This is a genomic window from Lachnoanaerobaculum sp. OBRC5-5, from assembly GCF_000296385.1.
In the GTDB taxonomy this organism is placed as follows: Bacteria; Bacillota; Clostridia; order Lachnospirales; family Lachnospiraceae; genus Lachnoanaerobaculum.
The window spans coordinates 165,960-223,630 of sequence record NZ_JH815185.1 but is presented as its reverse complement, the minus strand read 5'-3'; the positions used below and the strand labels follow the sequence as shown (position 1 = coordinate 223,630).

Annotated in this window: 44 protein-coding genes, 6 tRNA genes and 1 rRNA gene (1 of these 51 only partly in view); 4 read left to right on the top strand and 47 right to left on the bottom strand. The window is 37.6% G+C overall.

Translation table 11 applies throughout. The features are described 5' to 3' along the window. From HMPREF1135_RS01055 to HMPREF1135_RS00940, 24 genes are all read right to left on the bottom strand, one after another. A protein-coding gene (locus tag HMPREF1135_RS01055; protein WP_007591032.1) for an adenylosuccinate synthase crosses the window boundary here: on the bottom strand, positions 1-825 show its 5' portion. Its footprint begins 453 nt before the window's first position; the window shows 825 of its 1,278 coding nt (coding positions 1-825); it begins with the start codon at positions 823-825; the stop codon falls past the left edge of the window. 10 nt (positions 826-835) lie between these two features. After that, complete coding sequence (gene purB, locus HMPREF1135_RS01050) at positions 836-2,266, bottom strand: adenylosuccinate lyase (RefSeq protein ID WP_007591030.1); 1,431 nt, start codon at positions 2,264-2,266, stop codon at positions 836-838. A gap of 9 nt (positions 2,267-2,275) precedes the next feature. Then, positions 2,276-2,983, bottom strand: coding sequence for a phosphoribosylaminoimidazolesuccinocarboxamide synthase (gene purC, locus HMPREF1135_RS01045; RefSeq protein WP_007591028.1), 708 nt, complete (start codon positions 2,981-2,983; stop codon positions 2,276-2,278). 179 nt (positions 2,984-3,162) lie between these two features. Then, on the bottom strand, positions 3,163-3,759 hold the full coding sequence (locus tag HMPREF1135_RS01040; protein WP_007591025.1) for an ECF transporter S component: 597 nt from the start codon (positions 3,757-3,759) through the stop codon (positions 3,163-3,165). A gap of 133 nt (positions 3,760-3,892) precedes the next feature. Further along, complete coding sequence (locus tag HMPREF1135_RS01035; protein WP_007591016.1) at positions 3,893-4,732, bottom strand: hypothetical protein; 840 nt, start codon at positions 4,730-4,732, stop codon at positions 3,893-3,895. Beyond that, complete coding sequence (locus HMPREF1135_RS01030) at positions 4,722-5,423, bottom strand: ATP-binding cassette domain-containing protein (protein WP_007591015.1); 702 nt, start codon at positions 5,421-5,423, stop codon at positions 4,722-4,724. The genes HMPREF1135_RS01035 and HMPREF1135_RS01030 overlap by 11 nt, the downstream gene beginning before the upstream one ends. Next, a complete protein-coding gene (locus HMPREF1135_RS01025; protein ID WP_007591013.1) occupies positions 5,416-5,787 on the bottom strand; it encodes a GntR family transcriptional regulator in 372 nt (123 codons plus the stop codon). The genes HMPREF1135_RS01030 and HMPREF1135_RS01025 overlap by 8 nt, the downstream gene beginning before the upstream one ends. 104 nt (positions 5,788-5,891) lie before the next feature. Continuing rightward, entirely contained in the window at positions 5,892-6,749 is an 858-nt protein-coding gene (locus HMPREF1135_RS01020; RefSeq protein WP_007591012.1) for a hypothetical protein, read from the bottom strand. 103 nt (positions 6,750-6,852) lie between these two features. Next, complete coding sequence (locus tag HMPREF1135_RS01015; protein WP_007591011.1) at positions 6,853-7,503, bottom strand: thiamine diphosphokinase; 651 nt, start codon at positions 7,501-7,503, stop codon at positions 6,853-6,855. Between the two features lie 9 nt (positions 7,504-7,512). Next, the gene (rpe, locus tag HMPREF1135_RS01010) at positions 7,513-8,172 is read right to left on the bottom strand and encodes a ribulose-phosphate 3-epimerase (RefSeq protein ID WP_007591010.1); all 660 of its coding nucleotides are present in this window, start codon (positions 8,170-8,172) and stop codon (positions 7,513-7,515) included. Beyond that, positions 8,169-9,071 carry a ribosome small subunit-dependent GTPase A gene (rsgA, locus tag HMPREF1135_RS01005; RefSeq protein WP_007591009.1) on the bottom strand — a complete coding sequence of 301 codons (903 nt, stop codon included), beginning with the start codon at positions 9,069-9,071 and terminating at the stop codon, positions 8,169-8,171. The genes rpe and rsgA overlap by 4 nt, the downstream gene beginning before the upstream one ends. Before the next feature lie 7 nt (positions 9,072-9,078). Further along, positions 9,079-11,184: a Stk1 family PASTA domain-containing Ser/Thr kinase gene (pknB, locus tag HMPREF1135_RS01000; protein ID WP_007591008.1), complete on the bottom strand. Its 2,106-nt coding sequence runs from the start codon at positions 11,182-11,184 to the stop codon at positions 9,079-9,081. 4 nt (positions 11,185-11,188) lie between these two features. After that, a complete protein-coding gene (locus HMPREF1135_RS00995; RefSeq protein WP_007591006.1) occupies positions 11,189-11,917 on the bottom strand; it encodes a Stp1/IreP family PP2C-type Ser/Thr phosphatase in 729 nt (242 codons plus the stop codon). A gap of 16 nt (positions 11,918-11,933) precedes the next feature. Further along, complete coding sequence (rlmN, locus tag HMPREF1135_RS00990) at positions 11,934-12,974, bottom strand: 23S rRNA (adenine(2503)-C(2))-methyltransferase RlmN (RefSeq protein ID WP_007591004.1); 1,041 nt, start codon at positions 12,972-12,974, stop codon at positions 11,934-11,936. Further along, complete coding sequence (rsmB, locus tag HMPREF1135_RS00985) at positions 12,967-14,301, bottom strand: 16S rRNA (cytosine(967)-C(5))-methyltransferase RsmB (RefSeq protein WP_007591002.1); 1,335 nt, start codon at positions 14,299-14,301, stop codon at positions 12,967-12,969. Before rsmB ends, rlmN begins: the two co-directional genes overlap by 8 nt. A 2-nt stretch (positions 14,302-14,303) precedes the next feature. After that, positions 14,304-15,011 carry a zinc metallopeptidase gene (locus tag HMPREF1135_RS00980; protein ID WP_007590995.1) on the bottom strand — a complete coding sequence of 236 codons (708 nt, stop codon included), beginning with the start codon at positions 15,009-15,011 and terminating at the stop codon, positions 14,304-14,306. A gap of 26 nt (positions 15,012-15,037) precedes the next feature. Further along, positions 15,038-15,976, bottom strand: coding sequence for a methionyl-tRNA formyltransferase (fmt, locus tag HMPREF1135_RS00975; RefSeq protein ID WP_007590988.1), 939 nt, complete (start codon positions 15,974-15,976; stop codon positions 15,038-15,040). Further along, entirely contained in the window at positions 15,973-16,473 is a 501-nt protein-coding gene (gene def / locus HMPREF1135_RS00970) for a peptide deformylase (RefSeq protein ID WP_007590987.1), read from the bottom strand. The genes fmt and def overlap by 4 nt, the downstream gene beginning before the upstream one ends. A gap of 11 nt (positions 16,474-16,484) precedes the next feature. Continuing rightward, complete coding sequence (gene priA, locus HMPREF1135_RS00965; RefSeq protein ID WP_007590986.1) at positions 16,485-18,716, bottom strand: replication restart helicase PriA; 2,232 nt, start codon at positions 18,714-18,716, stop codon at positions 16,485-16,487. Beyond that, on the bottom strand, positions 18,697-20,076 hold the full coding sequence (locus HMPREF1135_RS00960) for a UDP-N-acetylmuramoyl-tripeptide--D-alanyl-D-alanine ligase (RefSeq protein ID WP_007590985.1): 1,380 nt from the start codon (positions 20,074-20,076) through the stop codon (positions 18,697-18,699). The genes priA and HMPREF1135_RS00960 overlap by 20 nt, the downstream gene beginning before the upstream one ends. Continuing rightward, entirely contained in the window at positions 20,073-21,560 is a 1,488-nt protein-coding gene (locus tag HMPREF1135_RS00955; RefSeq protein WP_007590984.1) for a UDP-N-acetylmuramoyl-L-alanyl-D-glutamate--2,6-diaminopimelate ligase, read from the bottom strand. The genes HMPREF1135_RS00960 and HMPREF1135_RS00955 overlap by 4 nt, the downstream gene beginning before the upstream one ends. 37 nt (positions 21,561-21,597) lie before the next feature. Then, positions 21,598-23,268: a formate--tetrahydrofolate ligase gene (locus tag HMPREF1135_RS00950; protein ID WP_007590981.1), complete on the bottom strand. Its 1,671-nt coding sequence runs from the start codon at positions 23,266-23,268 to the stop codon at positions 21,598-21,600. 30 nt (positions 23,269-23,298) lie between these two features. Then, on the bottom strand, positions 23,299-26,340 hold the full coding sequence (locus HMPREF1135_RS00945) for a DNA translocase FtsK 4TM domain-containing protein (protein ID WP_007590980.1): 3,042 nt from the start codon (positions 26,338-26,340) through the stop codon (positions 23,299-23,301). Between the two features lie 71 nt (positions 26,341-26,411). Then, on the bottom strand, positions 26,412-27,563 hold the full coding sequence (locus tag HMPREF1135_RS00940) for an NAD(P)H-hydrate epimerase (protein ID WP_007590979.1): 1,152 nt from the start codon (positions 27,561-27,563) through the stop codon (positions 26,412-26,414). A gap of 242 nt (positions 27,564-27,805) precedes the next feature. Here HMPREF1135_RS00940 and HMPREF1135_RS00935 point away from each other — a divergent pair, with 242 nt between their 5' ends. Then, positions 27,806-28,192 carry a hypothetical protein gene (locus tag HMPREF1135_RS00935; protein WP_007590978.1) on the top strand — a complete coding sequence of 129 codons (387 nt, stop codon included), beginning with the start codon at positions 27,806-27,808 and terminating at the stop codon, positions 28,190-28,192. Positions 28,193-28,245: 53 nt separating this feature from the next. On the opposite strand, the gene proC is transcribed toward HMPREF1135_RS00935, so the two are convergent. From proC to HMPREF1135_RS00900, 7 genes are all read right to left on the bottom strand, one after another. Then, a complete protein-coding gene (gene proC, locus HMPREF1135_RS00930) occupies positions 28,246-29,031 on the bottom strand; it encodes a pyrroline-5-carboxylate reductase (RefSeq protein WP_007590977.1) in 786 nt (261 codons plus the stop codon). 8 nt (positions 29,032-29,039) lie between these two features. Next, positions 29,040-29,951 carry a LysR family transcriptional regulator gene (locus HMPREF1135_RS00925; protein WP_007590976.1) on the bottom strand — a complete coding sequence of 304 codons (912 nt, stop codon included), beginning with the start codon at positions 29,949-29,951 and terminating at the stop codon, positions 29,040-29,042. A gap of 1 nt (position 29,952) precedes the next feature. Next, positions 29,953-30,603, bottom strand: coding sequence for an SGNH/GDSL hydrolase family protein (locus HMPREF1135_RS00920; RefSeq protein WP_007590975.1), 651 nt, complete (start codon positions 30,601-30,603; stop codon positions 29,953-29,955). A gap of 126 nt (positions 30,604-30,729) precedes the next feature. Next, complete coding sequence (locus HMPREF1135_RS00915) at positions 30,730-33,717, bottom strand: hypothetical protein (protein ID WP_007590974.1); 2,988 nt, start codon at positions 33,715-33,717, stop codon at positions 30,730-30,732. Further along, entirely contained in the window at positions 33,683-36,019 is a 2,337-nt protein-coding gene (locus HMPREF1135_RS00910; RefSeq protein WP_007590973.1) for an efflux RND transporter permease subunit, read from the bottom strand. The genes HMPREF1135_RS00915 and HMPREF1135_RS00910 overlap by 35 nt, the downstream gene beginning before the upstream one ends. A 160-nt stretch (positions 36,020-36,179) precedes the next feature. Beyond that, positions 36,180-38,759, bottom strand: a complete 2,580-nt coding sequence (gene xdh, locus HMPREF1135_RS00905; protein ID WP_007590972.1) for a selenium-dependent xanthine dehydrogenase — start codon at positions 38,757-38,759, stop codon at positions 36,180-36,182. Positions 38,760-39,065: 306 nt separating this feature from the next. Further along, entirely contained in the window at positions 39,066-39,389 is a 324-nt protein-coding gene (locus tag HMPREF1135_RS00900; RefSeq protein WP_007590971.1) for a helix-turn-helix transcriptional regulator, read from the bottom strand. Positions 39,390-39,520: 131 nt separating this feature from the next. On the opposite strand from HMPREF1135_RS00900, the gene HMPREF1135_RS00895 reads away from it, so the two are divergent. Next, entirely contained in the window at positions 39,521-40,318 is a 798-nt protein-coding gene (locus HMPREF1135_RS00895; protein WP_007590970.1) for an alpha/beta hydrolase, read from the top strand. A gap of 44 nt (positions 40,319-40,362) precedes the next feature. On the opposite strand, the gene HMPREF1135_RS00890 is transcribed toward HMPREF1135_RS00895, so the two are convergent. Genes HMPREF1135_RS00890 through HMPREF1135_RS00875 form a run of 4 tightly spaced genes read right to left on the bottom strand, consistent with a single transcriptional unit; the run spans position 40,363 to position 45,641 of the window. After that, positions 40,363-42,543 carry an alpha-galactosidase gene (locus tag HMPREF1135_RS00890; protein WP_007590969.1) on the bottom strand — a complete coding sequence of 727 codons (2,181 nt, stop codon included), beginning with the start codon at positions 42,541-42,543 and terminating at the stop codon, positions 40,363-40,365. Between the two features lie 16 nt (positions 42,544-42,559). After that, positions 42,560-43,372 (bottom strand): carbohydrate ABC transporter permease, encoded by an 813-nt coding sequence (locus HMPREF1135_RS00885; RefSeq protein ID WP_007590968.1) that lies wholly within the window; start codon positions 43,370-43,372, stop codon positions 42,560-42,562. Positions 43,373-43,380: 8 nt separating this feature from the next. Beyond that, positions 43,381-44,271, bottom strand: a complete 891-nt coding sequence (locus HMPREF1135_RS00880; RefSeq protein WP_007590965.1) for a carbohydrate ABC transporter permease — start codon at positions 44,269-44,271, stop codon at positions 43,381-43,383. Between the two features lie 59 nt (positions 44,272-44,330). Beyond that, positions 44,331-45,641 (bottom strand): ABC transporter substrate-binding protein, encoded by a 1,311-nt coding sequence (locus tag HMPREF1135_RS00875; protein ID WP_007590962.1) that lies wholly within the window; start codon positions 45,639-45,641, stop codon positions 44,331-44,333. Between the two features lie 305 nt (positions 45,642-45,946). Between HMPREF1135_RS00875 and HMPREF1135_RS00870 the strand changes: the two genes are divergently transcribed. Next, entirely contained in the window at positions 45,947-46,861 is a 915-nt protein-coding gene (locus tag HMPREF1135_RS00870; protein ID WP_007590959.1) for an AraC family transcriptional regulator, read from the top strand. Positions 46,862-46,889: 28 nt separating this feature from the next. On the opposite strand, the gene hcp is transcribed toward HMPREF1135_RS00870, so the two are convergent. The 5 genes from hcp to HMPREF1135_RS00845 all read right to left on the bottom strand — a co-directional run bounded on the left by hcp (position 46,890) and on the right by HMPREF1135_RS00845 (position 52,488). Then, on the bottom strand, positions 46,890-48,740 hold the full coding sequence (gene hcp / locus HMPREF1135_RS00865) for a hydroxylamine reductase (RefSeq protein ID WP_007590958.1): 1,851 nt from the start codon (positions 48,738-48,740) through the stop codon (positions 46,890-46,892). Between the two features lie 154 nt (positions 48,741-48,894). Beyond that, positions 48,895-49,566, bottom strand: a complete 672-nt coding sequence (locus tag HMPREF1135_RS00860; protein WP_007590956.1) for a Crp/Fnr family transcriptional regulator — start codon at positions 49,564-49,566, stop codon at positions 48,895-48,897. Beyond that, entirely contained in the window at positions 49,524-50,558 is a 1,035-nt protein-coding gene (locus HMPREF1135_RS00855) for an ATP-binding cassette domain-containing protein (RefSeq protein WP_007590954.1), read from the bottom strand. The genes HMPREF1135_RS00860 and HMPREF1135_RS00855 overlap by 43 nt, the downstream gene beginning before the upstream one ends. Beyond that, entirely contained in the window at positions 50,555-51,253 is a 699-nt protein-coding gene (locus tag HMPREF1135_RS00850) for a GTP-binding protein (protein ID WP_007590952.1), read from the bottom strand. The genes HMPREF1135_RS00855 and HMPREF1135_RS00850 overlap by 4 nt, the downstream gene beginning before the upstream one ends. Positions 51,254-51,267: 14 nt before the next feature. Continuing rightward, positions 51,268-52,488, bottom strand: coding sequence for an ABC transporter substrate-binding protein (locus HMPREF1135_RS00845; protein ID WP_007590949.1), 1,221 nt, complete (start codon positions 52,486-52,488; stop codon positions 51,268-51,270). A 255-nt stretch (positions 52,489-52,743) separates the two neighbouring features. Between HMPREF1135_RS00845 and HMPREF1135_RS00840 the strand changes: the two genes are divergently transcribed. Further along, positions 52,744-53,610: a DMT family transporter gene (locus HMPREF1135_RS00840; RefSeq protein WP_007590947.1), complete on the top strand. Its 867-nt coding sequence runs from the start codon at positions 52,744-52,746 to the stop codon at positions 53,608-53,610. 158 nt (positions 53,611-53,768) lie between these two features. On the opposite strand, the gene HMPREF1135_RS00835 is transcribed toward HMPREF1135_RS00840, so the two are convergent. The 7 genes from HMPREF1135_RS00835 to HMPREF1135_RS00805 all read right to left on the bottom strand — a co-directional run bounded on the left by HMPREF1135_RS00835 (position 53,769) and on the right by HMPREF1135_RS00805 (position 57,670). Further along, positions 53,769-53,854: transfer RNA gene (locus HMPREF1135_RS00835), tRNA-Leu, on the bottom strand. Between the two features lie 7 nt (positions 53,855-53,861). Further along, positions 53,862-53,935: transfer RNA gene (locus HMPREF1135_RS00830), tRNA-Asp, on the bottom strand. A gap of 26 nt (positions 53,936-53,961) precedes the next feature. Next, positions 53,962-54,034, bottom strand: a tRNA-Asn gene (locus tag HMPREF1135_RS00825). Between the two features lie 27 nt (positions 54,035-54,061). Continuing rightward, a tRNA-Ile gene (locus HMPREF1135_RS00820) sits at positions 54,062-54,135 on the bottom strand. A gap of 19 nt (positions 54,136-54,154) precedes the next feature. After that, positions 54,155-54,226: transfer RNA gene (locus HMPREF1135_RS00815), tRNA-Glu, on the bottom strand. 118 nt (positions 54,227-54,344) lie between these two features. Beyond that, positions 54,345-57,232: ribosomal RNA gene (locus HMPREF1135_RS00810) — 23S ribosomal RNA — on the bottom strand. A 364-nt stretch (positions 57,233-57,596) separates the two neighbouring features. After that, a tRNA-Ile gene (locus HMPREF1135_RS00805) sits at positions 57,597-57,670 on the bottom strand. Between the last annotated feature and the right edge of the window lies 1 nt (position 57,671).

The following is a 57,671-nucleotide window of genomic DNA, read 5'->3' as shown; positions in this document are numbered from 1 at the left end:
CTCTCCGGCTCCAACCGCTGATGAGTATGCCTTAACCACTGTTGTGATTTCCTTTATCTCATATGGAGCAATACCTGCTCCTATAGCACCGTATGCAGCCAATGTGGAAGATGATGTAACCATTGGATATATTCCGTGATCCGGATCCTTTAATGAACCGAGCTGACCCTCAAGGAGAATATTCTTTCCTTCTTTTATAGCCTTGTAAAGATATGCACTCACATCACATACAAAAGGTTCAACCATATCTCTGTACTCATGAAGTGTATTCATAAGTTCTGTCTTATCAAGCTCAGGCATATTGTAAAGATGCTTGAACATAACATTTTTCAATGTGCAGATTTTTTCAACCTTTTCTTCCAATATTTCATCGTCAAAAAGCTCGCTTACCTGTATTCCGATTTTTGCAAACTTATCTGAATAAAAAGGAGCTATTCCCGACTTGGTAGAGCCATATGCCTTTCCGGCAAGTCTTGCCTCCTCATAGGTATCCTGCAAAATATGATATGGCATCAGAAGTTGTGCTCTGTCCGAAACCAAAATCTTAGGTCTCGGTACACCTTTTTCAACCAACTCATTTATCTCTTTAACAAGATATGGAATATTAAGTGCAACACCGTTTCCTATAATGCTTGTTGTATGATCATAAAATACTCCTGACGGCAACAGATGCAAAGCAAATTTACCGTAATTGTTTATAATTGTATGACCTGCATTGCTGCCGCCCTGAAAACGAATAATAATATCCGCCTTAGCCGCAAGCATATCCGTGATTTTGCCCTTACCTTCGTCGCCCCAGTTGGCGCCTACAATAGCTCTTACCATTTAATTCTCCTTACACATTTATATCAGCCTTCAATCCCAGAATATCTTTATTTTCATCTAAGATAGGCTTGATAATTCTTTTTATAAAATCTTCCACCTGAACACTGCTTCTTCCGATATATTTTTCAGGCTTCATAGACTCTTTCAATTCTTCTTTTGAAAGATTGAACATAGGATCATTTGCAATCAAATCAAGCAAATTGTTTTCTTCTCCAAGTTCCTTTACATTTCTTCCGGCAATCATTGAAAGCTCTCTGATTCTTTCATGCAGCTCCTGTCTGTCTCCACCGGCTTTTACTGCATCCATCATTATATTCTCTGTAGCCATAAAAGGCAATTCTGACATCAAATGTTTTTCTATAACTTTTGGATATACTACCAATCCGTCCACTACATTCAAATATAAATCAAGTATACCGTCTATGCTCAAAAAGCCTTCAGGTATTGAAAGTCTCTTATTTGCGGAATCGTCAAGTGTCCTTTCAAACCACTGAGTGGATGCCACCATCATAGGATTCATAACATCACTCATTACATAATTTGCCAAGGATGCAATCCTCTCGCTTCGCATCGGATTTCTCTTATACGCCATAGCTGATGAACCTATCTGTGACTTTTCAAAAGGCTCTTCAATCTCTTTTAAATGCTGCAAAAGTCTGATATCATTTGAGAACTTATGTGCCGAAGCTGCAATACCTGCAAGCACATTTAATACCTTGATATCCACTTTTCTTGAGTATGTCTGCCCTGAAACAGGATAACATTCTTTAAATCCCATCTTATTTGCTATCATAGGATCTATTTTATTTATCTTCTCATCATCTCCGTCAAAAAGCTCCACAAAAGAGGCTTGAGTACCTGTAGTACCCTTACAGCCCAAAAGTTTCAAATTCTCAAGAGTATAATTTACATCTTCATAATCAAGCAAAAGCTCATTTATCCAAAGTGTAGCCCTCTTTCCTACCGTGGTAGGCTGTGCCGGTTGGAAATGAGTAAATGCCAAAGTAGGCAGATCCTTATATTTTAAAGCAAACTTTGAAAGCTCATTGATTACATTTACAAGCTTTTCTTTTACAAGCTCCAATGCTTCTTTCATTATGATAATATCAGTATTATCACCCACATAACAGCTGGTTGCCCCAAGATGGATAATTCCCTTTGCCTTTGGACATTGTACTCCGTAAGCATATACATGACTCATAACATCATGTCTTACTTCTTTTTCCCTTTCCTTTGCCACATCAAAATTTATATCATCCTGAAATTTCTTTAGTTCTTCTATCTGTTCATCAGTAATATTCAGGCCGAGCTCTTTCTCCGTCTCTGCAAGAGCAATCCAAAGTTTTCTCCAGGTTTTAAACTTTTTGTCCTGTGAAAAAATATACTGCATCTTTGCACTTGCATATCTTTCTGAAAGCGGACTAATATATCTATCTTTCAAGCCTTCCTCCTATTGTATACCAAGTCTTTTAAATACTTCGGCGTAGGCATCTTCCACTCCGCCCAAATCTCTTCTGAATCTGTCCTTATCCAGTTTTTCATGGGTTTGTTTATCCCATAATCTGCAGGTATCCGGTGATATCTCATCAGCAAGAATTATATCTCCCTTATATCTGCCGAATTCTATTTTAAAATCTATCAGGTCTATTCCAAGTCCGTCAAAATAATCAATCAGTGTTTCATTTACTTTGAAAGCGTATGAGGCAATCTTGTCAATCTCATCCTGAGTTGCAAGATCAAGCGCCAATGCATAATAACCGTTTATAAAAGGATCTCCAAGATCGTCATCCTTATAGGAGAATTCCAAAGTAGGAGTTTTTAGCTTGATTCCCTCTTCCATACCGAGCTTTTTGGCAAAGCTTCCTGCAGAGTAATTTCTCACTATTACCTCAAGCGGTACTATCTTTACAGCTTTTACAGCAGTCTCTCTGTCGTTAAGCTCTTCGATATAATGAGTAGGAACTCCCTTCTTTTCCAATAGTTTAAACAAATGATTTGTCATACGATTATTAATCGCACCTTTTCCCACTATTGTTCCTTTTTTCTCTCCGTTAAATGCTGTGGCATCATCCTTATAAGAAACTATGAGCACATCAGGGTCCGCAGTCTTAAATACTTTCTTGGCTTTTCCTTCATACAGTTGCTCCAACTTCTCCATTGTACACCTCCATTTGCTTTCAAAATCTACAATATCCCTCTGTCCACCGATAAAACAAAGCGGGCAGATACCACGGTTGTATTATATACCACTATAAAGGATGTGGCAATATATTAGAAAAAAAAGGATATCTCTATTCACCCGAGAGCAAATAGAAATATCCTCTAAAACGGAGTATGCTATTTTATTTTAAGGAATAATCCCGACTTAATAAGCACCGGTCTAAGTGCCGCATAAAGTATTACTATCAATACGGTACTTACTATTGCATTTATAAGAGTTGTACCTGCCGCCCATGTAGCCATGATCTTTGCGGCATCCGCCTGAACTCCCAAAATATATACCTTATACAAATATCCCACTATAGGATCGAATATAACATTAAATCCAAGTCCGCAGATTGAAGATATTGCAGTCCACTTCATAATGTACTTTGTATCATGATTTTCTGTAATATGAGCAATTTTATGTGCCACAAAGCCTGCGATAAGTCCGATGCAAAGCTTTAATATAAATGTTTTAGGTGCTGAAGTTATATATACCGGATCTAAAATATCGGCTATGGTCATTCCAAGGCTTCCCGCTATACCGCCATATACTCCTCCAAGCAATATCGCCGCAATAACACAAAAAGCGTTTCCGATATGTAAGGCCGTCATATCGCCTGATATTGTAGGAATCGGTATCTTTAAATATGTGAAGCTCACATAACATAATGCCGCCATAAGTGCTGTTGCTACAAGTTTAAAAACCGTACTGTCTTTTGTTCTTTCCATGATCTTTCCTCCATCATTTTGGGCTGATATCAGTATATAAAAATAGTGGTATGATTAAAATATCCAGTTTGAATAGTTTTAATCATACCACTTATAATGTTTTAATATATTTTATCCTTTTTTATTTTAATTATTATTCCAAATTCAGTTTGTATCTGAGTATGCGATAGCTTATTAAATAGGCAATTACAGCTATTATTATATTCTTTGCACTGATTAAAATCATTGTAATAACACTATATATACTTGGACTATGTATAAAAGGCCCGTATACAAATGCTTTTGTTATCACTTCTATTATTGCGTCAACAGCATTAAATACTCTGTTCATAACTATACATATTATTACACTCATCAGGATTTTATTTGAATTAAACAGCTGCCCGATTGAAACTGCTAAAAATAAAAGCAATGTATTGGAAACTGTTTGTATAATTGCAAACAAACAGCCAAAGACTATTCCAAGTACAATTCCCATACCGTTTAACATTGTAAAATCACCCAGTACTGCGCCTTTAAACCTTGCTATATAAAGCATCAAATCTCCAAATCCGTCTGTTGCCAATATAAAACCGCAGAAAATAATACCTCCCGATACGATAACCATCAGCGTTACAATTGTTTGTGCTATTGCTGCAGGTATTATCTTGCTCAAAATAATCTCATGTTTCTTTAAAGGCAATGTATTTGTAAAATATCCTATACCTGAATACATGGTTTTATAAAACCTGACTCCTATATATATATTCATACCTATTCCTGTAACAATCAGTACAACTGCGTATAAAAGAACAGATATATTTGCCAAAAAAAACGATAATATACCTGCAGTCGAGTCATTAATTCCGAAAACCAACATCGGAAGTATTCCTATACAGAAAATTATTACAGTAATAACAGCAATCGCTATTGCAGTGAGTAAAAGTGCAGATTTCATTTGCTTAAATTCATATTTTATCAATTTACGAGACATTAAATACCTCCTTGAAATATTCGTCTATAGAACAACCTTTTTCATTTCTTATCTTTTCCGCCGCATCATATAGTACGATTTCTCCGTCTTTTATAAATACAACTTCATCAATTATCCTTTCCACCTCCGGAGTAAGAATTGTAGATATCAAAACAGTAGCATTCCTGTTATAGTTGCTTAAAATTATTTTCAGTATATAATCCCTTGCATTATTATCTGTATCAAGAAAAGGTTCGTCCAAAACATAGAGCTTCGCATTTCTACTCATAATAAGTATAGCTTGCAACTTTCTTCTGTTTTCTTTTGACAAAGCTTTTATCTTGAATTTATCCGGAATCTTTAAATCATTAAACATTTCGTAGGCTCTGTCTTTGGAGAAATCCTCATAAAAATCGGCATGCATAGATATTGTATCTTTTATAGTCATATTTTCCTCGAGAAAAATTTTATCCGGAAGATACGCAACATAGGATTTTGTTATTTCATTCGGTTCAACTCCGTCAATACTCACTACGCCCTCAGTCTGATTTAATACACCTGTAATTATCTTCATTAAGGTAGTTCTTCCTCCACCCTTCGGACCGAACAGTCCAACAATTTTTCCGGCCGGTATATTCAGGTTTATATTATTCAGTGCCTGTTTAATTCCATATTTTTTACTGACAGACTTTAAACTAAGTAAATCAAGCATTTTTATTTTCCTCCATCTTCTGTATATTATTAAGTATTTCCTCTTTTGAAAAGCCCATATTGACCATATTTAAAAAATATTCCGTGGTATATTCTTTTGCCAGTTCTTCTTTGCTTTGCTTAATTATTTCTAAATTAGTTGTAACTTCACGGCCTGTATTTCTTATAGTATCTACAAGCCCCTCTCTTTCAAGCTCCGCATACGCCCTTTGGACAGTATTGGGATTTACATTCAATACATTTGAAAGCTCTCTTACGCTTAAAAGCTTATCTCCACATCCTATCTCACCTGAAAATATCTGCATTCTTATATAATCAATAATCTGCAAATACACGGCTCTGTCGGATTTCACCTTCCATTCCATATACTCCCCTTCCGTTTATTGTACTGCCTCTTTAATACACTATAAGAATAACCAAATTTTTAATATTTGTAAATGAACTTTTTATTAATAATGATTTACATTAATTATTTGGCCGTATTACCTTGTTCCTTCTTTCTTTTCAGTCCTATTTTGACAATAATATAGCTTAGAATGTAATATATTATTATCAATACAGTATTTTTTAATATTGATGCCGTTGTTCGTACATAACAGGTGATTTCTCTTAATCTAACATACGTCAGTTCTTTCGGGTAACTGCGAATTACACTCATAATCAAAGATTCTGTAAACGGCTCGGCAAAAAGCAAAAAACATATAGCCGGAAAAAGAATTAACGCAATCACACCTCCTGTTTTTTTAAATAGTTTTTCTATAGAGACACATAACCACAAAAGCAATGTAGTCGCAAAAATTGCGACAAGTTTGGCCATAAAAATCTCAAATGCAATCCCCCATGTTCCGTAACTTACATCATAAATATCCATAAAAGCAATCTCAGAATAACCCACTATATCACCAAAAGAAATTCCATATCCATAGCCATATCTTATTGCATCGAGTCCACCCATTATTCTTTCTGTCGCTACAAGCAGTGCAACTCTTACCGATATCTGAAATATTGCCATAGGAATAAATTTACTTAAAATAAGTTTATTTGCAGATACAGTATTTGCAGAATACATATTTTTGTAAAAAATATCTCCTCCCAGTATATACAGACATAATGCTACGAAAGGGTATGGAAACTGCAAAAACATATTAATAACACCGGTGATAAAATACCATAGTACAATTGCTCCGGTGCTCTTTACTCCTGTAATTAAAAATATAAGATGCGTAATAAAGCAAATGATTACTGTAATTATAGCTATTGATAACAATGTATATTTTAACGGTCCCATTAATTGCTTAAATTCACTCTTTATCATCTCGGTAAACATAGTATTCTCCTGTAGGCATTTGCTCTCTGTATTTATTATACTATATCATATTAAAAAGTATAATAAAAAACAGACTTTCAAAATGAAAATCTGCTTTTATTATCTAATCTCTGCTCTCAACCACCAATAAGTCTCCGCTAAAAGCGGCTTCCAGCTTATCATCTTTAATCTCATTACTTATATAAAGACTTGGCGTAGCTATATTGTCAATTATTCTGTTTTTTATGGGATACTTAACTCCCTCAAGTTTCTCCATAAAGTTTTTTCCTTCAAGTGAAAAAAAGCTTATGTATTTTCCCCAAAGTTTCTCTCTTTCCAATGTGAAATGATTTGATTTGACATATATTTTATTATACCTGTCATATATGGTTATATTCGCTCCAAGTTTTTTATACTTTTGTAGTATCAAAATATTGGCAAAAGCATGATCAAACCTTTTTCCGAGAGCCCCGAAAACTGCTATGTTTTTTATACCGTCTTTTACAGCCCTGTCAACAGCAAGTTCGCTGTCTGAAAAATCCTTTATAGGGTCATGCTTTACTATCTCAACAGAAAGGTCTGAATATTTTTTCAGCCTCTCCCAATCAGAGAGTGTATCAAAATCTCCGACCATTATATGGGGGATTACATTTATTTTTTCAAGCTTTGTAATTGCCGCATCCACACTGATAATAACATCTTCTTTATTTTCGGCTATATAATTTTCCAATAATGATATATCTATATCTCCGCCTGTAACAATTATTGCATTCATTTACAATATCTATACCTCTCCAAGTGCATCATTTAAAGCTTTTATATTCTTTAAAATATCACCTTTAAACACTGAAGAACCTGCCACAAACTCATCGACTCCTGCATCTGAAAGAGCTTTTATATTATCTACACCTACTCCTCCGTCCACCTGTATCAAAAGTTTAGGATTTTTCTTTTCTCTCATTTTTGAGAGTTCTCTTATCTTATCCAAACTGTAGGGAATAAATTTTTGACCCCCGAATCCCGGATTTACACTCATTATAAGTACCATATCTACTTCGGAAACGATATTTTCCAGGAGTGAAACAGGGGTTGCCGGATTTATGGATATACCGCTTCTAAGCCCCAGTGACTTTATTTGTGATATAGTTCTGTCTATATGCTTGCAAGCCTCAAAATGTATAGTTATACCGTCGGCTCCGCTATTATAAAAATCTTCAATATATCTCTCGGGATTTTCTACCATCATATGTACATCAAAGAAAAAATCTACCGACTTTCTTAATGAACTTATAACAGGCATTCCGAATGAAATACTCGGTACAAACATTCCGTCCATTACATCCAGATGTAATACTTCTATATTCCCCTCTTTTAAAAGCTTCATCTGTGATGATAAATCAAAGAAGTCAGCTGCAAGTAGTGATGGTGCAATATTCTTTTTCAATACTTTCTCCTTTCAGAAAGCTCTTCATACATTTTTTTATAGCTTTGATACCTTGATTCACCTATCAGGTTTTCTTCTAAAGCCTGCTTTACGGCACAATCCGGCTCATTTATATGCATACAACCTGCGAATCTGCATTTACCCTCATATTCTTCAAACTCATGAAAGTGAAACCTCAGCTCCTCTTTATCAAATGCAGGTGACTCCACACTTGTAAATCCCGGAGTATCAAATACAAAGGTATCACTGTCAATCATGAAAAGCTCTGAGTGTCTTGTAGTATGCCTTCCTCTTTCTATTTTTCTGCTGACGGTATTTGTATCCATATTTGCTTTCGGTGCAAGTATATTTGTTATAGAGGACTTTCCCACTCCCGATGCTCCGGCAAGTACACTTACCTCTCCTTTAAGAGCTTCTTTTAAATCTTCAAGTCCGTTTTCTTCAAAGGTTGAAGCTATAATATTTTTAAATCCCGCATCAGTATATATTTTTGCATATTTTAAGGCTTTATCCATGTTAAGATCAGTCTTGTTCCAGCATATCTCCACCTTTATACCGGCATTTGACATATTTATCAGATATTTATCCAAATAGTAAAATGCAGGCGAAGGTGATTCCACCGCCAAAACAAGCACAACTTTATCTATATTGGCTACTGCAGGTCTTATCAGGGCATTTTTTCTTTTATGTATCTTCACAATATTCCCTTCAAAATCTTTTGTATCAGTGATTTCAAAGTCTACATTGTCACCTACCAAAGGCTTTACTCCTAATTTTCTGAAAATGCCCTTTGCCTTGCATTCAAAAATCTGACCTTTTCTCTCTCCTTCATCAAGGATTATACAATAATAAAAACCTGCAATACCCTTTATTATCTTTGCAAAATAAATTTTGCTCATATCTTCTTTACTCAACTCTAAAGAACTCCACTGTATATGATTTCATTACCTCACCACTGTCTACGTTTACGATTTCCACCTGTCCCTGGTCTACACCGTTGGCTCCTACAATTGTTCGAAATCTTACCGGAAGTATGGTATCACCTGTAACTGTTCTTGCTTCCATCAATGTGGAATATACATCACTTCCGTTTACAGTCTGCTTAAGTCTTATCATGACCTTTACACTTGTAAATCCCGAACTCGGTCCTATAACATCCTGCAATGAGTAATTCGTATCTATTGATGCCACATATCTGTAGCTTGCGGCTGTGGTTGCAGGCGTAACCGTGGCCTTTGTAGTCTGTGCCTGCTCTGAACTCTCACTCTGTGATTCGCTTGACTCGGCCACACCTGTACTTACAGCATAGTCGATACTTGTACCGCTGTCCACACTTGAGCCTGCCGCTATCGACTGTCCGGCTATAATTCCGGCCGCTATACTTTGGCTGTTTTGTTCAGCTCTTGTTCCAAGAACAAGTCCGTTGCTCTCAAGTAAAGCTTTTGCATCCGCTTCACTCATATTTATAATATTAGGCACAATAACCTTTGTAACCTTCTTACCGCTACTGACAATCAGAGTAATTCTGTCACCGTTTTTAGGCTTTGTCGGGCTGTAGGATATTACCTTTCCCTTTTCAATAGTATCTGAATTCTCCTCTTTTGATTCTACTGAAAAACCGTTTTCCTTTAAAAGAGCTTCAGCCGCCTCCTTAGTCTTTCCTGCAATACCGAGCTTTGTTATATCCACCGTATCGGAACCGAGACTTATTACGACACTTACCTTTGAATACTTTGAAACCACCTCATCGGCCTTAGGATCCTGTGAAATAACATTTCCCTTTTCTACAGTATCTGAATATTCACTTGATTTTACCTGCATCTGAAGATTGTTGTCTGAAAGCTTCTTGTCGGCCATCTTCTCTGAAAGTCCCACTACATCAGGCATTACAGTCTGTGTGGAGTCAAGCGTACTTTGAGAAGTATCACTCTTTTTACCTCCGAATACTCCGGTAAATCTTCCGACAAAGAATACTAAAAGTATAACTATGATTACAGCTACAATGACTCCGACAATGGACATGATTCTGTCCATCTTTTCATCTTCCTCATCATAATCATCGTCATCATTATCAACTTCATCATCGTCATATTCTTCATCTTCCATATCATCTATAGGCTCTACCTGATTTAAAACTGCAGTATCCTCAGACTTTATTACCTTTGTAGCTCCTGTAAGTGCATACGGCTCATCCGGATTTAGCAATACATTTTCCAAATCATCCAAAACTTCAGTGATATTTTGATATCTGTTTGCCGGATCCTTCTTTGTACATTTTAATATAACTCTTTCCAGATTTGCGGATATCTGATTATTATATATATGCGGAGGTGTTATAGCCTGCTCAAGATGTGCCAGAGCTATTGAAACAGTGGAATCTCCTGTAAACGGGACTCTTCCTGTAAACATCTCATACATTGTGATACCCAAAGAATAGATATCACTCCTTGCATCGCATCTTCCGCCTCTGGCCTGTTCCGGCGAAATATAATGCACGGAACCTATAGCGTTTGCATTCAATGTCTGTTCGGATACCGCTCTTGCTATACCGAAATCCGCAACTTTTATCTTACTCTCATCGGTTATAAGTATATTTTGCGGCTTTATATCTCTATGCACTATATGCTGTGTATGTGCCAGTTTTAAGGCCTTTGCCACCTGTATGGCAATACTTACACCCTCTGTGATATCCAGCTTACCCTTTATTTTTATATATTCTTTCAGAGTGATACCGTCTACAAGCTCCATAACTATAAAATGATACTTGCCCTCATCCACAACATCGTAGATATTAACAATATTCTCTCCTAAAAGTCCTGCAGCCGCCTGAGCTTCTCTTTTAAACTTTTCTACGAACTCGGCATCCGAGCAAAATTCTTCCTTTAAAACTTTTATTGCTACAGCTCTGCCAAGCTTTAAATCCTTGGCTCTGAATACATTTGACATGCCTCCCGAGCCTATTTTTTCTATAATTTCATATCTTCCTTGCAAAACAACTGATTCAAGATTCATAATACTACCCCTCATTTATATCTATAAGCAAAATTGATATATTGTCACTTCCGCCTGATAGATTTGCCTCCTCTACTAGTCTTTTTGCACTTGACTTTACACCGGCACTTGAAGATATTATATTGAAAATCTTCCTGTCATCCACCATATTTGTAAGTCCGTCCGAACACAATAATACATACTCATTGCCGGCAAGATCCACCTCAAAGCTGTCTATCAGTACCCTTTCTTCCGCACCTACAGCTCTGGTTATCTTACTCTTATTCTCTTTATATTCAGCACTCTCTCTTGTTATTTCACCTTTTGAAACAAGCATTTCCACAAGGGAATGATCCTTTGTTATCTGTGAAATACTGTTCTCATCAAGTACATAGCATCTGGAATCGCCTACATTGAATACATGCAAAGTATTATCTATAATGCTTGCCGCCACAACGGTTGTTCCCATTCCCGACAGATTGGGATTTTTACTCCCCTCCGCAAACAGATTTGCATTTGCATATTCTATGGCTCCTTGTATTGCCGTCACCGGCATTTTTATTGTATGTTCAATATATGTAAGCATATAGCCTATCAAAGACTTTGACGCATAGTCTCCGGCCTTTTCTCCTCCCATTCCGTCAGCCACAATATATAAATTCGGCAATACCCCTACCGGCGTATCACTTATATATACCGTATCCTGATTTACAAGTCTTTTTCTGCCTACATCGGTCAAAGCAACCGAATACATATTACACCTCCAATTTTTAAGAATTCGTTTCTGATTGAATAAATCTCCTTCTTAATTGTCCACAGGCACCGTCTATATCTCTACCCATCTCTCTTCTAACTGTTGCATTTACCCTATGTTTCTCCAAGAAATCCCTAAAAGCTTTTATCTTAAGCTTGTCGGACTGTTTAAAATCTCTCTCTTTTATAGGATTTACCGGAATCAGATTGATGTGAATATTTCTTCCGTTTACAAGTTTTACAAGATTCATCGCCTCTTTTATATTATCATTTACACCTGCCACAAGTGAATACTCATATGATACTCTTCTTCCGGTCTTTTTAAAATAATAATCACAGGCTGAAATAACATCCTTTAATGCATATTTATTTGCAACAGGCATTATAGTCTTCCTTATTTCATCATTCGGTGCATGTAGGGAAAGCGCCAAAGTAATACTCAGACCTTCATCTGCCAAAGCCCTTATTTTCGGTACAATACCGCAAGTTGATACGGTAATATTTCTCTGGCTTATATTAAGCCCCATTTCACTGCTTATAATTTTTACAAATTTCACTATATTATCATAATTGTCCATAGGCTCTCCCGAACCCATTACAACAATATTTGATATTCTCTCTCCGAGAAGTTTTTGTATACTGTATATCTGATCAAGCATTTCCGAAGCCGAAAGATTTCGTACAAGTCCGTCAAGAGTGGAAGCACAAAACTTACATCCCATTCTGCACCCCACCTGAGATGATATACATACCGAGTTTCCATGCTCATATTTCATTCTTACACTCTCTATGATATTTCCATCCTCAAGTGCAAAAAGATATTTTTGTGTACCGTCAAGCTTTGACTTAAATACCTCTACAGCCTTAAGATTTGTCAGGCTTGTACTTTCCTTCAGCTTTTCTCTGAATGCCTTTGACAGGTTTGTACATTCATCAAAGGAGGATATAAGTGATTTACGCATCCACTCAAACAATTGCTTTGCCCTAAACTCAGGCTCATTCATCTCCTTTACAAATGTCTTTAATTCATCTAAATCCATTGACTTAATATCAGTCATTATCTCTCCTAAATACTGCAATAAAAAATCCGTCGCAGTTGTCTCTTCCGGGTATCAGTTTCATATACCCGTTTTTCAGTTCGCTCTCTTCAAGCATTTTTATCGTTTCTTTGTCCATTCTCTCAGTAAGATCCACAGCTTTAAAATCTGTGTGATTTTTCAGAAACAAAAGCATATTGTCTTCATTTTCCGCTTTATTCAGTGTACAGGTGGAAAAAATCAACTCACCGTTTTTCTTAACATACCTGGACACATTATCAAGTATCTCTTTTTGTAAATTTGAAAGTGATTTTAAGTCTTCCTCTTCAAGTCGATACTTTATATCCGGCTTTTTTCCTATAATACCTATTCCGCTGCATGGTAAATCGGCCAAAATCAAATCGGCATCACAAAATCTCTCATCAAAAATTCTTGCATCCGCAACAACCGGAATAATATTTGAAAATCCCTGTACTTTTGCATTTTCTCTTATCAATTCAACTTTATTTTCACTTACATCACAGGAATATATCTTTGAGTTTTTATCAAGCTTATCTGCAAGTAAAAATGACTTTCCTCCCGGTGCGGCACATACATCCACGCATTTTTTAATATCTCGGGCTCCAAGTACCTTTGATATCATAGATGATGATGTATCTGTGATATAGCATTTTCCGGACCTTATAGCCTCAATATCATCCACTCTGTCAAATCCTGTAATATATAATATATCCGGATTAAGCCCGGATCTTTTGGTCTTAATATTCTTAGCTTCCAGCTCTTTTATTACATCTTCAACACTTGATTTTGAAGTATTTACTCTTACCGACAAATGCCCGTTCTTAAGAAAGTATTCCAAAGTTTCATTGAAATACTTACCGGTATTATCTCTTACTATATTTAAAATGAGTTCGGGCATTGAGTACCTGATACTTAAATCGTCAAATTTCAGTTCTTCTTTTTCACTGCTTATTTTTCTGAGTATTCCGTTTACAAAGCCTGTAAGTCCCTGCAGTCTTTTAATCTTGACAAGATTGACCGCCTCATTTATTACCGCTCTGTCAGGAACTCTGTCCATATAAAGCATTTGATATACAGACATTCTCAGTATCTCTCTGATTACAGGTTTTACACGCTTTCCGTTGTTGTATTTTTTTATAATATCATCCAGCTGCAGTCTGTACTCAACCACTCCATGGACCACTTTTGAAAAAAATCCTCTGTCAGCCTTTGATAAGTATGAATATTTTTCAAGAGCCATATCAATCACCTTATGACTGTACTCTTTTTCTACATCTATCAATAACAGAGCTTCCAAAGCTAAAGCCCTTATATTTGTTTTTTCCATTATCAGTTCCTTCTTCTGCTTCTACCGCTGAATAAAAGCATAAGTCTAAGCATTTGCAATACTCCTGCAGCCGCTGCCGCAACATATGTCATAGCCGCCGCAAAAAGCACCTTTCTTGCACTCTTATCTTCCTTATCAAGCAGAATTTCGTTGTTTTCAAGCTCTATTAAAGCCCTTCTTGAAGCATCAAACTCTACAGGCAAAGTAATAATCTGGAAGATTACTGCAAGCAAAAACATCGCTATACCTATCTGAATAAGTATATTTGATATATTTCCATATCCAAGTATAAAGCCTATACATATAAGAGGCCATGAAAGTCTGCTTCCAAAGTTTGCCACGGGTACAAATGCACTTCTTAAGTTTAAAGGTACATATCCGACATTATCCTGTATTGCATGTCCGCATTCATGTGCCGCAACTGCAATTGCCGCTACGGATGTCGATCCGTAAATCGCTTCGCTTAAACTTACAGTCTTATCTCTCGGATCATAGTGATCTGTAAGTCTGCCTGAAACCGGTCTTACGGAAACATCGTATATTCCGTTTGCTCTTAAGATTCTCTCGGCAACTTCTCTTCCTGTAAGTCTTGACTGTGATGCCACTCTTTCATATTTTGCAAATGTTGCCTTCATTCTCCATGAGGCAATAAGTGTTATCAGCATACCTATAATCACAAAAATATAGGTTATATCAAATCCGTAATACATAAGCTCCTCCTCTTATATCAGGTCTGTTATCCCAGCTTATATCCCTGTTCTATTTCTCTTCCCATCAGGAAGTCCTTTGCAGACATCCTTTTTTTACCTTCAAGCTGCAAAGATAAAACTTCCAGGATACTTTGATTACATATTATAAAAATCCTGCTGTTAAAGCTATATATTTTGCCGTAATTTTCACTTAAGTTTATATTTGGTAATTCAGATATATTCTCTGCCACCTCGGCTTCCCATATCTTAAGCACCTTGCCCTGATACCTTGTATATGCACTTGGCCACGGATTCATTCCTCTTATCAATCTCTCTATCTCAACTGCACTTTTATTAAAGTCTATCTCACCCATGTTCTTTGAGATCATCTTTGCATATTCGGTAGTCGCCTCTCCTTGAGGTGTAGGCACAATGCTGTCAAAATTTGCTATAGTATCCACTATAGCCTCGCCGCCAAGTACCGCCAGTTTGTCAAACAGTGAACCTCCGGTCTCCTTTTTGTCTATATTAATTTCATACTGTTTTAAAATATCACCTGTATCCAGACCTTCATCCATCAACATGGTTGTAATACCTGTTTTTTCTTTTCCGTCTACAATTGACCACTGTATAGGAGCGGCGCCTCTGTATTCAGGCAAGAGTGAGGCATGAATATTTATACATCCGAATTTCGGTATATCAAGAACAGCCTTCGGTAAAATCTTTCCATACGCCACCACCACAAAAAAATCGGCATTCTCAGACTTAAGTCTGTCAATAAGTGCTTCTTCCTTCATCTTTGAAGGTGTAAGCACCGGAATATTAAGACTTAATGCCAGTTCCTTTACAGGCGTAGGACTTAATTCTCCTCTGTTTCTTTTCTTATCTTCTCTTGTAAGCACAAGGCTTACCTCATGTCCTGCCTTTACAAGTGCTTTAAGCGGTTCAACCGAAAAGTCCGGCGTTCCCATAAAAACTATTTTCATTCTTCATCTTCCTCATCTTCGTACATTCTTTCAAGCTCTTCATTGTCTATAAGTTCGCCTTCTACAAGGTCCACATACAACTCACCCTCGAGATGTCCGCATTCATGACATATAGCTCTTGCAAGTAATCCTTCTCCTTCAAGAGTATATTCATTCATATCTATATCGAATGCTTTTACCACAACATGGTTGGGTCTTTTAACCACTCCGCTCTTTCCCGGAACACTAAGACAGCCCTCATATCCTACCTGCTCACCGTCCTGTTCAAGTATAACGGGATTTATAAGTACATGTACATTTTCAGGCTCTGTCTCTATTACGACTATACGCTTTAAAACTCCTATCTGAGGTGCCGCAAGGCCTACACCGTTAGCCTCTCTCATAGTGTCTATCATATCATCTATCAAAACTTTCGTTCTGTCATTTACTTCTTTTACTTCTTTACATTTTTTGTTTAACACGCTGTCGCCCATTACTCGTATTGCTCTTATTGCCATTATCTATCTCCTTAATTAAAGTCATATATCGCACCGACATTTCTGTAAGTGCCAAGACTTTCTTCTATCTTTTTTTGTATATCTAAAAGTATATCATAATTAGCATTTTTTATGTATACCAGTTTTCTGTAATAGTCCTTGACCTTGCTTACGCTTGAATCTGTAGGTCCTATTATCATTGATTTTTTAAATGCGGCTTCCGACTTTATAACTTTTACAGTCTCACTTGCACATTTATTTAACTCTTCTTCCTTGATACTGCTAAACATTACCGTAAGCATATGACAGGCGGGCGGGTATCCTCCAAGGCTTCTGTAAGCTATCTCATTGTCAAAATATCTTTTATAATCCTGTGCCGCTGCCGCCACAATTGCATAGTTTTCAGGCTTGTAAGTCTGTATAACGGCCTCTCCGTCCTTTGCTCTTCCCGCTCTGCCTGCAGCCTGTGTCAAAAGTTCAAATGTCCTTTGTGCACTTGTATAATTACTTACATACAGCGAGGTATCCGCGGCCATTATTCCGACCAAGGTTACATTTGAAAAGTCATGACCTTTTACTATCATCTGAGTGCCTATCAAAATATCCGCATCACCGTTTGCAAAATCTCTTATCATATCATTGGCGCTGTTCTTTTTTGAAACACTGTCGGTATCCATTCTGAGTACCTTTGCATTCGGGAATTCCGCCCTTGTCATCGCTTCAAGCTTCTGTGTTCCGGTACCGAAATTTGCAATATACTTTGAACCGCAGCTTGGACAGGTTTTTGGCAGGTCTATTGAATATCCGCAGTAATGACATACAAGTTTGTTATTATTGTGTAATGTCATGGTAACATCACAGTGCTTACATTTTATAGCTTCACCGCAAGATCTGCATGATACAAAGCTTGAATAACCTCTTCTGTTCATAAACAGCATAATCTGCTCATGCTTTTTTAACCTGTCCTCTATAAGAGTTCTAAGTTTTTCACTGAAAATACTTCTGTTGCCTCGCTTCAGCTCATCCCTCATATCAACTATACTTACTTTCGGCAAAGATGTATTCTTAGCTCTCGTTTTTAATTCCAAAAGCTTTATCTCTTTTTCCATTGCCCTGTTATATGTCTCCGGTGTTGGAGTCGCCGATGCCAAAACCAGGGATGCATCGGTGATTTCCGAAAGCTTTTGTGCCACATCTCTTACATTGAATGTAGGTACATTCTCATTTTTATAGGCCGAATCATGCTCCTCATCTATTACTATAAGCCCCAGATTTTTTACCGGTGCAAATATTGCAGACCTTGGTCCTATTATTACATCCGCATCATCGTTTTTTATTCTTTCAAACTGATAGAATTTTTCATTCTTTGAAAGTTTTGAATTTATGATTGCAACTCTGTCGCCGAAATGCTCCGCCATCCTAAGCACTGTCTGATATGTTAATGATATCTCCGGTATAAGCACTATTGCCTTATATCCTTTTGATATTACATACTTTATCATATTTATAAAAACCAAAGTCTTTCCGCTACCGGTAATACCGTGTAAAAGATAGGTATTCCTGCTGCAAATTTCAAAGTCTGATTTAAAAGTATTTACAGCATCTTCCTGCTCGACATTTAAAGTATACTCCTTTGGCTTTATTACTTCATTAAAGTCCTCTATTCCCAGAGAACGAAGTATTGGCAACAAGGGATTTGCCTTTCTTTTCTTGGAGCCTATTACAATATAGCCTTCCTCCTCCATTCTCTTTAATGTGGTTGAGTTTACTTTAAGTTCTTTATTTATAAAGCTTTGCGGCAGGCTCATTTTTGATTTCAGCTCTTTTAAAACTCTTGCCTGTGCAGTTTTTCTTGAATTTATAAGTTCTTCTATTTTTATATCAAGACCCTCTGCATCAATATTTAAGAAAATCTCATTACTGACTCTTTCCTCCGCCTCCGACTTTACAGGCATTACCGTTGCTATTGCCTTGTCAAAGCTAACACCATATCTGTGTTTTATCCATATGGCAAGGCTTAAGAGATTTTCATCAGTACTAAGTTCTCTTTCAGGTATTGAAAGTATGGATTTTAATTTTGAAGTATCTACATTTGTACTCTCTCTTATATCAATTACATAGCCTTTTTTTACTGTTTTTCCGAATTCAATCAAAACAGGACAGCCCGGAATTATATTATCCCTCAAGTTTTCAGGGATAATATATGTAAATGGTCTGTCCACATTTGTATTTGCTATTATTATATCAGCGAATAAATCTTTCATAATTTTTTATTTTATCTACGACATCAAAAAGTCTCATACTGTTTGAGCCCTTTAAAAGACATACATCTCCTGCATCGAGATATCCGGAAATAAATCTCTCCAAACTCTCGTTGTCTTCAAAGCTCTTTGTATAAATATCTTTATTGATATCTTTTATAATTTCCTTTGCCAATTCTCCAACAGTAAATACAGCATCAAGCTTCACATTCTCATTGATAAAATCACCGATTTCTCTGTGAAGTATTCTCTCATCTGTACCCAGTTCCTTCATATCCGCCAATATTGCAATTTTTCTTTGTGCATTAAAATCTTTAAGTATTGAAATAGAGGCTTTCATGGAATCAGGTGAGGCATTATAGGTGTCATCTATAACAGTCAGCTCTTTTAATTTTATCAGCTCCTGTCTGTGAGAAAATCCCCTAAACTCCTCCAAATGTTTTGCCGCAGATTCTACCGAAAGATTGTAGTGATTAGCTACTGCAATTGCCGCCAAAGCATTTGAAATCTGATGCTCACCGAAAACATTCAAATGCACTCTTACCTTCTTTTCTCCAATATGAGCTGTGAACTCAGGCATTGCATTATTAAACACTATATCGGTCGCATAGTAATCACATAATGTATTTCCCTTTGCACTGAAATACTTATATTCTATACCCTTTTCTTTAGGCGGATCAAAAAGCATATCATTATCGGCATTTAAAAATACCACACTGCCGTTCTTCATCCCGTCCATAATATGGAACTTCTCGGCTCTTATATTTTCTCTTGTATGCAAATTTTCAATATGTGCCGTACCTATATTGGTGACAAGAGCGCAGTCACAGTTTACTATTTTTGCAATTCTTTCCATCTCGCCGAACTGACTCATTCCAAGCTCTATTACGCCTATCTCTTCGTCATTTATTCTGCTTAAGGTAATCGGTACACCCACCTGTGAATTGAAGTTATTAGGTGTCTTAAAGACTTTCAAATCAGAAAGGGCAAGTGCCACCATTTCTCTTGTTGTAGTCTTACCTACGCTTCCTGTAACTCCGACCAAAGGCAATGTAAGCTTGCTTCTGATATACTTTCCAAGCTTTTGAAGTGCCTCTGTCGTATCATTTACAAGTACTATATTGAAATCGTCTTTAAGAAAAATATCTTTTTTTGAACTTATTGCCACTCTGCAGCCCATGTCGTATACAGACTCCAAAAATTTATGGGCATCATTTTTCTCTCCGACTAACGGAACAAAAAGACTGTCTTTATCAGCCTGTCTGGAGTCGATGACTATATTTGAAAATACAGCATTTTCATTTCCCGAGATAATTTCTCCGCCTGTGGCAAATGCAAGTTCCTTTATTGTTGTGTCATTCATCTTTTTATCTTCTCCAAGCACTCATCCACCACTTCTCTGTCTAAGAAATGAGTTCTGACTCCGTTTATTTCCTGATAGTCCTCATGTCCTTTTCCGATTATAGCGATAAGATCTCCCTGCTTTGCATTCTCTATAGAATAATAAATTGCCTCTCTTCTGTCGGGAATTGTAATATAATCACCGCCTGTAGGCTTAAGTTTTGATATTATATCTGCGATTATATCCTCTGTTTTTTCATATCTGGAATTATCGGCAGTCACTATTGAAAAATCGGCCAGTTTTCCGCAGATTTCTCCCATTGAATATCTTCTGTCCTTTGATCTGTTTCCTCCGGAACCGAATACTATTACAAGTCTCTTAGGATTATAATGTCTCAAAGTATGTATAAGGCTTTCGGTACTGATTGCATTATGTGCATAGTCAATTACAACATTGAATTCATGTGAAGTATATGCCACTTCCATTCTTCCGTTCACTCTTGTATTCTTTAGTGCCGTCTTTAAATCATCAGCTTTTACTCCAAGTATAATGGCTGCAGCAAGCGCAGATATTGCATTATATACATTAAATTCTCCCGGAATTCCGATGTAAATATCTGAAACTGTTTCAGCTACATTATATTTTTCTCTGACGTTATTTGAACAGCTTATAGCTATCTTTGTGCCTAAGAAATCCTTGTTTGATATATATTCAATATTTTTTGCTTCAAAATCTCCGCCTTTTCCGAATGTATACTTTTCGGCTGATGTGGACTGTTTTAAAACAAAATCCGAATGTTCGTCTTCTATATTTACAATTGTTTTATCACATTGTGTAAAGAAAAGTGATTTATACATCAGATACTCATCAAAATCTTTATGTTCATCAGGCCCTATATGATCATGTGAAATATTTGTAAATATTCCGGTGTCAAAGCGGATACCTTCCGTTCTCTTCATCTTTACCGCCTGTGAAGAAACTTCCATAACCACATATTCACAGCCTGCGTCCAGACACTCTTTAAATGTCTTATGCAGCTCATATGACTCAGGCGTGGTATTCAATGTAGGTCTGTGTATATCTCCTATGGTAATTCCGTTTGTACCTATAAGTCCTACCTTGGCATTTTGCTCAAGAAGGTTTTTTAACATATGAGATGAAGTTGTCTTTCCTTTTGTACCGGTAATACCTATAATCTTCATTTTTTCAGCCGGATGTGAGAAAAATGCAGCAGAAAGTCTTGCAAGTGCCACTCTGGTATCTGCTACCTTTATAACACATACATCATCTCTTTTTATATCTCTTTCCACCACTATCGCCTTTGTACCTTGCTTAACTATCTCATCGATTACATCATGAGTATCAAATCTCGCACCCTTTATACATACAAAGATACAATCCTTTACTATTTTCTTTGTATTAAATACCAAATCGGAAAAATCGTCATGTAATTCTCCCGATATTATCTCCATATCAAGTCCCTTGGCATTTTCAATCAGTTTCATCTTTTCTCCCTTTTACAGATGTTTACTTTAAGGTCTTTTAGAACAATCCTACTATATTTCCGTTATCATCCACATCTACCGCTTCTGCAGCAGGGACCTTCGGAAGTCCCGGCATGGTCATAATATTTCCTGTTATTGCAACCACAAAACCTGCTCCGGCATTCACATATACTTCCCTTACATTTATCTCAAAGTCCTCAGGTCTTCCAAGTTTCTTCGGATCATCTGAAAGTGAATACTGATTCTTTGCCACACATATCGGCAATTTATTAAAGCCAAGTGCTTTTGCCCTATCAAGAGCCTTCTTTGCCGCAGGTGAATACACTACATTCTTTGCTCCGTATATTTTTGTTGCAATAGTGTAAAGCTTATCTTCAAGACTCATATCATCAGGGTAAAGCAAAGTAAACTCGCTCTTTTTGTTTTCAAGTGTATAAAGAATCTTTTGGGCCAACTCTACGCCGCCCTTTCCGCCGTCTTCCCATACCTTTGAAACGGCAAACTCGCAATTTCTGCTTTCACAAAAATCTCTTATAAAGTCTACTTCAGCCTTTGTATCACTGACAAAATTATTTAAAGTAACCACTACAGGAACTCCGAAAAGTTTTATATTTTCTATATGCTTTTCAAGATTTACTATACCTTTTTTTAAGGCTTCAAGATTTTCATTTGATAAATCTTCCTTTGCCACTCCGCCGTTATATTTAAGCGCTCTTACAGTAGCTACTATTACCACACAATCGGGGGCAATTCCCGCCTTTCTGCATTTTATATCAAAGAACTTCTCCGCTCCAAGGTCCGCGCCGAATCCCGCCTCTGTAAGTGCTATATCGGCCATTCCCATTGCAATCTTTGTAGCTCTAAGTGAATTACATCCATGTGCTATATTTGCAAAAGGTCCGCCGTGAACAAGTGCAAGTGAATGATTAAGAGTCTGTACGATATTCGGCTTTATTGCATCTTTTAAAAGCGCCGCCATAGCTCCCACAGCTTTTAAATCTTTGGCAAATACAGGCTCTCCTTTAAAATTATATGCCACTATAATATTTGAAAGTCTTTCCTTCAAATCAGCCATATCCTTTGCCAGACATAGAATTGCCATTATCTCTGATGCCACCGATATTACAAAATGATCTTCTCTTACAACTCCGTCGGTCTTATTTCCCAGACCTACTACTATGTTTCTAAGTACTCTGTCATTCATATCTATGCATCTTTTATGAATGATTGCTCCTGTATCTATTCCAAGTGCATTTCCTTGCTGAATATGGTTGTCCAACATAGCAGCCAGAAGATTGTTTGCAGATGTAATGGCATGAAAATCTCCTGTAAAATGCAGATTTAACTCATCCATAGGTACCACCTGCGCATATCCGCCTCCGGCAGCTCCGCCTTTTACACCGAAACATGGTCCGAGAGAAGGCTCTCTAAGCGCTATTACAGCACTCTTTCCCATCTCTTTAAATGCCTGTCCAAGACCTACAAGTGTTGTAGTCTTACCCTCTCCTGCAGGAGTAGGATTTATTGCCGTTACAAGTACAAGCTTACCTCTTTTTTTATCTTCATGAGCTTTTAAAAACTCTTCGCTAAGCTTTGCCTTGTACTTTCCGTACATCTCCAGGTCATCAGCATCTATCCCGTATTCTTTTGCCACTTCGGCAATATTTTTCATTTCTATACTTCTTGCAATCTCGATATCGCTACGCATATATCCTCCTAAAGATAAGTTCCCGGATATTTATAAAATATCCAAGAACTCGTCCATATTCATCAATATTTCTCTTTTCTTTGTTCCGGCTTCACCACCTACAACCCCCGCACTTGCAAGCTGATCCATTATTCTTGCGGCTCTGTTAAAGCCTATTTTAAAGTTTCTTTGAAGATTACCTATAGAAGATTTGTCCTTTTCTATTATATATCTTCCTGCAGCCTCAAACAGCTCATCTCTTTCAGAAATATCACTTCCGGCACTTAATGCATTCTGTGTCTCTTCAATCTGTTTGATTGTATTCTCATCATATGCCGCCTGCATTCCTTGATTTTTAAGGAAATCAACTACTGCAGACACCTCTTCATCGGATACAAACGCACCCTGTATTCTCATAGGTGTTGACGAACCATATGGTGCAAACAGCATATCACCCTTTCCAAGAAGCTTTTCGGCACCGTTACTGTCCAGTATGGTTCTGGAGTCTGTACCTGAAGATACAGCAAAGGCAATTCTTGAAGGTATATTGGCCTTTATTATACCTGTAATGACATTTACGCTTGGTCTTTGTGTAGCTATAACAAGGTGAATTCCGCATGCTCTTGCAAGCTGTGCAAGTCTTACTATTGCATCTTCAACCTCATTGTTTGCAACCATCATAAGATCTGCCAACTCGTCTATAATTATAACTATCTTCGGCAATTTCTCAGGCAAGCCTTCAATATTGCCTCTTCTTCTCGCCTCTTCTATTCTCTTATTATATGCTGTAAGATCCCTTACACCTGTAGCCGCAAACTTCTTATATCTCTCACCCATCTCGGCAACGGCCCAGTTGAGTGCCGAAGCCGCCTTCTTAGGCTCCGTTACAACAGGTATCAAAAGATGAGGTATGCCGTTGTATACCGAAAGCTCTACAACCTTAGGGTCCACCATGATAAGTTTTACATCTTCAGGTGAATATTTGTATATAATACTCATTATCAAAGTATTGATACATACCGATTTTCCGGAACCCGTAGCACCTGCAATAAGTACATGAGGCATTTTTGCAATATCCGAAACTATTACTTTACCCGAAATGTCCTTACCTACCGCAAATCCGATACTTTCATTTCCGTTTTTAAAAGCTCTGCTCTCAAAAAGATCTCTTAAGAATACCGTCTGCTTTTGCTTATTCGGTACCTCTATACCTATGGCGGATTTGCCCGGTATAGGTGCCTCAATTCTTATATCACTTGCCGCCAATGCAAGTTTAATATCATTTGCAAGTGAGAGTACTTTAGATACCTTTACGCCCTGTTCAGGTTTTAACTCATAAAGTGTTACAGACGGTCCCACACTTATATCTTCCACCGTTACATTTACATCAAAGCTTGCCAATGTCTCCTGCAATGTGATTGCGGTATTTCTGTATTCGCTGTCCGATATTGCCTCTCCCGCTTCAGTATTCTTGTTTAACAAAAATGTACCCGGATATGTATAAGGTCTTTGAACTTTCTTTGCAATTTCATTTCTTATCTTTCCCTGTGGTGAATTGGCTCTTTGCTCCTCCATCTTCTTTTGCAATGCTGAAGTATCCGAAACTATAACTTTTCCACCTGCAGTTACCAAGGTTCTCTCACCGTCATTACTTACCAGAGTGTTTTCATTTCTATTCTCGGTGCGAATCTCTTCCTTTTTTACATATTCATTATTTACAGGCTCATTTTGCCCTGCCTTGTTATATGTGTAAGTATCATTATAAGAATTATCGCTGTGTAATCCGCTTATAGGCTCATCATATACATCGTCATAAGCTTTTATAAACTCAATACTGCTTTCAGAGTTTTCCGCTTTTCCGTCTCCACCGGATAAACTGTTTGCATCATCAATATATCTGAAGTCTTCATGTGTATCGTCATCTGTGATTCTGATAGTTGACACCGGCTGCTCATAGATATCTATTTCATCTTTTCTTGCCAGTATCTCATTGGCTCTTCTCAATGTCTCTTCATCAATATCATTTTCAAACTTTAACTCTTCTTTTCCTCTGTTTATATTACCATAGAAGGTATCAGGTCTTTTATTTACAATAATTGAAGACTGTGTATTTGATTTTCTCGGCTCATAACTTGCCTCGTATTTACTGTTAATTGCAATGTCGTTTGAAGCACCTACATCCGAAGCGTTTTTTCCAAAGTTTTCATCATTTTTAGCATCAAAGATCCCTCCTATCGGCTCATGCATATCTGCATTTGCAGTTGGAAGATCCACTACATGCTTCTTTTTCTTCTTTGAAAAATCTATAGCACCTAGATTAATATTTCCCCTATTCGGGCGGTAATTATATCCTAAAAGTTCTTCAATATATCCTTCGCTCTTATTTTCAAGGTCCAGTTCTTCAAACTCCTCCTCATACTCGGGATCTTCTTCATATTCGAATTCTTCAACAGTCTGCTGTTCTTTTCTTTGTTTTCTTTGCTCCATTACTCTTGCCATATCTGTCTTAGCTCTTGATATGGTCATCTGTCCCCCGGTTTTTACTATGGAAACAAATGATTTTCCGGTTAATATTACAATTGATATTATAAGTACGGCAATAAAGAAGATAATAGCACCGATTTTTCCAAGTACGGATGATATAAGAAGTCCTAATCCTCCGCCTATAAATCCGCCATACCATCCTTCAGTGTAAAATCTCATAAGTCCGAATTCTTTAAGATTTGGTATTCCGAAAAGTGATATAAGTGCATCAACAGCAAGCACGGCCATCAAAACACCCGCAAATTTAATTTTTGCAAGACTTGATCCGATATTTGACAGTAAAAATGCTCCACCTACAAATACAAACATAGGCACTGCAAATCCCAGTATGCCGAATACTCCTAACTGAAATATTCTAAGATATTTCCCCACTACTCCCATAAGCCCGAAATGACTTAAAAAAAGTACCAATGATATACAAACAAGTGCAATCATCAGAATTTCCGAATTAAGGAAATCCAACTGCTCATTATTATCTATTTTTTTCTTAGCCCTGCTGCGGCTACTTGTTTTACCTGTTTTTTTAGTTGTTTGTTTTCGACCTGCCACTTCAATTCTCCACTTCCATAAAGTCTACTCTTAAGTATACATAATATGGAAATCATTTGCAATATTTTGCATTATTTATCTTCTATTACTATACCTATATCCATATTTACAAGTTCACCTATATGTTTTGAAGCTTCATTCGTAATAAGACCTTTCTTTAAAAAGCCTATACTTACCGTAATATCCGAGTTCACACATATATCCGCCTCCCCCGTATCACCGTTCATTCCGGAGTTTATATCGGCACTTACCACACTTGCATTTGAATCATTTATAGCTTTTATAAGGGAATATACCGGTTCTTTTACCTCACCGCTAAAACCTGTACCGTATATACAGTCAAGAATATAATCATATGAATTAAATTTTTCAAGCAAAGCGGCATAGTCCATACCTTCATCCAAAACAGTGTACTTTATACCGTTTTGCTTACAAATATTGAAATAATACTGCCCGTCCTCCGAGAACTTATCCTTTATCAAGAGTATCTCCACATCTATTTCTTCCGTATTCAACAAATCCGCAACCACATATCCGTCACCTGCATTATTTCCGCTTCCGGCAACTACAAGTACCTTATCACCTATATTCCAGTCACCTACATAAAATATGGCTTCACCTGCTCTGTACATAAGTTCTTTGCTGTCTACAAAATTTGCAATTGTATAGCTGTCGGCATCTCTCATCTCTTTTACAGACAGCACTTTTTTTTGCTCAAAAGAATCAAAGAACTTTTTTACAAGTTTTCTGTAATCTCTCTCCTTTATTTTCATTCCCTTGGCACCCATAAGTTCAAACTCAACACCCATTTCCACAACTCTTGTGTCAAGTGTTTCAAAACCGTTTTTTCTGTAAAAATCCAGTCTTTTCTTTCTCTGTTTAAAATTATCGCTTTCTTCTTCAACCGGTTCTATCGCCAGCGAAAGCCTCGGATGCATCTTCTTGTACTCACGCAATATTTTACTTCCGTATCCGCTCTGCCTCAATGAATTCTCAATAGCAAAATAGAAAATATATGAAAGCTCATCCCCCACCAATGTATGTATAAACCCGAGCCATATATCATCATCATAAATTGACAAAAACTCCACACCTCTGTCATTGCCGACCAACACCATGATATAAAAAGGTATTCTCTCTTCAAAAGGGAAGGCATCAAAGTAAAGTTGTTTTATTTCTTCCAAGTTTTTTGTATTCTCATCTATTATCTCAAATCTGATCATTATTCTCCTATCCGAAAACATGGCTTTTATTCGCTACCATATCTTTTCTTTATTACTCCACGTACCGACATAATGAGTCGTAAATGTTTCATTTAAGAATTTTAATTCAATCTTTCGAAACTATTTTTCTTTTTTTTAGATATAAAATGCTATTTTGTTTGACATTTTTGATAAATAGGTATAAAATCGTTTCTTGTTAAACTTAAGACTGATTGCTCAGTCTGTTTTGGGAGGTATTTAAAATGTTAAAATTAAAATTATTTTCAATCGCTGCAATAGCTATGCTTGCTTTCACTGCTTGCGGTTCAAGCTCACAAAAGGCTGATGCTTCATCTGCTGTAGAGTCAGCTGCAAGCGAAGTTTCTTCAGCTATGGAATCAGCAGCTTCAGAGGCTTCTTCAGGTGTTGAGGCAGGTAAGGCTGATGCTTCTTCAGCTATCGAGTCTGCAAACAGCGAGGCTTCTTCAGCTTTAGAGTCAGGTTTGTCAGAGGCTGCTTCAGCTTTGGAGTCTGCAGGTGTTGATGTTTCAAGCATTAATGACGCTGCAAATGAGATGGCTTCAAGCCTTGCTAATGATGCTGCAAATATTGCTTCATCTGCTGCAGAAGCTGCTACAAAGGGCAACTGATATAAGAATAAATCGAGTAAAAAAGTCAGGCTGCATTATGCAGCCGGCTTTTTTTATTTCTTCGATTTTAATGTGGCTGCACTTATCGCTTCTATCACTCCTGCTCTGAAGCTGTAATCTTCAAGTGCTTTTACACCTTCTATTGTAGTGCCTGCAGGTGAGCAAACCATATCCTTTAGTACCGCCGGATGGATGCCTGTCTCAAGCAATTGTGTCGCACTTCCAAGTACCGTTTTTGCGGCCATCTTTATTGCCACATCTCTTTTTAAACCATGAAGTACACCTGCATCGGCCAATGCCTCTATAAACATTGCAACATATGCCGGGCCTCCGCCTGAAAGACCTGTAACTACCGGGAAAAGTCTCTCTTCCACCCATTCCACAAGTCCTATTGCCGAAAACATTTCTTCAACAGTTTTCTTTTCCTCATCAAGTGCATTGCTGTCACTGTCAAGAGCAAATACTCCTTCTCCAACTATGGCCGGAGTATTCGGCATTATTCTAAGTATTCTTTTATCACTTCCAATCCACGACTTTATAGTTGCACTCTCAAGTCCTGCCACTATTGATATAATCAATTTATCTTTCAGATTTTTTGCAATTTTTTCAAAAAGCTCTTTTGCATGTATCGGCTTTACAGCTACAAGTATTGCATCCGAATTTTTTACAAGATCCAACTCGTCATTGTATATATTAAAACCGTCTTCTTTTGCTTTTTCCATTGTCTTTTTATATGTATCAAAAGCACCTATATCTTTTATGTCCATCGCCTTTTTTGAAACAAAACCTTTGGCAATGGCTGAGCCCATGTTTCCGAAACCTATTACACCTAATTTCATTGTATCTCCTATTCCAATATCTTATCTTTAAACTTGGATACCTCTTCCAAATACTTTTTACCAAGTTCACTTATTGCTATATCTTTTCTCATAATATAGCCTATAGTCATCTTCTCATCAGAATCAAGCTTTACGGCCATGTACTCGTCACCGTTTAACTCTTCACATATTATACCTGAGCAAAGTGTATATCCGTTTAAGCCTACCATGAGATTAAGCAAGGTCGCTCTGTCATTTGCCTTTATAAGTTTATGGTATTCATAGGTTGAAAGTACCTCTTCAGCAAAATAAAAAGAGTTGTACTCTCCCTGTTCAAAAGAAAGGCATGGATAATCCATAAGTTCTTCCATTTTTATCTTACTCTTATTTGCCAAAGGATGATTTCTGTACAAATAAACATAAATACTGCACTCCATAAGCGGAGCAAAGACAAGATTTGATTCATTAAAAAGTTTTGTCAGAATATTTTTATTAAAATCATTCAAATAAAGTATTCCTATCTCACTTTTAAATGTCTTTACATCATTGATAACATCAAATGTCTTTGTCTCATGTACCGCAAATTCATATTCATCCATACCGAATTGCTTTACCAGATTTACAAAAGCACTTACTGCAAAAGTATAGTGCTGCATTGATACACTGAATTTCTTTTTTAGCTTCGGACTTGAAATATATTTTGCCTCTATCAAATCAAACTGCTCAACTACCTGCCTTGCATATCCTACAAATTCACTGCCTTCCGGTGTAAGAAATATGCCTCTGTTATTCCTTGAAAAAAGTTTTATTCCTATTTCAGATTCCAACTCTGCAATTGCCGATGAAAGGCTTGGCTGTGTAATAAACAGATTTCCTGCGGCCTTATTTATTGAGCCGGCATTTGCCACTTCTATAGCATATTTTAATTGGGTTAAAGTCATACTATGCCTTCAATTCTTTACTTTCCAAAGTATTCTTTATATTTTCGCTTACCTTCTTTGCAAGTGATTTATGTGAGTCTGCAGTTAAATGCATAAAGTCGATATCATTCATAGTGACACATGAAGCCGAATCAAAAAATCCCACTCCAAGTTCCTTTGCTATAATTTCATACTCTTTTGCAATTTCATAGGATTTATCGGAGCATATACCCATATTTTTGCCTACATCTGAAAGTTCACACTCCTTTAATATCGGTCCCGGTGCAATTACAAGTATATTCGGCTTATCCCTCCAAACTTCCGCCTCAAGAGCCTTCTTTACAAGTCTTCTCATTCCGAGAGCAATATTTGCGGCAGTCAAAGAAAATCTTTGCTTGCAGTCATTTGTTCCAAGCATAATAACAAGCATATCAACAGGTGAATGAGTCTGTAAGCATGGCAAAAGATATGTAAGTCCTGACAGTCCCTCATTGAAAGGATCGTCAAGACAGGTGGTTCTTCCGCAAAGCCCCTCTTCCAATATTCTATATTCATTGCCAAGAAGATTTGCAGCTACCATAGGCCATCTGATTTCTTCGTTAAATCTGCCCCCTGTAGCAGCATCATATCCCCAGGTATTTGAATCTCCAAAAATAACAACTCTCTTTTTCATATTACTTCCTATCTGTTATCATAGTTTTCTTCTATTATACTAAAACTTCACAGTCTTTTTCAATACAGGTAAATTATCAAAATGAGCTGTACAAAACTTTGTACAGCTCGATTGTATTTAATCTATTTATTTCTTTTTCTTCTTATAATAAAGATATCCTGAAATTATTACGGCGACAGCCCCTATAAATGAAAGTATAATAATATATTTATTTATACTCTCAGTCCTGATCAGAACAATTTCTCCCTGTGGACTGTCTACTTTAAAGCTCAGATAAGACCCGACTTTGGTTGTATCTGCTTTTATAATACCGTTTTCAGTCTTTATTCCTACAGCATTTGCCTTACCGTCCTCATTTAAAACTCTAAGCTCAATGCCCTCATTAATATATTTTCCTCCAGGTATTATGCTGTATTTATATGCCTTAATCACATCTTTATCTGTTTCAGGTATACCGGTCTCTTCCACTTGAATACTTGTCCCTTCATAGAATAATGCACTTGCAAGTAAAACAGGCTTACCGTTTACATTTGTATTTGCCGAAATATTTTTATTCCATCTTTCCTCAACCAAATGTATATTTATATTTCTCTTTATATTGTTTAATTCCTTATTCTCCCAGTATGTATTATACCCTTCAACCTCCGGAGCCTTCGGAATATCGACACCGCTGACATATGAATTATAGGCTACATTTACAGTCTTTATAATATCATCTCCCACAAAGTAATTTACTCTTAGCGTTTTAAATCCTTCAGGAGTATTATTATCCTGTAAAAGTTCCTCATATGAGACAATACCTGCTTCGGAGTTTAGAGTTATATCATTTATCGCTCCGACGCCTTCATCAACATATCTGTTTGCACTTACATAGGAGTCTTTTAAAACATCTCCTGCAATACTTCCGAATCTTCCGGAATTACTGCTGACTACAGTACTCATGGCGGTATTTCCAATCAAATCTTTTGCAATTCCTGCAATTCCTCCTATATAATCGGTTCCTTTTACATCTCCAAGCATATAAGAATCTTTAATAAGGTTTTTGCTGTAACCTGCAATTCCTCCTATATAAGATCCGTTTTGTGAACTGACATCGGCAAAGTTTTTGTTTGCAATGACTGCCCCATAATCGGCTTTTGCCACTATGCCTCCTGCGTAGTCATTTTTTACATTTATTTCACCTTCATTTGTATTTGACTGTATCAGAGCATATACATTATTTGAAAAATTAAGAGATGTCTCTCCTCTTTTATCAACATCATCTTTAATGTCTGTTTCCGTGATAATGCTGTCCTCCGGATCTATACCGACCCTACCTACAATCCCTGCTGTATTTATATCACCGTTTATAATTGCCCTGTTTGCAGAGTTTTCCAGTCTGCCGTATACATATTCCTTAGGCGGATTCACAGATACGTCAAAATAAATTTTTCCGTCATCTATCTTTTCTTTTAGTCTGTCCCCTCCGTTTTGAATAGTTCCTCTTATATTGTCAATTTCATTCCTTACTCCGTCAACACTGCCCTTTATATCCTGTCTACTGCTTCTTAAGTCTTGCCTTGCTTTATTTATCTCAGCTTCAAGCTCATCTTTTTTTGTGCTTACAGTGTCATAGGAATTATCAAGATTCTGTCTTAAGTCACTTTTCTCATCATCCAGATAGTCAAGTAACTCATTTGATTTTGAGTACAAATCGTCAATCTCATGAGTAATTGCCTGAAAGTCGTCTGCAATATTGTCGGCACTTTCTTTTTTATCTTCAATATCACTTTTCATTCTTTTAGATATCTCATTGATATTTTTTATAGCTGCAATAAGATTTTGAAGTTTGGTATTTCTGTCATTGATGATATCCTTATAGCTCTCTCCATGCCTTAAATCTCCAACATTATCTCCTATATCTGAAATATCGGAGTTTATATTACCGGTTATACTCTTTATATCATTATTTTTTTCTTTCAACCCGGCATCAAATTTATCCGCCTCTTCACTGTGGAAATTTTTTCTTTCTTTTATGCTGTCTTCAAGCTCATTTTTTTTAGAATCAATGCCGTCTACATTATTCTCCAATATAGTTGCATTCCTATCCACCTCGGCCTCAAAAGCATCCAATAGCTTTGACAGTGTTTCCGTCTGTCTTTCAAGGCTGTCTATAGTATCACCTTCATATGAAATCTCTATATAAGGCTTTAATAATCCGGCTATACCTCCAATATCCTTTCTGCCGTAGACGGAAGCTTCATTTATACAATTATTTACAGCACCTGTCTGTAAGCCTACTATACCTCCTACTTTATATCCTATATGAGAGTATCCTACCTTTTCACTGTTTGTACAATCTCTTATAATTCCGCTTGATACTCCTGCAATTCCGCCTGTCATCTCCTGTTTAACATCATCTGTAACGGCATTTGAAACGGAAATACTTGGTATACTTTTCATTTTATCATCATCAGGAAGTACACTTTCATTATCACCTGCAATTCTTCCAAGGTTTTGTGAGCCTACGATACTTCCCTTATTATATCCGCAGATACCTCCGACTATTTTTGTGCCTGTTATGGCAGCATGATTTTTTGAGTTGATTATAAATCCGCTTTCATCATTTACACCGGCTATACCTCCTACTCTTTTATAAGCTGTTACATATCCGGCAAAACTCACATTCTCTATAACGCCTTTATTGGTTCCTACAACTCCTCCTACAACCGTCTTACCTCCGTCAGGGCTTATATTTCCTTCTACATTAAGATTCTTAATGCTTCCCTTTGTACCGAGTACACTTATAAGACCTGCACCGGTACTTTTTTCGCTTACATTAAGTCCCTTTATTGTATATCCGCTGCCGTCAAGAGTTCCGGAGAATATTGAAACAGGCTTAAAGTCCTTATCTGACAAGTCAATATCATTTGTTAAAACATAGGTCTTATTTAATGTGAAATTCTCAACTGTAGAACCCTTTGAAAGACTTATGAGTTCATCGGCGCTGCTTATATTTATAATATCCTGTGTATTTTGCACAGAGTTGATATCGACATTTGCAGTCGCATATACCGGTAAAACATTTCCGAATATTAAACTAAGACTCAGTAATAATGCTGTTTTCTTCTTCATCTTCTCTCTTATTCTCCTCCTCATTTATTTTTCTTGAAAACGATGTCTTGTCAATAATGAAATCAAAAGTATAAAGCAATATCGGCAACACCACCATTACCATTATCATTGAAATAACAACTCCCTTTCCAAGAGTTTTTCCGAGAGATGCAATGGTCGGATTTGATGTGATATTTCCTATTACAAATCCTGAAGCCGCCATAATACTTCCCGATGTAACTATCGTAGGGAAGGCTTCATTTAAAGTTCTTGATATTACATTCTTTCTGTCCGAAATCTCTTCTCTCAGAGCCAGATATCTGCTTGTGATAACAATTGCATAATCAATTGTCGCTCCCATCTGTATTGAACTTACTATCAAATAACTTAAGAAGAACATATTTTCTCCTGTAATATATGGCAAACTGAAGTTTATCCATATACTTCCCTGTATGGTAAGTACCAATATAAAAGGCAATGCCGCATTTTGGAATGTAAAAAGTAATATAACACCAACCAAAAGTGCCGTTACAATACTGATCCTTAAATTGTCACCTCCAAATGATTTGCTGATATCATAATCACTTGAACTGTCGCCGACAACATATGCTTCATCATAATATTTTTTTGCTATTTCTCGCACATTATCTATATTGCTAAAGGTATCTTCACCTTCAAGAGGCTTATCCCATATAAGTAAAATTCTTGAATACTTTTCACTTTCCAGCTGTTTTCTTGCATCTGTTATACTCTTATGTATATCTTCTATATCGCTGATAGTATCCTCATCTATATCAAGACCGCCCTCTTCAATTTGGTTATATAAAAAGTCCACCATATTTATTACAGGTATTTTATAGCTGTCAATGCTCTTCATAAACGCACCATACTGCTCATTCTTTAATGCATAGAATCTGTATGCGGCCTTTACAAGATCCACATCAACATCTGCAATCTCCGCCAGCTCCCTCGGATTTAAACTGTCTGTAAGTACATATTCGCCGTTATTACCTACTTCAATATTCGCAAGTCCTGTGACACTCTTTACTCCCTGAATATTTGAAACCTCTTTAAGCAGTGCGGCCTCTCGCAAATAGTCCTCTTTCGGAATAACTATCGCCATTATATTGCTTCTTCCAAACTGCTCCTCTATCTTTTCCTTCGCCTCAAGATATTCCGTCTTCTTATCAGACTCTATGGAATTTACATCAAATATATATCCGGTTTTGCTTGAAAGTATAGCTCCACCTACTGTAATAACTATAAATAAAGGAAGTATAATTCTTTTCAACTTTAAAATTCCGCTTCCAAATACTTCTATATTCGGTACAAAATTTTTATGCATTGATTTTTCAATCTGTTTTTCAAACATCATTATAAGTGCAGGCATAAATGCAAATACCGCAAGCATACTGAATATAATTGACTTAAGCAAAACTCTTCCAAGGTCCATACCTATCTGAAACTGCATTGTCATGAGTGCCACCATACCTGCCATAGTGGTCAGAGAGCTTGATGATATCTCTGGTATAGCCTTTGCAAGTGCTTTTATAAGAGCATGCTTAGGCTTATACTCCCTTCTTTCCTCCATAAATCTGTGGAAAAGTATTATTGCATAGTCAATAGCAAGTGCCAGCTGCAATACTACACCTACAGCCTTTGTTACAAACGAGATTCTTCCGAATATAAAATTTGTACCTATATTCAGTACTATCGCTATTCCGAATGTAAGCATGAAAATCAATATTTCCATATATGTTTGTGAGGTGAACAATAACACTGCAATTATTATGATTATTACAAGGACAAATATAACCTTCATATCCTTGTTCAAATCTTTGGCATCATCCTTATCAATAGTTGTATATACAACATTGTCATAGGGTGAGACCGAGTCTCTGACCTTAACTATTGCGTCCTGAACCAATTTTGAGCTTTCAACATCATCAAAGCTGATGGTATAAAGGGCTGAAAAATTCTTATAATAATCTTCGATATTCTTATTTTCATAATCCTTATCGGACTTATCATAAAAATCTACTTTTGAAACTCCCTTAATATCCGCAATTTCTTTTGATACTTCAAGAGCTTTTTCGTAATCAACATTGTAAATCATAACTTTTGCCGTTCCGAAAGTTGTAAAGCTCTCGTCCATAATATCAAGTCCCTGCTTAGTTTCGGAGGTTTGCGGTAAATAGTCTGATAATTTATCACTTACCTTTACCCATGATGAACTGAATACTCCGAATACTGCGGCAAGAATAAAAAATACCAGAAAAGCTTTTCTTTTATTCACTATAAATGAAGCAATCTTTTCAAACATCTTTCTCTCTCCTATTCTTTATACTTATGTATATTTTTAGACATATGACTATTATTTCGGTATTATAATACATCTCGGGACTTTTTTCAACATATGTTTATTATTTTTGAAATAAAAAAGTTGGGATCCATATCGAATCCCAACAAAAAGTATTCCTTATTTATTTTTTCTTTTTATTTGTATAATATGTGTCATCCATAGGTAATTTCGGTCTTAATTTGCCGTCTCTCTTATAGTATGCATTCTGTACTGCCGGTGCGGTAGGAATTGTTGCAATCTCACCGATACCCTTTGAACCGTATGCCACTCCAAGGAGCTCTTCCTTCTCCACATATATCGCCTCAATCTCAGGTATATCTGTAGCTCTCATAAGACCAAGTGTTCCATACTTTGACTTAACCATACAATCTTGAAGCTTAAAGTCCTCTGTAAGTGCATATCCGAGTGACATAAGCACTCCACCCTCTATCTGACCCTGTATTGAAATAGGGTTTACCACCTTTCCTGAGTCATGAGCCGCGTAAACCTTTTTAACCTTACCGTCATCATCAAGTACAACAAGATGTGTAGCGAATCCGTATGCAACATGAGACTTAGGGAAAGGTACATCTGCACCGAGCTTATCTGTAGGCTCAAAGTACTCTGCATAGTAGTCTTTACCGTTAAGCTTATTTAAATCTCCGCCAACAGCATCAAGGTCCTTTTTAAGTTCAATAGAAACTCTTCTTATGGCCTCACCGCTTATAAGAGTCTGTCTTGATCCTGAAGTAGTACCTGAATCAGGGTCAAATTCAGAGTTACATCCCATATTTTTAAACTTGTACTTCGGCAAATTCAAAGTTTCCGCCGCCATCTGTATAAATATTGTTGCACAACCCTGACCGATATCGGAAGCACCGCAATATATCTCTATAACACCGTCATTAACAATAAGTTTTGCACGTCCTGTATCAGGAAGTCCTACACCTACGCCGGCATTCTTCATAGCACATGCCAAGCCTACATTCGGATAGTTTGCTTCATATGCCTCTTTTACAGCTTCCAATGTCTCTTTAAGAGCTGTTGAACAGTCTGCTATCTGTCCGTTAGGCAATACCTTGCCCGGTTCGATAGCATTTCTGTATCTGATTTCCCAAGGTGATATTCCAACCTTTTCTGCAAGTAAATCTATAATGGACTCAAGCGCAAACTCACTCTGGCACACTCCGAATCCTCTGAAAGCGCCTGCAGGAGGATTATTTGTATAGTATCCGTATCCTCTAATGTCATGATTCTGATAGCAATATGGTCCTACCGCATGAGTACATGCACGCTCAAGTACAGGTCCGCAAAGAGACGCATATGCACCTGTATCAAAATAGATATCACAGTCAAGTCCTGTAAATATACCGTTTTCATCACATCCAAGAGTAAATGTACCGTGCATTGCATGACGCTTCGGATGGAATGCAAGCGACTCGTCTCTGCTAAACTTCGCCTTAACGGTTCTTCCAAGCTTATATGCACAAAGTGCCGCTATATGCTGAACGGAAACGTCCTCTTTTCCACCGAATCCGCCACCTACATACTTGTTCTCTACAACAACTTTTGACGGATCCCAGCCGAACATTATAGCTACTTCTTTTCTTGTATCGAATACACTCTGATCGGTACTGAAAATCTTTACACCGTCCTTATACGGCATTGCTATAGCACACTCCGGCTCAAGGAAGGCATGCTCTGTAAAAGGTGTATCAAATGTCTCGGTAACAGTATACTTTGAATTTGCGATTGCTTCCTTTGCATCACCTCTTTTAACATGTCTTGACTGACAAAGGTTTCCGTTTGGATGAACCTTAGGTGCATTCTCCGCCTTAGCCTCATCTATATTTCTTACAGGCTCAAGCACCTCATATTCAACCTTAACAAGCGCCTTAGCCTTCTTTAATATTTCTTCACTCTCAGCAACTACGAGACAAATAGCATCACCCATACATCTTGTAACGTCACCCTTTGCGATCATTACATCCCAGTCCTGCTGAATATGTCCCACCTTATTGTTAGGTACATCCTCTGCTGTATATACCGCAACTACACCTTCAAGTGCCAAAGCCTCTGAGAAGTCGATATCAAGTACTCTTGCTCTAGGGTATTTTGTTCTTACTGCTGAAACATGAAGCATATCTTCAAGTTCCACATCATCAACATACTCACCGATACCGAGAACCTTGTCTCTTACATCAATTCTGAAAGCATTTGAACCTACACCGTAGTCATCACCCTTTTCAAGCTCTTCATCAATCTTTCTATCGCCTCTAAGTATCTGAGCCGTAAGGTCAATACCCTCAATAATCTTCTTATATCCTGTACATCTACAGATATTTCCCTTTATCGCCTCTTTGATTTCGTCTTCTGTAGGATTAGGATTTCTGTCAATAAGAGCTTTACCTGACATTACCATACCCGGAATACAGAATCCGCACTGTACAGCACCTTTTGATCCGAATGCATATACAAATGCCTCTTTTTCAAAGTCGCTTAATCCCTCAACAGAAACAATGTTCATTCCCTGTGCTCTTTTTGTAGTCATAACACAGGCTCTGGTAGCTTTTCCGTCAATTATAATGGTACAAGTACCGCAAGCTCCCTGACTACATCCGTCTTTTATAGATTTGAGCTTTAAATCGTCACGTAAAAATCTTAAAAGTGACACTTCTTTTTCAGTTTCAACCAATTTACCGTTAACTGTAAAACTGTACATCAAAATTCCCTCCACGATGTATTTATATGCCATTAAATACGTTGCTGATTTTATCTTTTTAAAATCGCGGCATATATGATTGTTTGTAAATTTAATTCGGGTTTATAACATTTAATTTCAGATTATTGAACTCAAGATCTAAATGCTATTTTTGCCAAAAAAAATTTTAGATATATCTTCCTTAAAGAAAATATCCCGTAATCTTATTCACATTTTTCAACAATGTATTGTCGACATTATAGCATAATTTTTAGAATAAATAAACTTTATTTTATTTATGTATTCGATAATAAGCAACATTTTGCCCTATTTCCTTAATGTTTGACTTGGTGATATACCAAAATATTTTTTATATAGTCTACTGAAATAAAGCGGGTCACGATACCCCACATTTATAGCCGTTTCAGTAACGGATACCCCCGACAACAGCATATTTACAGCCTTTTTTAGGCGTAATCTTATAAGATAATCTATAGGTCTTATATGGTAAATCTTATTAAATGTATAAGAAAAATGAGCCTTGTTCATACCTGCAATATCGGCCAGATCTTCAAGGCACAAATTTTTATTATAGGATTTTTCCATAAATTCCACGGCATTTTCTATCTGTAATATCTCCTTATTTATCATAGAATAGCCGAACGAACTTAGAATAAGTTGTTGAGCAATAATGCTGTTATGCCTATGAACTTGACAAAAAGATAAATGCTGTAGTATCTTCAGATAATAAGAACTCAGTTGAATTAAAAAATGCCCTCATTATGTGTGCATACAATGATTCAACCTTCGATGCTTACAAGCTCTATGTTACAAATGACAGAAATAAAGATTTGGATGCAAATGCTGTGGAACTTATGAAGAATAATACTGTTTTAAGTGATGTACCTGCAATAGCAAATAATAAAATGTTTAAAATGGAAATAAGCTTACCAAAAAATTATGATAAAACAAAGAGTTATCCGCTTATACTTTTAAATGACGGTGAAATATTCCGTTTAAAAGCTTTAAAAGATAAAGCAATAATTATAGGGTTAAAAGCCGAAAACAGATTGGACGCTTTTACACCTAAGCCTGCCAAAAATATAAGACCCGGTATGCCTGATTTTGGCGGAAGTGCCGATAAATATCACCATCTGATTTTTGAAACTTTTTTGCCTGAAATTTTGTCCGAGTACAATATAGATTATGAAAGAATTGTATATGGCGGATATTCTCTTGGCGGACTGGCAGCAGTATATTCACTTTCAACTATTGATATACCGGGTATGGTATTTTCACTTTGCGGTTCATTCTGGTATCCGGATTTTATAAAATACTGTGAAGATACAGATTTTAAAAACAAAAAAGCTTCCGTTTATTTGCTGAACGGAAAAAATGAGGGAGATAAACATAATAATATTTTAGAAAATGCTCCAAAGATTGCTGCAGATTTACACAGTATAATTAAAGAAAAGATTATGGATGTTACCTCTGTATTTGACAATTACGGACATCATGAAAATCTTGAAAGCAGATATAGTAATCTGTGCATATGGCTAAGTGAAAAACTTAAAGTTTAATATTAAAAAACAGTAAGCCGATTTTGCTTACTGTTTTTTTATTACTATACTCTTTTTATTTCGAATCTGAATGACTCGTACTCTTCTTTAATTCTCGGAATTAAAACTCCACCCTTCATCCAAACTTTTCCTCGCCTTTTTTCACCTGCTATCTCATAATAAGCATTGTCTTCAAGGCCTCTCGGATAAATATAGATATTTGACTCATTCGCCTCTGCAGCCTGTACCACCGCACTTAAAAGACCGAATGATTTATCCTTTGAAAGAACCTGCCAAGCAGTTACTCTTGATTTATCGTATGGACTTGTAATTCTGTAGTAATCGCCTTCATGTATAAGCTCATCATATTTCAGATAATCCTTAACCTGAGACTTCACCTGCTCCTGCTCTTTTTCAGATACCTTGTTCAAATCAAGCTCATATCCGAAAGTGCCTCCCATGGCTACGGTAGCTCTTGTTTCAAAAGGTGTTTTCCTTGTAGTTTGATGATTAGGTGATGCGGATACATGTGCACCTGCACTTCCGATAGGGTATGCAAATGAACTTCCATACTGTATTTTCAATCTTTCAACAGCGTCGGTATCATCACTTAACCAGATTTGAGGATAGTAGTAAAGCATACCGAGATCATATCTTCCGCCGCCGCCTGAACAGCCCTCAAACATAATATTCGGATACTTCTTTGTAAGTTCACCAAGTAAGTCATAAAGGCCGAGAACATATCTGTAATGGAACTCTCCCATACTCTTTGCGGAAAGATTAGCAGAATATACCGCAGACAAGCTTCTGTTCATATCCCATTTGATATACTCGATATTTGCATTGTCAAGTATTTTCACCATCATATCTTTAATATATTCTCTGACATCTTTCCTGGTAAAATCAAGTACATACTGGCTTCTTGCCTTTACACCCTTTCTGTTTGGCACTCTAATCATAAAATCAGGATGCTCTCTGTAAAGTCTTGAATCCTCATTTATCATCTCAGGCTCAAACCAGATACCGAATTTCATATCTATTGCATTGATACGATCAACCAATTCCTTTAATGATGAACCGAGTTTCTCCTCGTTTACATACCAGTCACCGAGCCCTCTAAGATCATCATATCTTTCTCCGAACCATCCGTCATCCATAACCAAAAGCTCTATTCCAAGGCTCTTTGCCTTTGATGCGATATCGAAGATCTTGTCTGCATTAAAGTCAAAATATGTAGCTTCCCAGTTATTTATAAGTATCGGTCTGTGCTTATGTACAAATTCTCCCTGCTGAAGATTTTGTCTTACGGCATCATGGAATGAATGTGTCATTTTCTCAAAGCCTGCATTTGAATATGTAAATGCAACCTCAGGAAGTACAAGCTCTTCACCTGCATTCAATATATATTCAAACTGCTCAGGATGAAGACCTACGACAAGCCTTGTCTGATTTACCTGATCTATTTCCGCTTCAATTATAAATGAACCGCTATATACAAATGCAACACCCACACATTCACCAAAAGTTTCTGTAGCATCCTTTTTTGCAAGTATTGCAAAAGGATTTTGCTGATGGCTTGAGGTACCTCTCTTGCTTTCAAGTACCATCTTTCCGTGTAACAGAGGACTTCTCTCAAACTCTCTTTCCATAGCATGCTTTCCATGGAAGTGTATAAGATCAAAATCACCGTCCACCATATCTATACATGCTGAAAGTGCCTTTTCTATTTTGAGTTCATTTGCAGATGTATTTACTATTCTAACAGCTCTTGTAATAATATCATATTTTTCAAGTACACCATACAAAAGCTCTACTCTTACTCCGCTTACCTTATCTATAAGATTTACTTTAAGACTCTCACCCTCTTCCTCATTCCAAAAAAATGCAGGAAGTCCCGGCAAATCATATTTTCCCTTTTTGATTTCACATGAGTCATATTTTAATTCCACTACATTTGTACCGTCAGGATTTATTACCTGAATGCAGTCGACTCTGTAATCCCCGTTTCCAAAAGTAGGATATTCCTGTGGATATACATCCAAAGAATAGCTTCTATCCATTGTCTCATACGGATTTCCGCTAAAACCTCTGTCTATACTGCTGATTCTATAGGACATATCGTCACTGTCTTCTATTCTTTCACCATACCATGTGTGGAAGAGATAACCTAAGTCATCAAACTTCATCTGATATGATGTATTCTTTGTTGAAAGAGTAATTAAATTACCGTTTAATTTAATAGACATAAAAACCTCATTTGTTTTATAATTTTCCACCTGATGTCGCTATACCTTCTACAAACTGCTTTTGGAATATCAGATATAGAATTATCATAGGAATACAGGCAAGTAGTGAAGCTGCCATCAGTTGTGGATAGTTGTTTGTATACTGTCCCTGCATTTTGGCAAGTGCTGCTGAAAGCGGCATAACATTCTTATTTACGATCATCGGCCACATAAGATCCTTGTATGCAAAAACAGCTGTGAAGATACCCAGTGCAATCATTCCCGAACGAACAAGCGGCATCATAATAAGCAAAAATGTCTGTCCGATATTGCATCCGTCTATTCTTGCAGCCTCTTCCAGATCTCTTGGGAGTGACATAAATGTCTGTCTAAGAAGGAATGTTCCAAAAGCCGATACAAGTCCCGGGAATATAAGGGCAAATATTGTATCAAGCATTCCAAGCTTACTTACCATAAGGTACTGCGGAATAATAAATATCTGACTTGGAACCATCATTTGGAAAAGTACAAGTCCGAAGCACACAGTTTTTCCCGGAAAATCAAGTCTTGCCAATGCATAACCTGCTATGGTGGATGTCATTACCGCAAAAAATACTCTTCCGACTATAAGCAATAATGTGTTCAGATATAATTTCATAAAGTCCATATTGTTGATGACTTCAGTGAAATTTGAAGTTATCCATTTTGCAGGAAATATAGTAAACGGATTCACAGATGTAGACTCTGTTACCGTTTTAAAAGCTGTAAGTGCCATCCATGCAAAGGGTACGATCATAGTTATGGATACCATGATAAGTATCACATGAATTAAAAGTTTATTTAATTTCATATCTCCTCCTAATTATAATGAACCCATTTTTTCTGTGCCAACATCTGTAATGCGGTGATAATAATGATAATTAACAATAAAATTACCACAACTGCAGCTCCCATTCCCTTATCCTGATTTCTGAAAGCATACTGATAGAATAAGAATACTAAAGACCGAGTCTTTGGCAGTGCAGGGTTATCTCTGTCCATTACCATGTATATAAGATCAAACACCATGAATCCGCCTATTACTCTGGTAATACTTACAAAGAATATAGTAGGTGAAAGTAAAGGTATTGTAATATTAAAAAACTGATGTATCCCGCTTGCACCGTCAAGACTTGACGCCTCGTAGTAGTCACTTGGTATTTCCTGCAATCCGGAAATAAAAAGTATCATATTATAACCGATTATCGACCATATACCTATTATAGCAATAGAATATACAGCCAGATTAGGGTCTGATATCCAGTTTACTTTCAAATGGAAAATATTATTTATAAGACCGAACTCGGAATTGTAAAGCCATCTCCATACCATTGCCACTGCAGCAGGTGCAGCAACCATCGGAAGGAAGAAAACGGTACGATAAATACCTCTTCCCTTTATTTTTCCGTTTAAGAATACGGCAAGTACCAAAGCTATCGCTATTGAAAAAGGCACTTCAACTATAGCATATTTGAAGGTATTTATAATTGCCTGCCATATCTCAGTTCCTTGAAAAAGTTTTATATAATTTCCGAATCCTACAAATTTATTTCCTTTTCCAAAATCTCCTGTTTTGAAAAAGCTTTGATATATCGTTCTAAATGTAGGGTAAATATTAAGTACCAATAGTCCTAAGACTGTCGGAAACATAAAAGCCCATCCCCATCTTAGCTCACTCTTTTGTCTTGGTGTCATCCTACTTTTATTCATATATTCTCCTTATTACAAAGAGCCGCTACAAATGTAGCGGCTCCGGGTAAATGCATCAATTATTCCTGTGACAACAGTTCATTCATATCGGATGCGGCCTTCTTACATGCCTCATCTATACTTACCTTATTGCTCCAAGCCTCTACAAGATTTGCTGTGTTCTTGTTTTCCCAAACTACTGTCGCTCTTGAGTGTGGTCTGATTACAAGGTCACTGTCATTTAACATTGTCAAATATGGCTCAAGGTTGAACTTATCTGTATTGTTTTTCCACAAATCAGATACACCCTCATATGCCGCCATTGTTACACCAAGCTTTGCCTGCTTCTCCTGATTATCCTTTGTTGAGAACCACTCGATAAGCTTCCATGCAGCCTCAGGATTCTTTGTACCGGCATTTGCAGCCCATCCGAGACCGTTATAAAGACTTACTCTCTTACCTGTAGTTGCATCCTTTGGAAGTACAGCTACATCACAGTTTGCAACAAGATACTCATTCTCTTTAAATGGAGCAACCATCCATGAGCCCTGTGGGAGCATAGCGATTTTACCTGACTGTAAGAGTACATCTGTACCTGTCTCAGACATTACGGTAGCATCAGGCATAGCATCTTTTCTGAGCTTATCAACAAACTCCATTGCCTTTATAGTATTAGGGTCATCCATTCCGGATTTTTTCTTATCATCTGAAATAACCTTACCACCCATTGAATATACTATATTGTACCATCCGTCCTGGTTGTTTGAAGGATTCATAGCTGTACCGAACTGGCTTCCGTCAGGCTTTGTGAGCTTTACAGCCGCATCATAGTAATCATCCCATGTCCAGTTTTCATCAGGATATGCAAGACCTGCCTCATCAAACATAGTCTTATTGTACCAAAGTGCTATTGTATCCACATCCTTTGGTATAGCATATGTCTTACCGTCACTTACGTATAACTCCTTAACATCTTCAGGGAATTTATCCATCTCAAGCTTATCGCTTGCCTTGATTTTGTCTGTAAGATCCATAAGGATATCGTTTTCCATATATTTTTGTGACTCATTTGAGTGCATCCAGAATACATCAGGCATATCTCCGCCTGAAGCACCCGCCTCAAGTAATGTCCAATATGCGTCCCATGAGATTACCTGAAGATCTACCTGATATCCTGTTTCTGCAGTAAAATCATTTATGATTTCCTGTAATCCCGGCTTTTGTCCGTTATCCCATATAGCAACTGTTATCTTTCCACCCTCACCGCCGCTTTGTGAGCTGTCTGCAGCTGCAGATGATTTATCAGCTCCGCCTGATGATCCGCCACAAGCCGCCAAAGATAATACCATCATTGATGATAGTGCTAAACCAAGTAATTTTTTCTTAATCATTTTAAGTCCTCCCTTAAATTTCATGGTCTTATAATAATATAATTATTTTTGTCATGCATTTCAAAATGTTATATAAATTTGTCGATTTGTAATTGATTTCAAGTTCTTTGTTTATTATTATCCGTTTAAACTACATTTATACGTGGTTTTAACTTTTATACCATATTCAATGATTGTTATTTCGTAAACTAACTATAAAATCGAATACACTTACAAAGATTTATTATTGCAATTAAAACTTGAACAAAATAAAATATATCTCATGAATGTATTTTAAATATGAATTTATATTAAAATGGAGAATTATGGAAGGTATAAATTTTAAACTGTTTAACGATCAGACATTCTCTGATTGCTTTATAAATTTTGCGGGCCATGAGGAATGTAGTCCCGGGCATAGATTCGGACCGGCTATAAGACCCTGCTATATAATTCATTTTATATTAAGCGGTAAAGGAAAGTTTTTTTGCTCAAATGTAGAGTATGATTTGGGTGAGAATCAAGCTTTTTTAATAGAGCCAAGCGCAATGACTTTTTATCAGGCTGATTTTGAAGATCCTTGGCATTATCTTTGGATTGCATTTAAAGGCGATAAAGCCGTTGAAATAATGAACCGTATCGGTATAAGTTCTGATAACCCGGTTTTAACCGGTGATAGAGAAAAAATAATAGCTATTACCGAGGCGATACTTGATACGGATTCAAGCGGATTTAAAGAAGAATTAAAAAGGCAGTCACTTTTATATGATTTTTTAAGCACTATATGTCCCGATACAATGTATTCTGAATCTTTAAGTCAATCGACAGAGCTTAGGAATAATAATTATCTTGTAAGAGCCATAGAATTTATTCAGAATAATTTCTACAATCAAATAGGTGTTAGTGATGTTTCCTCTCATTTAGGTATAAGCAGAAATTATCTTTTTACACTTTTTAAAAATACAATGGGACATTCACCATCTGAATATCTTACATATTGCAGACTTAACAGAGCCTGCCATATGCTGGATGACTCCGCTCTGTCTGTAGAAAATGTCGCATATTCATGCGGCTATGACTCCCTATCTGTTTTTTCAAAGGCCTTCAAACATAAATACGGTCTGACACCCTCAGCATACAGAAAATTAAAGTATGAAAATGATAAAATGTCGGATATTGAGTTTAACAGATTTATAAAAAATATGGATAAAAAACAATATGAAAATAGCCCGGACTTTTAAATCCGGGCTATCTTTTTATCTATATAAATTATCCTAACTGATTTAATCTGCTGATAAGTTCATTTACATCGATACCGTGTACCATAGCAGCCTCTGCAAGTGACTCCATCTGTGATGAAGGACATCCGAGGCAGTGCATACCGATATCCATAAGAACGCTTGCTGCAGCAGGGTTCTCTGAGAGTACCTCACCGATAAGCATATCAGGTCTGTACTTTCCGTCAGCAACTTCCTTCTCAACCTTTCCGAAGAAAAGCTCGATATCATCCTCAACTGTTCCGATACCTGCAATACCGAAGTTCTCAACCAATACCTTAGCTACATTTGGTGAAAGGAATCCCGGAAGTGTAGGTCCGAGGTGAATATTCTTTACACCTAAGTATAAAAGTGCAAGTAAAACGATAACTGCCTTCTGCTCATACCATGCAATGTTGAACTCAAGCGGAAGATCATTGATATCATCAAGTCCGAATACTTCCTTAAGCTTAAGTGCGATAACTGCCAATGAATAAGAGTCATTACACTGACCTGCATCAAGAACTCTTGGAATACCACCGATATCTCCAAGGTCAAGCTTATTGTACTTGTACTTAGCACATCCTGCTGTAAGAATAACGGCATCCTTTGGAAGAGCCTTTGCAAAATCTGTGTAGTAGTTTCTTGCCTTTGAACGACCGTCACAACCTGCCATTACAACGAACTTTGAAATAGCACCTGATTTAACAGCATCTACTACCTTATCTGCAAGTGCAAGAACCTGTGCATGTGCAAAACCGCCTACGATATTTCCGCTCTCTATCTCTGTTGGAGGTGCACACTTCTTAGCCTGCTCAATAATCTCTGAGAAATCCTTCTCCTCACCGATATCACCTGCGATGTGCTTACATCCCGGATAACCTGCTGAACCTGTTGTATAAAGTCTGTCAATATAACTTGCCTTAGGTGGTACGATACAGTTTGTAGTCATAAGGATCGGTCCGTTAAAGCTCTCGAACTCTTCTTTCTGCTTCCACCATGCATTACCGTAGTTACCCTTAAGGTTTGGATACTTCTTAAGCTCAGGATAATACTGACCTGCAAGCATCTCTGAGTGAGTATAAACATCTACTCCTGTTCCCTGTGTCTGCTTTAAGAGCATCTCAAGATCTCTTAAATCATGTCCTGAAACAAGGATACCAGGGTTTGTTCCTACACCGATATCAACTGTTGTAATCTCAGGGTTTCCGTAAGCTGTTGTGTTTGCCTTATCAAGTAAAGCCATTCCGTTTACACCATACTTACCTGTCTCAAGTGTAAGTGCTACTAAATCATCTGCAGTTAAGCTGTCATCAAGTGTTGCAGCCAATGCTCTCTGTAAGAATGCATCTACCTCACCGTCATCCTGTAAAAGTGCATTTGCATGCTTTGAATATGCTGAAAGTCCCTTAAGACCGTATATAATAAGCTCTCTAAGGCTTCTGATATCCTCGTTTTCTGTTGCAAGTACACCTACTGTAGCAGCCTTTGTAAGATACTCGCTCTCATCATATGACTCCCAAAGAGCAGCCTCAGGAAGATTATCTTTGTTTGAAAGTTCATTTAAAAGTTCCTTCTTAACATCAAGAGTCTTCTTGATTCTTGCAATAATAGCATCATTATCAAAGTTTGCATTTGTAATTGTGATGAAAAGGTTTAAAGTAATAAGGTGGTTTACTTCCTTGCTTATTTCTTTTCCTTCTGCACGAAGTCTTGTTGTAACTGCTGATATACCCTTACTTACATATATAAGCAAGTCCTGCATATTTGCAACTTCCGGCTTCTTACCGCAAACACCTACCTGAGTACAGCCTGTATTTCCTGCTGTCTCCTGACACTGATAACAAAACATTTTGTTTTCCATTTTTTACCTCCTCTTACTATGACTGTTCTACAGTCTATGAGCAATCTGTCTTTACAGATTTAAATTTATTTTCTCTTGCATCCTGTGCATGAGTGTATAATAGCAGAAATAAAATCCAAAAACTGTAACTTTAGTTACCGAGCAATGTTTTTTTTTAAAGACTTTTAAGTCCTTCCAGATTTTTTACTATAAGATCTTTTCTTACGACCTTTATATATCCGTCTTCCTGCATTTTCATAAGTTCTCTTGAGAGTGAAGGTCTTGCGGCATTTAAAAAGTCTGCAAACTCTTCTCTGCTCATCTTAAGAGTAACCCTGTCTCTGTCATTCATATTCTGCAATATAAATCTTGCGATTTTTTGCTTCAATGTTGAACATGACAATACCTGTAATCTGTTATTTAAATAGTATGTCCTCTCCGCAAATATTGTGAGCAAATTTGAGAGCATTTTATTTTGGAGCGGTGAAGGCTTATCCCCAAGTCTTGTAAGATACTCTTTTGGTATCTCCAAAATCCTACTTGGAGAACTTGCACATGCATAATTTGCATACTCATCATGATTTAAAAACAAAAAAACCTCTCCGAAAAGCTCTCCGGGGTTTGAAAACATACCTAATATACTTCTTTTTCCGTTCACGGAGTCATTTCCTACAGATACACTACCCTCAACCAACATGGTAATGTATCTTGGTTTGTCTCCCTGATTGAAAATCATCTCACCTTTTCTGAAACCGAGGATATCGGCCTTTGCCTCTTTTAAGCAAAGCTCTATCTCTTCTTCAGTCATTCCCCTAAAGAGTGGGGACTGTGTATAACTTCCTGACATATATCTCCTTCAAGCGTCATACCCGCACGCAACCTTTTTCTAGATTCTTGCATAATTCCGTCAATATAATTCAGTTGCACTAAAACTTCTTTTTCTTCTGCCGTAGTTTCTATTATCTTATCAATTCCGCCGTTTTTGATAACGATTCTCTTATCCGCCATCAATGCCAACAGAGGATCATGAGTAGCCATAAGGACTATCTTATCCTGTGATATCAAAAGGTCTAAAGCCTTCTTTCTGTCTATTCCGGCATTTTCAATCTCATCAATCAAAACGATTGGTGAAGAACTTAGAACTGCCGTATCCGCAATCATAAGAGCTCTGGATTGACCTCCGCTTAGAGCTGTGACTGCTGTCTCAGGTGCAAAACTTTCTCCGGCAAGTTTATTTGCTTCATGTAGGATCTTTTCAACTACAGTCTCGATGTCTTCGACCATTCTGCTTTCCGCATGCATGGTTATAAATTCACGGGCTGTAAGATCCATAACAAAGTTCATATTTTGTGACAATTGTGCAACCAATTTATTATTTGTAGAATATCGCCATTTCGGATCCGGCTTTTTACCATTTATATATATGGTTCTACCGGTAGGGGTATCATTTTGTGCTGCCCATTCAATGTCAGCCAACAATCTACTCTTTCCGGATCCTGTAGGTCCAACTATAGACACAATTTGTGAAGAGAAAATGTCAAATTTTTCACAATTTTCTCTTTCTCCACTTTTGTTATGACCTGGAAAAATAGTTAAACTTTCTATTTTTTCTTTATTATCACCAAGGAATTGTAGCATTTGCTTGATGAATGTGTCAAGCTGGATTTTTAATTCATCCTTATTTATTGCTGTTTCTTCAAGTTCTTCTTCGGTAAATCCATCCAAAAATTCAGAAAAAGTTGCATCCAAACTTTCAGTGATATCAAAGCCTGCGCTCTCAAAGAAATCTGTAGCAAAAGGATATTTTTCCAGTAACTCTTTTAATTTTATTTCACTCATTTATTTGCCTCCCATTGCATCTTCTTGGTATTACCTAATTGGTAATCTTCTCCTATTCTGGTTTCTCCCAGACAATAAGAGCACATTGCCGAAGGCATTGCAAACCTGAGCTTCATTCCCTGTACCGACTCAATATTTACTTCATTGTCATATATTAATGTAGACAACTCGAATGCTCCCTGACCGCTGAGTCCGTTTACATTCATTACCATGGCTCTCGGATTTACCGCACTTACTCTACCGCTGAATACTTCTCTCTCCGCCTGACTTACTATATCTCCCTTTGTTATGACTACGATATCCGCCGCCTTTAACATAGGTCCTATTTTTTTAGGTGTATTTATACCTGAGAGATTATCTATTACACATACACCTTTTATATCTGTAATATAAGGTGAACAGCGATTACAAAGTCCTGCCGACTCTGTAATAAGCAGATCCAGACCTTGTTCCCTTCCCCATTTCACAACATCTTCAATATTTGATGCAAAGAAATGATCGGGACAAAGTCCTCCCGAAAGTCCTTTCTTTACAGGAATGTTTGCCTTTTCATATATGATATCGTCATCGGTATATAAACAGTCAAACTTTACAACTCCCGCCTTTATACCTCTATCCTTCATTGCTTCAATAGTTTTTAAAATAACAGAGGTCTTTCCCGATGAAGGAGGACCTGAAAATATAACTAAATTCATATATTAATCTCTCCTTATTCTGTCTGACCGTAAAACCATTTTTCAGTATTTGAAAGGATTTCTCCGATATCATTTGAATGAATAAAATCCCATCCTGCCCAAAGGAAGTTTTGATCATCTGCAAGTTTATTATCATATTCAGGGTTTGTCTGTGGGAATTTTCCGTCTGCACCCAATATTTCCGCCACTTCTTTTGATAACAGAAAATCTATTAAAGGTTTACTGTTTTCATAGTTTTTCTTTCTTGTCAAAAGGAATACAGGGCTTATTATAGCTCCGTCCTTTGGCCAAACCACTGTAAGGTTTGAATTTTCCTTTATGGTCTTTGAGAAGAAATAAGGCATAATACTTACTGCAGGTGTATTGAAATCTTTTCTTCCTCCGGTCTTTACCATCTGTGCAGGATGCATTGACTTTAAAAGCCCTCTTCCAAGCGCCTCAACGGCTTTTCTTCCGTAATTTGAATATATTCCAAGCATAATTGCATTAAACATATCCAAATCTGAAGTAGGAAGTGCTATTGAGTTTTCAAACTCAGGCTTAAATAAATCTTCCCATGAAACAGGTAAACTTCTGTCTCCCAGTACATCCTTATTTACAATAAAAATAGCAGGAACAACACCTATTATAGAATATTCTCCTTTCGGATCCTTTAAGGAAATCATTCCGTTATCTAGAGATTTATTTAATTTTCCCTGTCTATAGTCTACAAAGACACCCTTATCTCTGAACTTGCCCATCAATTTCTTATCAAAAAACAAGTTAAACCCTGCCGACATATATACATCAGATAAATCGTCTTCCGTCTTTGCATTCCTTATTTCTTCTTCAATTGCTTCCATTCCCATACTTGCAGCATTCAGATTGTAGTTTATTTCATAGTCCTGACTTTCCACAAACTTTTCAAACTTTTCTATAAACTGCATTCTTACAGGACATGGCAATATACCCTTTATAGAGGTCTTTGCATTTTCATCCTGATTTCTTACAATGCCGTTATTATCAGACATCACAGTCTTTCTCTCAATGGCCTCTACAAGTTGCTTTTCAAATACCTCAACATTTATATTCTTACTCTTTAAAGCGGTTTCAAGACTGAGAAGTTTTCCCATTGATTTTCTCATCATGTCATTCTTTAAATTCTCAAATCCTGCCCCTGACAATACTTCTATAAGCTCAGGGTACTTCTCTGTAACATCATATACTTTATCTTTTATATCAAAGTATTTATTCATATAAACTCCTTTAACTGATTAAACAAAGCCGGATAAGTAAGTCCCGGCTAATACTATAGGTAAATCATATTCTAGTTTGAGTACAACAAAAAATCTGTAACCGATGTTAAAACAAAAGAGTATTTATTTTGTTTATTGTATACAATATTCAGCTTGACAGTCTAAAAAGGTTGTATTAGGAAATATATATTTTACAACAAATATGCGTTATAATAAAGCTTATATCAATATTTTTTTATTATTTGGGGGAATAAAATGAATAGAGAAAAGATTCAGGCTTTTATAGCATTATTTATTACTACATTCTTCTGGGCTTCAGCCTATATTTTTGTAAAACAGCTTTTAGAAGATGTGTCACCTTATATGATATTGTCTTTAAGATTTTCTTTTGCAGCAATAATACTTGTATTTATTTATAATAAAAAGCTCTTGAAGATAAATTTTGAAATATTAAAAGCCGGTATAATAATGGGCATATTTCTTTTCGGAGAATTTTTTACATTTACAGTCGGCTTACAGTATACAACAACCTCACGCTCATCTTTACTTATTGCATCATATATTATACTCATGCCACTTGCATACCTTCTTATAATGAGAAAAAGACCCTCATTATCCGATATAATTGTTTCAGTTACCTGCATGATTGGCGTATTCTTTATTTTAGGTAATAATCTTGGAAGCTTTCATATCGGTGATATATATTGCATACTTTGTGCTGTTGACTATGCTTTGTATATTGTTATTTCATCTAAGTACTCAAAACTTTATGATTCCGGAATATTGAATGTATTGCAGGTTTCCACTACGGCCATTCTTTCTATCCTGTCATTAGTTTTAATCGGAAATAACAGTTTTGCCTTAAATCTTTCAGACAGCTTTCAGTTAATATATCTTACCGTATTTTGTACAACCTTACCTTTCTTTTTAATACTGTACGGTATGAAACATGTATCCGCCACAACAAGCGGAGTATTACTCTCTCTTGAAAGTGTGATGGCTGCTGTTATGGGAATAATACTTTTACACGAGTCTTTTACTCAGAATCTCATTATAGGTGGAGCAATTGTAATATTTTCATTTATACTGTCCGAAGTTTTACCTAAGATTCTTAAGAATTGAATCGGATATAATTTATTTTTGTTTTCTGATTCTTTTAGTATATATTACTTTGATACATTATGACAGCATTTTATATAAGACAAGATCACAGATAAATTAAAAATAAGTACGAAAAAAGCACAAATCCTTTATTATAAGGACTGTGCTAAATTTCAAACTGCCGCAGACCGGAATCGAACCGGTACGGGTATTTCTACCCACGGGATTTTAAGTCCCGGGCGTCTGCCTGTTCCGCCACTACGGCATAAAAGCGACCCGAATCGGACTCGAACCGACGACCTCCGCCGTGACAGGGCGGCGCTCTAACCAACTGAGCCATCGGGCCATAATATTAAGATATAAATATCTCAGCTCCCTGAGTAGGACTTGAACCTACGACACTGCGGTTAACAGCCGCATGCTCTACCGACTGAGCTATCAAGGAATATTGCCCTTAGAAAACTAAGGGCAGTGGAGCTTCAGGGACTCGAACCCGGGACCGATCGGTTATGAGCCGATTGCTCTAACCAACTGAGCTAAAGCTCCCAATAAAGGCTTTCGCCAATGACCCCAACGAGATTTGAACTCGTGTTACCGCCGTGAAAGGGCGATGTCTTAACCGCTTGACCATGGGGCCGAATACTGTGATATTCTACTCTGTGAAGAATAAATTGTCAAGTATTTTTTTATAAAAGGGAATGCACCCTCAAAACTGCCTACCAAATCCCGAGCTATTATAAATTTTTTCCTATCTTTTGGTTAAACCCTCGACCTATTAGTAACCATCAACTCAATACATTACTGTACTTACATCTTGGCCCTATCTACCTCGTAGTCTTCAAGGGGTCTTACTGTTTTCACATGAGATATCCCATCTTGAGGGGGGCTTCACGCTTAGATGCCTTCAGCGTTTATCCCGTCCCGACATAGCTACCCTGCCATGGAGTTACTCTCCAACAGGTACACCAGCGGTCAGTCCGTCCCGGTCCTCTCGTACTAAGGACGGCTCCTCTCAAATATCTTACGCCCACGCCGGATAGGGACCGAACTGTCTCACGACGTTCTGAACCCAGCTCGCGTACCGCTTTAATGGGCGAACAGCCCAACCCTTGGGACCTGCTACAGCCCCAGGATGCGATGAGCCGACATCGAGGTGCCAAACCACTCCGTCGATGTGAACTCTTGGGAGTGATAAGCCTGTTATCCCCAGGGTAGCTTTTATCCGTTGAGCGATGGCAATCCCACTTTATGCCACCGGATCACTAAGTCCTACTTTCGTACCTGCTCCACCCGTCGGTGTCGCAGTCAAGCTCCCTTCTGCCTTTGCACTCTTTGAATGGTTTCCGACCATTCTGAGGGAACCTTCGAGCGCCTCCGATACTCTTTCGGAGGCGACCGCCCCAGTCAAACTCCCCGTCTGGCATTGTCCCCCGGCCGGATAACGGCCGCAGGTTAGAAATCCAGCAATACAGGGGTGGTATCCCAACGGCGACTCTGCATAAACTGGCGTCCATGCTTCTATGTCTCCCACCTATCCTGTACGAGTATTACCGAATCCCAGTACCAAACTGGAGTAAAGCTCCATGGGGTCTTTCCGTCCTGGCGCGGGTAACCAGCATCTTCACTGGTACTTCAATTTCACCGGGTGCATTGTTGAGACAGCGCTCAAATCATTACGCCTTTCGTGCGGGTCGGAACTTACCCGACAAGGAATTTCGCTACCTTAGGACCGTTATAGTTACGGCCGCCGTTTACCGGGGCTTCAATTCAAAGCTTCGTTTCCTGACTTCTCCTCTTAACCTTCCGGCACCGGGCAGGCGTCAGCCCATATACTTCACCTTGCGGTTTCGCATAGACCTGTGTTTTTGCTAAACAGTTGCTTGAGCCTTTTTTCTGCGACCACTCTATTAAAGTGGCACCCCTTCTCCCGAAGTTACGGGGTCATTTTGCCGAGTTCCTTAACAATGCTTCTCCCGCCGGCCTTAGGATTCTCTCCTCATCTACCTGTGTCGGTTTGCGGTACGGGTACATATAACACTATAGCGGCTTTTCTTGACGGCTCCCTAACCGACTTCCCTACTATTTTTCGGTACGCATCACGTTTTCCCCTTGCATGGTGGTTTTTCCTCCCATACAGGTACTTCGCTTGCCCCGGTTTTTGTCCTCCCGGGTTCGGTTTTAGTCTCCGTGTCCCCACAGTTCTGATTATATGTAGTACAGGAATCTGTACCTGTTATCCATCGACTACGTCTTTCGACCTTGCCTTAGGCCCCGACTTACCCTGAGTAGATCAGCTTTACTCAGGAAACCTTAGATATTCGGCCAAGAGGATTCTCACCTCTTTCTCGCTACTCATTCCGGCATTCTCTCTTCTTATTACTCCACCATTCCTTCCGGTATGGCTTCTACGCCTCTAAGAATGCTCCTCTACCAATGTATATAATACATTCCTAGGCTTCGGTGTTGTGTTTAGCCCCGGACATTTTCGGCGCAGGACCTCTCGACTAGTGAGCTGTTACGCACTCTTTTAATGTATGGCTGCTTCTAAGCCAACATCCTAGCTGTCTTCGAAATCCCACATCCTTTTCCACTTAACACACACTTTGGGACCTTAGCCGTAGGTCTGGGCTCTTTCCCTTTTGACTACCCAACTTATCTCGTGTAGTCTGACTCCCGTCAATCATCTAGCCGGCATTCGGAGTTTGATATCTCTTGGTAGGCTTTGACGCCCCCGCAAAAATTCAGTGCTCTACCTCCGGTAGACTAATAACGAGGCTAGTCCTAAAACTATTTCGAGGAGAACCAGCTATCTCCGGGTTCGATTGGAATTTCTCCCCTATCCACACCTCATCGCCACCCTTTTCAACGGATGTGCGTTCGGTCCTCCATTCACTTTTACGCGAACTTCAACCTGGACATGGATAGATCACCCGGTTTCGGGTCTACACATACAGACTTCATCGCCCTATTAAGACTTGGTTTCCCTTCGGCTCCGTATCTTTAATACTTAACCTCGCCTGTACATGTAACTCGCCGGACCGTTCTACAAAAAGTACGCGGTTCACCTTTCGGTGTTCCACAGTTTGTAAACATAGGGTTTCAGGTTCTTTTTCACTCCCCTCCCGGGGTTCTTTTCACCTTTCCTTCACAGTACTATACGCTATCGGTCACTGACTAGTATTTAGCCTTGGGGGGTGGTCCCCCCTGCTTCCCACAAGGTTTCTCGTGTCTCGTGGTACTCCGGATACTGCTGGATTCAATATACTTTCCCTTACACGGCTCTCACGCTCTTTGGCCCGCTTTTCCAAAACGGTTCAGGTAATATATCTTACTCGTATTGCAGTCCTCTACCCCGCAGTGCACGCACCACGGTTTGGGCTCTTACGATTTCGCTCGCCGCTACTTTCGCAATCACTGTTGTTTTCTTTTCCTCCGGCTACTTAGATGTTTCAGTTCACCGGGTTCCCCTCTGTACGTTATGTATTGGCGTACAGATACTTGGAGTTCTTCCAAGTGGGTTTCCCCATTCAGACATCTGCAGATCATTGAATATGTGCTTCTCCCCGCAGCTTTTCGCAGCTTGTCACGTCTTTCTTCGGCTGTCAGTGCCTAGGCATCCACCCTACGCTCTTTATGTTTAACCTCTTAAATCATTTAGATTTAGTGTTTATGTATGACACTAGCGTGTATCATACACTATGTTTAAAAATTTATTTTTATTATTAAATATCAATTACTTTAAAGTAATTGATACCTCGGATGTCTAATTATAAAATATTTATATAATTTCTCGTTTGGTATGCAGTTTTCAAGGTACATCATGTAGAGAATATCTCTGCAAATGAGACTTAAAGATTCGAACTTCAACATCTTTCATCCTTTCCAAAGGAATATCTGATGTAGTCTCTCCTTATGGTAACACCATTGCTCCGCTTCGCTATGCAAGGTGTGCTTGTTTTCTAACCTCAGACTTCGCTTTCGCTCGTCTTCGCTAAGAAAACAATGCATGGGCTTAAGTGGACTCGAACCACCGACCTCACGCTTATCAGGCGTGCGCTCTAACCGGCTGAGCTATAAGCCCT

Excerpts from the sequence above, each read along its gene's own strand:
- HMPREF1135_RS00960 (WP_007590985.1), bottom strand. The coding sequence starts at position 20,076 with ATGAATGACACAACAATAAAGGAACTTGCATTTGCCACAGGCGGAGAA.
- proC (WP_007590977.1), bottom strand. The coding sequence starts at position 29,031 with ATGAAATTAGGTGTAATAGGTTTCGGAAACATGGGCTCAGCCATTGCC.
- HMPREF1135_RS00950 (WP_007590981.1), bottom strand. The coding sequence starts at position 23,268 with ATGCGTAGCGATATCGAGATTGCAAGAAGTATAGAAATGAAAAATATT.
- HMPREF1135_RS00940 (WP_007590979.1), bottom strand. The coding sequence starts at position 27,563 with ATGATCAGATTTGAGATAATAGATGAGAATACAAAAAACTTGGAAGAA.
- HMPREF1135_RS00910 (WP_007590973.1), bottom strand. The coding sequence starts at position 36,019 with ATGTTTGAAAAGATTGCTTCATTTATAGTGAATAAAAGAAAAGCTTTT.
- def (WP_007590987.1), bottom strand. The coding sequence starts at position 16,473 with ATGGCAATAAGAGCAATACGAGTAATGGGCGACAGCGTGTTAAACAAA.
- HMPREF1135_RS00920 (WP_007590975.1), bottom strand. The coding sequence starts at position 30,603 with ATGAAAAAGAGAGTTGTTATTTTTGGAGATTCAAATACCTGGGGATAT.
- pknB (WP_007591008.1), bottom strand. The coding sequence starts at position 11,184 with ATGAATCTTGAATCAGTTGTTTTGCAAGGAAGATATGAAATTATAGAA.
- HMPREF1135_RS00875 (WP_007590962.1), bottom strand. The coding sequence starts at position 45,641 with ATGATTAAGAAAAAATTACTTGGTTTAGCACTATCATCAATGATGGTA.
- HMPREF1135_RS00915 (WP_007590974.1), bottom strand. The coding sequence starts at position 33,717 with ATGAAGAAGAAAACAGCATTATTACTGAGTCTTAGTTTAATATTCGGA.
- HMPREF1135_RS00850 (WP_007590952.1), bottom strand. The coding sequence starts at position 51,253 with ATGAATTTAGTTATATTTTCAGGTCCTCCTTCATCGGGAAAGACCTCT.
- rsmB (WP_007591002.1), bottom strand. The coding sequence starts at position 14,301 with ATGGAAAAAACAAATATAAGGGCTTTAGCTTTGGAAGCTCTGTTATTG.
- hcp (WP_007590958.1), bottom strand. The coding sequence starts at position 48,740 with ATGGAAAACAAAATGTTTTGTTATCAGTGTCAGGAGACAGCAGGAAAT.
- HMPREF1135_RS01030 (WP_007591015.1), bottom strand. The coding sequence starts at position 5,423 with ATGCTTGATTTACTTAGTTTAAAGTCTGTCAGTAAAAAATATGGAATT.
- HMPREF1135_RS00955 (WP_007590984.1), bottom strand. The coding sequence starts at position 21,560 with ATGAAACTGATTGAAAATGCCAAGGGACTTGATATGGAGATAATATCG.
- HMPREF1135_RS00845 (WP_007590949.1), bottom strand. The coding sequence starts at position 52,488 with ATGAATAAATACTTTGATATAAAAGATAAAGTATATGATGTTACAGAG.
- HMPREF1135_RS01025 (WP_007591013.1), bottom strand. The coding sequence starts at position 5,787 with ATGGAATGGAAGGTGAAATCCGACAGAGCCGTGTATTTGCAGATTATT.
- xdh (WP_007590972.1), bottom strand. The coding sequence starts at position 38,759 with ATGTACAGTTTTACAGTTAACGGTAAATTGGTTGAAACTGAAAAAGAA.
- HMPREF1135_RS00890 (WP_007590969.1), bottom strand. The coding sequence starts at position 42,543 with ATGTCTATTAAATTAAACGGTAATTTAATTACTCTTTCAACAAAGAAT.
- HMPREF1135_RS00885 (WP_007590968.1), bottom strand. The coding sequence starts at position 43,372 with ATGAAATTAAATAAACTTTTAATTCATGTGATACTTATCATGGTATCC.
- HMPREF1135_RS00980 (WP_007590995.1), bottom strand. The coding sequence starts at position 15,011 with ATGTATTACGGATTTGATATAACCTATATTTTTGTGATTATAGGTATG.
- HMPREF1135_RS00900 (WP_007590971.1), bottom strand. The coding sequence starts at position 39,389 with ATGATAAATAAGGAGATATTACAGATAGAAAATGCCGTGGAATTTATG.
- HMPREF1135_RS01040 (WP_007591025.1), bottom strand. The coding sequence starts at position 3,759 with ATGGAAAGAACAAAAGACAGTACGGTTTTTAAACTTGTAGCAACAGCA.
- rlmN (WP_007591004.1), bottom strand. The coding sequence starts at position 12,974 with ATGACTGATATTAAGTCAATGGATTTAGATGAATTAAAGACATTTGTA.
- HMPREF1135_RS00880 (WP_007590965.1), bottom strand. The coding sequence starts at position 44,271 with ATGAATAAAAGTAGGATGACACCAAGACAAAAGAGTGAGCTAAGATGG.
- purC (WP_007591028.1), bottom strand. The coding sequence starts at position 2,983 with ATGGAGAAGTTGGAGCAACTGTATGAAGGAAAAGCCAAGAAAGTATTT.
- HMPREF1135_RS01035 (WP_007591016.1), bottom strand. The coding sequence starts at position 4,732 with ATGTCTCGTAAATTGATAAAATATGAATTTAAGCAAATGAAATCTGCA.
- HMPREF1135_RS00840 (WP_007590947.1), top strand. The coding sequence starts at position 52,744 with ATGAATAGAGAAAAGATTCAGGCTTTTATAGCATTATTTATTACTACA.
- HMPREF1135_RS00925 (WP_007590976.1), bottom strand. The coding sequence starts at position 29,951 with ATGACTTTAACCCAATTAAAATATGCTATAGAAGTGGCAAATGCCGGC.
- HMPREF1135_RS00895 (WP_007590970.1), top strand. The coding sequence starts at position 39,521 with ATGTGTGCATACAATGATTCAACCTTCGATGCTTACAAGCTCTATGTT.
- HMPREF1135_RS00855 (WP_007590954.1), bottom strand. The coding sequence starts at position 50,558 with ATGAGTGAAATAAAATTAAAAGAGTTACTGGAAAAATATCCTTTTGCT.
- HMPREF1135_RS01020 (WP_007591012.1), bottom strand. The coding sequence starts at position 6,749 with ATGTTTACCGAGATGATAAAGAGTGAATTTAAGCAATTAATGGGACCG.
- priA (WP_007590986.1), bottom strand. The coding sequence starts at position 18,716 with ATGAAAGATTTATTCGCTGATATAATAATAGCAAATACAAATGTGGAC.
- HMPREF1135_RS00995 (WP_007591006.1), bottom strand. The coding sequence starts at position 11,917 with ATGTATTCGGTTGCTTTGACCGATGTAGGCAGAAAAAGACTTGTAAAT.
- rsgA (WP_007591009.1), bottom strand. The coding sequence starts at position 9,071 with ATGAGCAAAATTTATTTTGCAAAGATAATAAAGGGTATTGCAGGTTTT.
- HMPREF1135_RS00860 (WP_007590956.1), bottom strand. The coding sequence starts at position 49,566 with ATGTCAGGAAGTTATACACAGTCCCCACTCTTTAGGGGAATGACTGAA.
- fmt (WP_007590988.1), bottom strand. The coding sequence starts at position 15,976 with ATGAAAATAGTTTTTATGGGAACGCCGGACTTTTCGGTTGAACCGCTT.
- HMPREF1135_RS01015 (WP_007591011.1), bottom strand. The coding sequence starts at position 7,503 with ATGAATGCAATAATTGTTACAGGCGGAGATATAGATATATCATTATTG.
- HMPREF1135_RS00870 (WP_007590959.1), top strand. The coding sequence starts at position 45,947 with ATGGAAGGTATAAATTTTAAACTGTTTAACGATCAGACATTCTCTGAT.
- HMPREF1135_RS00935 (WP_007590978.1), top strand. The coding sequence starts at position 27,806 with ATGTTAAAATTAAAATTATTTTCAATCGCTGCAATAGCTATGCTTGCT.